Raw genomic sequence first — 57,671 nt, forward strand, 5'->3', positions numbered from 1 at the left:
GGTTCGATCGCCCAGGTTGAATAGTGGCGCGGATAGGAGACCATGCGCCGCTGGCCCGCGTTTTTGCCGGTGCCTTCCGATTCGATGTTGCTGCCGCGGTAGCTGTCGGTGAAGTAGGTCAACACTTCGAACTGCTTGTCGTCTTCCTGATGTTTGTATTTGAACGACATATCCTTGCGGCGGCCTTCGAACTGATCCCACGGCCGCGTGGACTGGAACGGGTTCTGCGCGTATTGCGCGCTGCTCAGCCCGCCCGGCATGCCGGCTTTGGCGTCGTAGTAGTGGAAATTGGCCAGCAGTTCGTCGCGATCGGTGAACGCATAACGCGTTTTCAGCATGAAATCGTCGATGTCGGTGTTGTCGTTGTTGTCGCGGTAGCCCTGGCCGTGCAGGCCGGAATAGAGCAGCTCGGCGCCGAGGCCGTTGTCTGCGGTGCCGCCCACGGAGGCGCTGGTCAGGGTCTTCAGGCCGCCGTGGCTGGCGCCCTGGGTTTGTACGCTGGCGGTGCCGCCAAACGTTTTGGGAATGTCGCGGGTAACGAAGTTGATCACGCCGCCGACGTTTTGCGGCCCGTAGCGCACCGCACCGCCGCCGCGCACCACGTCCACCGATTGCAGGTTACCGATCGATAGCGGCGCCATCGACAGCTGCGGCTGGCCGTAAGGCGCAACCGCCAGCGGGACGCCATCCATCAGAATGGTGGAGCGCGGAGAAAGACGCGATGTCAGGCCGCGCACGCCGACGTTGAGCGAAATATCGCTGCCGCCGGTGCCGTTGCTGTCGCGCACCTGCACGCCGGGCACACCGCGCAGGCTGTCGGCGATGGTTTGGTCGCCTTGCTCATGCATCTGCTGCTGGGTGACGATGGAACGCGCGCCCGGATGGTTGAGCAGCACCGAACTGGTATCAGGGTTGTCCAGCCAGTTGCCGACGACGGTCACGGTGTCGGTATCGTTCTGAGATGAGTTATCAGTAGCAAGGACAGGGAATGCGATGGCGATGGAAGCCGTCAGCAGGGAAAGCCGAAAAAGAGGTGACATAATAATGCCTTAAGAGTTTCAGACCCGGATGTATTTTTTTAGAAAAGACAATCTTAATGATAATTATTGGCAAGTAAATAGAATTGTTACGGGATAGTTAAGTGGGTAACTAAATAATGAATGCGGGAAACAGGACCCGACTGGCGGGCCCTGCGGGAGGTTATTGTGGCGTAAGCCAGAAGACGCCGCTGTAATCCAGCGCGGTGAATTTCTGGTGCACCATTTCGATATCCGCTTGCGGATCAATATCTTTAAACAGCGCCGGGTGCAGGAATTTGGCGATCGCTTCAACCGCGATAAAGTTGAGCGGTGTGTCGTAAAATTGATGATAAATCGCCATCACGCGTTTTTCTTTCACCGCTTTCAGCACGTTAATACCGGTACGATCCAGCAGATGCGCCAGTTTCTTTTGGCTGGTGGCTATATCGGTGGTGTAACCCAGCGGTACCGCCAGCGTGCCGCGATGGCCACGGCTCCAGTCGGCACCGGTCAGCAGATAGAAATCCGGGTTGCTGCTGATCACCTGCTCGACGTTCACTTCTCCACCCATGTCTGAAAACAGCTTGCTGCCGATATTGTTGCCGCCGGCGGTATCGATGAACTGGCCGAAGCTGCCTTTGCCGAAGGTGTTGCAGCACTGTTCGCCTTTGATGCCGGCGCTGCGCTCGATGAAGACGCTGGGGCGCTGCTCCGGTTTCAGCGTGGCGACCCGCTGGCGCACCAGTTCGAGGCGTTGCTGATAGAGGCGGATAAAAGCATCGGCGTTGGGCTGCTCGTCAAACACTTTTCCCAACAGCGCCATGCTGGCGACGGTGTTGGTCAGCGGCTGCTGGCGAAAATCGATGATCAGCACTGGGATGCCGACTTTTTCCAGCTGGGTCAGCACGCCGCTGTCTTTCAATTTGCTCAGCAGGCCGATGTCGAAAATGATCAGATCCGGTTGGCGCACCACCGCGCTTTCCACGCTGAAATCACTGGTGTAGGGGTTGTCGAAGGTGGGGATCTGCATGACCTGCGGGAATTTTTTCGCGTAGGCCTCCACCAGATCCGGCGCTTTGACCTTCAGCGAGTTGTCCCAGGCGATGATGTTTTTCAGCGGCTCCTGCGGATGCAGAATATTCAGCGCCAGCAGCGCACGGGCATCGGCCAGGATAACGCGTTTGGCCGGTTGCGGCAGGGTGACCTGGCGGCCGGCGACATCGGTGACGACGATCGGCGCGGCTTGAGCGGTGCCGGCCAACAGCAACACACAGGCGGCCAACCAGCGGCCGGCTTTAGCGATAAGAACAGCGGGCATGAAGATCCTTGGGTAATCGGCGAAGAACGAGAACGCAATGATAAGCGATATCCTTTCGCTTTTTGAACTCCCTTGATGCCGATAGATCATCCCTGGCCCATCAGCGGGTCGCTGACGCTGTGCTCACCGTCCTCCAGCCGCCCCGCCAGGCGTCGCAGCCAGCCGGGGCCTCGCAGCGTAAGATCATACCAGCCGCCGCTGGTGCGGGCGTCAAACGTTTGCTGGTGGCTGCCGCCCGCAGGCAGCGTAATAGGCCACGGGCCTTGCTGAGTGTAAGGGCAGCGTTCGAGGGTGACCGCTATCGCTTCGGTGCCCGGATTATTCAACTGCAGCTGCAGGCTGCGGCCCGTTGGGCGCAAACGCACTTCCGGCTGCGGCCGACTCAGGACGCCGCGCAGCTCGCGATGAAAGCCGTTGGGGCCGAGCAGCCATAGATGGTACTCATTGTCCGCCTGCCAGTCGTCGCTGACCGCCTTGCCGGCCTCGACGGTATAGCGGCGCGGGATTTGCGTCAGGTCTCGCCGGTCGTAGACGTGAAATACCGCTCCCTGCTCGCCGGTATTGAACAGGTTCAACGTCACGCGGCGCTGCTCGGTCGCGACGGTGGCCTCGACGTGCAGCTGGTAGGGCAGTGCGCGGGAAGGGCGCGCCAGGCGGCGTTGGTGCGGCAAACGCTGGTGGGCGGGCGATGGCAGCGGCACCTGCGGCAGCTGTTCCTGGCGCTGGCGCAGGCCATCGGCGGCGTGGCGGCTGGTGGCGGGCAGGCTTGGCAGCGCTTCGCCGTTAGGGTCGACAAAATTGAACGCTGAGGTGAGATCGCCACACACCGCGCGGCGCCAGGCGCTGATGTTGGGTTCATGCACCTGAAAGCGCTTTTCCAGGAATTGCAGCACCGAGGTGTGATCGAAGACCTGCGAATTGACCCAGCCGCCGCGGCTCCAGGGCGATAGCACCAGCATCGGCACCCGCGGGCCGGGGCCGTAGATGCGGCCGTCCGGCGGCGGCTGATCCTGCGAGCCGGGCGGCGCCACGTGCTGGAAGATCTCGGTATCGAACGGCACCGTCGATTTACCGGCGAAGCTGCCGTCTTCGCGCAGCGACGGCGCGGAAGGCGAAGGCATATGATCGAAAAAGCCGTCGTTTTCGTCGTAGTTGACCAGCAGGACGGTTTTGCTCCACACCTCCGGGTTATCGGTCAGCGCGTTGAGGATCTCTTGCGTGAACCAGCCGCCCTGCACCGGGCTGGAGGGATCGGGATGTTCCGAATAGGCCGCCGGCGCGATGATCCAACTGACCTGCGGCAGTTTGCCCTGCTGCACGTCGGCACGGAATCCGGCCAGCATGGCGTCCAGATCGTTGCCGTCGGCGGCCGGCAGGGTGTTGCCGTTGCCCTTGTACAGCGGCGCGGTCGCGTTGAGCTCGTCGCGATAAGGTACGAAGGCGTTGAAGCCTTTCGGCGGCCGCGCCGGGTTGCCCACCTGAATGCTGGCGGCGCGGTATTGGCGGAAGCCCGCCAGCGGGTTGTCGGTAAAGTTGTCCGGCAGGAATTGGTACACCTTCCAGCTGACGCCGCTCGCCTCCAGCCGTTCCGGATAGGTTGTCCACTGGTAGCCGATCTCCGCCGGGCCGGGGCTGTCCCACTCGTTGACCACCACCGCCACGTCGGCGGCGGACGGGCCGTTGGTGCCGGTCCAGTGGAACAGCCGGTTGGTGTTGGTGCCGGCGTGGATAGCGCAGTGATAGGCGTCGCACAGGGTAAAGGCGTTGGCCAGTGCGAACTGGAACGGCAGCTCCTGCTGGCGGTAGTAGCCCATCGAGGCCGGCGTTTTGTAGGTGGGCCAGGCGCTCATGCGGCCGTGATCCCAGGCGGCTTGCTCATCCACCCACGAGTGCGGCGTGCCGGTGACGCGCTGGGCGTTGCCGCGTTTGCTGTCCAGATGGTAGGGCAGCACCAGCCGCTCGGCGCCCTGCTGCTGCCAGACGAGGCGATCGCCGGGCAATGGGATGGTAAAGCGATCGCTGAAGCCGCGTACACCCGGCAGGGTGCCGAAGTAGTGGTCGAAAGAGCGATTCTCCTGCATCAGGATCACCACGTGTTCGACGTCGCGCAGGGTGCCGGTGCGGTTATTGGCGGGAATGGCCAGCGCTTTGCGAATCGAGGCGGGCAACAGCGTGAAAGCCGATCCAATGGCGGCGGCCCGCAGTAGGTCTCTGCGAGAAAGGTCAGGCATGCGTCGTTAATCTCCGTCAGTGTGCTTTGAAGATAGCCGCTGACGACGATAATGGCGAAAAATAACAGGGAGATGAAAGCGAGGAAACAATGCTCCCTGGCGGGAGCATTGGGGAGTAACGCTTACTGCCTGATCAGGCGGCCGAGCGCTGGCGCCGTTTCGAAATCGCTGCGGAAGGGGTTGATGTCCAGGCCGCCGCGGCGGGTGTAACGCGCGAACACGCTGAGTTTTTCCGGGCGGCAGCTCTGCTTGATGTCGTTGAAAATGCGCTCGACGCACTGCTCGTGGAATTCGTTGTGCTGGCGGAAGGAGATCAGGTAGCGCAGCAGGCTTTCGCGATCGATTTTGCGGCCTTCATAGTGGATCACCACGCTGCCCCAGTCCGGCTGGTTGGTGACCAGGCAGTTGGATTTCAGCAGATTGGAAGACAGCGTCTCCGCTACGTGCTCCCCTTGATCGGCCGCGCCGCTCAGGTATTCCGGTTTGAAGGCGAAGTCGTCGACCGCGATATCCAGATCGTCGATGTTGATGCCCGGCAGACGATCGATCTGCGCGGGGTAACCTTCCAAACCCGGATAAAGCTTGACGGTGACCTGGCCATTGGCCGCCTGCGACAGATCCTTCTGCATGGCGGCGCTCACCTGTTCCACGCTGTCGAAGCGCGTTTGGTTGAAGCTGTTGAGATACAGCTTGAACGATTTGGATTCGATCAGGTTGGAAGAAGAGTGCGGGAAGGTAAATTCGCCGATGCCCACCACCGGTTTGCCCTTGCCGTTGAGCCACGACAACTCGAAGGCGGTCCACAGATCGAAGCCGCTGAATGGCAGCTGCTGCTCGTCCACGCCGATCAGATCGCGGCCGCGCGCGCGCGGCAGGGCTTCGAGCAATGCGGGTGCATATTGATCCGGATAATCGGAGTTCGCGCCAAGATGGGTGATCTTATCTTGCTTTTGGATATGCATATTCATTGCCCTTTGCTTGTTCGGTATTGATGTAGCGGTTAAACAGACTGCGGGTGGCGTAGATCGGCCCGACGCCCAGCAGGGCGTAAACCACCTTGATCAGGAACTGCGACAGGATCATGGTTTTGATGATGTCCCAGCTCAGCACGTTGTAGAACGCCAGCGTACAGAACACCACGCTGTCGATGGCCGACGCCACTACGGTACTGGTGATCACGCGCACAAACAGGTAGCGGGAGTTGGTCAACTCTTTGATTTTGCAGAGCAGGTAGGAGTTGACGTTCTCGGAGATCAGATAGGCCGCCGACGAGGCCACCAGCACCGCCATGATGCTGTGCACGATGCCGTTGTAGGTCTCGCTGTACTCCCACTGCGGAATACTCGGCACCAGCGTTGTTACCCAGACCCCCAGGACGAAGGTCAGGTTGGCGATAAACGAGATGATGATGGTGCGCCGAGCCAGCCGCAACCCATAGAATTCGTTAAGTATGTCCACCAGAATGAACGTGAGCGGGTAGATGAAGATCGCCGGCGGCGTGATGAGATTCAGCACCGGGATTTGGATCGGCTTGACGCCGCACAGCGTTGAGAAAATATAAATCACGCTGAGCGCCACGGTAATAATCAGGTAGGCGTACCAGGAGCGTTCGTGGCGATCGCTGAGCTCGTAGGCGGTTTTTTGTTGGTTATCGCCATAGAGTTTGCGGTACAGCGCCTGCAGCTCGTGCCGGCTCAGATCTTCTGATATTTCGCTGTCGGCCAGCTCATTCAGCCCCATGGTAATGGTTTTGCCGGTGGCCAATACCATGACATTGGCCGCGATGGTGCCATGCCGGGTGAAGCCCAACAGCTTGAACTTCTGATTCGGTTCCATTTATAACCTTTCTCCAACGATGTAACCCAGGAATTGCACGGTGTCCTGAGGGCGTTTGTCCATGCTTTCGCTGTCTTTGTCGTCAACCACAAAGAAGCCGCGTTTTCCCGAGTGATACAGCAAAGGTGAATCGCAAATCAGTACCGGCGGCCTTTTGATGATGATGACCTCGCCGGGAATAAATGACCCTTTAATTTCGGTCTCTATTTTTATTGCCAACATGTTCGACTCATCGCCGAAGAAATAAGTCAGAGGAAACTCGGTGACCAACTGCCCGATCTTGCGCTGCGAGACGGCCAGATAGCGCGACTGGGGGATCACCGGAATGGCGGAAGGGTTCTTGTTGCCTTCGGTGGACAGCGTTTCGTTGAGCAGCTCCAGTTTTTCCAGATCGTAGTCTTCGATCTCTTCACAGGAGACACCGAAGAAGTCGGAGATCCGATTCACGGTGGATTGCTGAACGTTGTTCACTCTTCCGTCAAGAATTTTGTAGAGGGTAGTGCGCGTCAGGCCGCTGCGATTGGAAAAGGAAGCCTTGGTTTCACCGCGGGTACGCATCAGATATTCAATATTTTTAATGATGTTGATTTTGCGCTGTGCGTTGGTGGTTTTCATTGGCTGTCCTTACAAACATTACGCAGGCTTCACTATATCTTACGCATTGGCGTTGTCCAGATAAAAAGGCGCAGACGAGCGGGTAACGAACTGATTATTAGCGGTAATTATTGTTTACCGTCAGCCGTTTAGCGCAGTGATGTCAGCGGGGGTAGCCTGCTTCCTCTGCGAGAAAGATAAAGCCGTGCAAATCAATTGATTAGGTTTTACTTATAGAAAAGTGAACACAAAAGCCGGTTTTGTGTTTACTTTTATGTTGACCAAAGCCGATTTCATGGGCTACTGTTCATGCAAGCTGAAGTTTTTCTTTACGATCAAAATACGGAAGCCGACAGTTTTTATAATAAAAAGCTCAGAGGGGGCATTGCCACACTCTGAGCATAAATGGATAGCTTGCTACCGACACCAGGGACCCTAAACATCACGGCCGTTTGTCTGCGCGATCGGCCCCATCTTTTGCATTGAATCCCCTTTTCGAGCGTCAAACACTCCCCCGATACCGGAGGAGTGCATTACCGCGTGCGCGAAAATCAGAGAGACTTCTGCGAGGCCAGCGGTTTTTGCGCCCGACTGAAGGCCAGTTTAAGCACCCAATACAGCAGGCTGGCCGCTACCAGGGAATTGATGGTCGGTACGCCCCATTCGGTCGCCAGGCCAACGGCGCCGCCGGCGATGCTGGCGACGATCGCCGCCCAGCCGATGGTTGGCGTTTCGTTCGGCAACTGGCCCATGCGGCGGCTCTCGTCCAGGATCTTGCGGTGGCTGCGCAGCAGGTAATAGTCCACCAACATGATGCCGATAATCGGCGGGAAGACCACGCCAAGCACCGTCAGGAAGTCGACGAAGCGGTCGAGAATGCCCAGCACCGACAGCGTAGTGCCCAGAATCCCGATCACCAACGTGGTGTAGGTGTACTTCAGCTTTTTGCCGGTGATGCCTTCCACCGCGTTGACGATGCCCAGCGAAGAGGAATACAGGTTGAGATCGTTGACGCGCAGGGTGGAGAACACCACTACCAGCAAACCGGCGCCGCCGGCCGCTTGTGACATGATGGTGACTACATCCGCGGTGCCCAGGGTTTTGGCGATCAGGATCGCCAGGCCGTTTACCACGAACTCGCCGGCGATGATGGTGAAGAGCGTGACGCCGAGCACGTGCTTGCCGTTTTTGGAGTAACGGGTCAGATCGGGGGTCATCAGGCTGGCCACGATGGCGCCGCCGACGACGATGGTGATGCCGGCGCTGATGGTCAGCGGTTCACCCGGCGGCGCCAGCTGGATGATCTCCTGCAGGTTATGCCCGGAAAGCGCGGTCACTGAAATAAAGGCCACCAGCATGATGAACATCGGCACCGCGATACGTGCGGCGATGCGCAGCGCCTTGAAACCGAATGCCACCAGGATAGTCAACAGCGTGCCCGAGAGCCCGGCGGCCAAGCCAAAGCCCAGCTTATTGCCGAGCGCGAAGTCGAGCGACTTGGCGAAAATGGCGTTCTGAATGCCGAACCATCCCAGCAGGCTGACGGCCACCACCACGCCGATCAGCACCGAGCCCAGACGGCCGAAGCCGCACCAGCGCGCCAGCAGGCTGCCGGAAATGCCTTCACGCATGCCCGCCAGCCCCAGGCCGTAGGTCACCACGCCGAAGATCAGGCTGCCGACGAAAATGGCGGTGAAAGCGTCAATCAGCGTCATGGAGTTGCCGAGTACGGCGCCGAGCATGAACTGGTCCAGCGCGGTCAACATGCCCATATGCACGATGGCCACGCTTAAAAACGAGACTCTTTTATCCTGCGGCACCCGGGTGAGCGGATAATCTTCGATCTTTATCACGGTGAGATCTTCCTTGCGGTTCAAATAAACTGAATGCCTTTGGTTATCAGGCGATCGGGAATGTAGTTATCCAGATTGGCGTATTTGCAGTATTCCTCAAATTGTTGCTGAGTATGCACGTTGGCCTTCTGGTAAATGTTATAAATGCGGTTTTCGATGGTCTTATTGCTGACGTTATAGATTTTTGCGATCTCTTTTACCGTAAATCGTTGCAGCATAAGAAAAATGACATCGAGTTCGGCACGGGTGAACAGCTCGTTATTGACTTCGGTGGTCAACACGCTGGGTTTTTGCTGATTGATGTATTTCAGCGGTGACAGGCTGTTCATCGGCTTGGCGTTCCAGATCACGCCAATCACCTGTTTGTCATCGTTGTACACCGGTAGCTTTTCGCTGATAAACGGCGTCAGGCTGTCTTTGCCGTACCAGTAGTGGGTTTCTATGACCGTGACCCGATCGCGCGCTGCTTCGGTCATCTTGTCATGCTCGATAAAGTCGGCGGCGGAGTCGGCCCAGTCGGCGGGGAATTCGTGGTCATATTTGCCGGCGACGTCGAAATTCAGCGGCGTATTGGTATAGAGATAAGCGGCACGGTTCATATAGAGGTGGCGGGACAGCTGGTCTTTGATGCCCCAGGGCTCGCTCAGGTGCTCCATCATGGTGATGAGGCCCTTAAAATAAGATTCATTATTTTTATGCGATGAATCCATACCTACCTCTGCGCCGCTCAGGCCGCGTTACAGGCTTTTAGCCAGGTAATGGCGGGTGTGGCGATGCGCGTAGTCGCCCAGCTCGCCGTAGACCCGGTAGCCCAGTTTTTCGTAGAAGCCTCGGGCCTGGAAATCGAAAGTATCGACATAGGCCATATGGCAACCGCGCTTGCGGGCTTCTTCTTCGGCCAGTTGCATCAGCTGGCGGCCGTAACCGCTTTTGCGACATTGATCGCCGACCCACAGATACTGCACTTCCAGGCCGCCCCACCAGGTGCGTGCGACCAGGCCACCGACGATCTGCTGGTTGTCGTCAGTGACGGTCAGGAACAGTGGGTGAATGTCTACGGGCTGGGTTTTATGGTTGTGAGCCCAGAGGCTGTCGATAACGAACTCTTCATCCTGCGGGTTGGGTTTGTCGGTGATATTAATATTCATTTTTAATATAATTCCCTGATTTAATTATTCAAAACTGAACTAGGCGCTTTCGCCCTAACCGCTTCTAATATCACTTTCATTAATGTATTTCAAGGGTGGTTTTCACCCTTTTCCGCCAGGTGAGAGGCCGCTTATAGTAGGTGCCACAGGGAGAAGAAAATAGTGAAACAGGCGGTATTAAAACGCTGAAATGCCCTGCTAACACCATCTTTTCCTACTTGCGCCTCACCAGGGCCCCACCGGGAAAACTGCAGTACTGTATGGCTCCACCGGATAGAGCAAGCTCACTTGCCGACGGGGGAGCCACTTTGTTTTTTGACGCCCCCACCCGCGCCCGCCATTCTCTGTCTCAGATAGTAAACACTCTTCTTATCAGAAGATATGCGCCGCAGATGAAAATATGGCCGATAGCTTCTGATCCGCTGATTTAGTCCTCTGCAATGACGCTGCCCAGCGCCGGCTCGATGGCCGCACCCAGCATGGCGCCGTGTCCCAGGGCAGGCCATTCGCGATAGCCGACGGTGAGACCGTCGAGCTGTGCCAGGTGTTCGGCCAATAAACGCGTTGCGTCCGCCGGCAGAGCGGGGCTCTTCACGCCGGGCGGGGCAGCCCGATCGCGTTCTGCCAGGCCAACCCACAGTTGCAACCTGGCCGCCGGCGCCGCGCGCCGTTCTGTCATCTGCTGTGCTTCTTGCAGGATCATGCCGTCGCCCCACCACAGCGAGGGTTCCACGGCGATGTAGCGCTGAAAGGCGGTGGGATGGGTGAACAACGTATGCAGAACGAAGAGCCCGCCGTAGGAGTGCCCCCACAGCGTTTGCCGCTGAGGATCGACCGCCAGTTTGGCGGCGATCGCCGGTTTGATCTGGGTCTCAATCAATTGCAGGAACGCATCCGCGCCCCCGACGGCCCGCGGCGGTTTCTTCATGCCTGCCGGCAGAGGGAGCGTATAGTCGTAGGTGCGGCCGGCGGCATCGATGCGCAGATCGTTGTCATAGCCGATCATCACCAGCACCGGTGGCCGCTTCGTTGCTGCCAATTTGGCCAGTAAGGCGGCGTTCAACTCCATCAGCACCGCATTGCCGTCGAGGAAATAAACCGTTGGATAGCCGTCTGGCACAGGCGCCTGACGCGGTTGGGCGATGCGAACACGATAATGCCGTTGGCCATCGGCGGAGGTGAATCGCAGATCGCTGAAGCGGTAATCCGCAGTATCGCTATCGGCTACGGTAGTGCCGATCTTGCGTTCCAAATCGGGCCTGGCCATCACGGAGCCCGGCAGCCAAAGGCCGATGGCGAGCGCCAGAAGCGCGGAGATAAAATGCCGGTTGGACAATAACATGCGGATCAACATCCTCGAAAAAGGCCGATAGTAGCATCCGTTCGCGCCCGGTAAAAACCTACCTTTAGGGCGGGCATTCCGGTCGCGAAGCGCTGCCAGCCGTTGCTTTGCCAGGTTAATAGCAACTCATTGTTATTATTGGTAAGTCAGGAATAAGAGGGATTACAATTAATTAGAAATGGTTATGGTTTTTATGGAGGGGGAAATGGTGAAGGTAGGTAAAAACACACGGTTATCAACGATTTTTAGCGAAAAAAGCCCTATAAAATAGGGCAAAGACACACAACAACACCAGGGAAACTTTCCTGTATCTTATATTATAGCTTCCTATACATATAGAACATTTTATTATAAATATGTAAGTGATTCTTATTAATCATTTAATACCATTGTTTTTCAAATGGTTATGTGATCTGACTGGCGTATTGCATTTGGGTCGGGTGTGGGCTGCCAGGGATAGGCAGCAGAGATTTTGCTGTAACGGTGGCATGAACAGGCGAGGTCATCGGCCCGATATCCCTCAGGGCAATACCGGCCCGCGGGCTGCAAAAAGGCCGGCCGGTATTTATCCTCAGGCGCAGCCGATCTTCACTGTGGGATGTGGGACCAGGTGAAAATCAGTGCTGTTGCAACGTCAACATCTCGCCAAGCAAAACATCGGTTGGCGGCAGAATATCCGTATCCAGCCCGGCGGATGGGGTAAAGGTCAATTCGCCGAAAATGATCTGGCCTTTGGAGATGTAGAAATCAACGCGAACAAACTCGAAGGGCGCGGACAAGCGTGAGGCGTACTCAAACAGCTCATCGTAGCCTTCTGGCTTCACGAAGGCGTCTATTTCTTCCTGGCTCAAGGCCAGGCAGTCATCGCTGTAGCACAGAAACTTGAAATCTTTGTCAAAGAAGTAATACTTCGGCGACCCGGTTTCTCTGCCGACACACAGCAACGTGCAGTAAGGTACACCGCGGAAACAATAGATTTTATAGTCTTCAGGTCCGTGACCATTGGCCGATTCGATATATTTCTCCCCAATGATCTTTTTTTGTATCCCTTTGTAGTTGAGCTCTACATAAGTTTTCCAATAATCGTCTTTCATCCAAGCGTCGATCAATTTTTTTGCGCTCTTGATATTCAGCAATTTTTTATTCTGGCAAATCAGGTTATACCCGGAACCGTGATTCCCTTTGATCACAAACTTATCCGGCAATGCGTCCCACGGAATATCGTTTACTGAATCACAGGCAAAGTACAATTCATTAAGGATCTCTTCGCACCCTTGATCTTTGATGTACTGTCTTACCGCATATTTATCTGCACACTGCTTCACCAACGCATTGTGACTATAGCCATTCAATTTCAGGTGATTGATCTTTTCATTCCAGGTGGACGGCGCCTGTAAGTTTAACGGTTTGCCAAATGCTTTTTTGTAGAGCAATCTGGCCTTGAATTCGGGGGCCAATACGGCCAACTGCTTCGTAATAAATTTAATGACTTGTCTTTTCATATACGTAATTCCATCAAAGCGTAGTGACAATGATTAAGTCGTTCTTGTATTTAAAACGCGGGTGGTGCGCTTTCACTGCGCCATTGAATGGCTGTCGGCGTTGTTCCCAGATCAAATGGCTTGTGGTCTAACGCCCGATTAAGAATGCGAGCCGACCGCCACGCCATCAGGCTCAACTGCGGATCGGCAATGCCGTGATTGTGCATACTGGCGTTCATGGCGAATAAGCAGTTCTCCGCCGGGCCTTCCCACTCAAAGGTAAAGTCTGGGGCGATGCGGTATTCGCCCTCCGCAGTGGTTAGTAAGCGGTGGGCCAAAGGTTCAAGGAACTCTGGCGTGGCCGATTGATAACCGGTGGCAAAGATCACCACGTCCGCCTTGAAGGCTTCTTCGCCGTGATCGAGATGATGACGCGTTTCGAGTTGGTAGGCGTTATCCAGCGTGTGTTTCACGGCCGTCAGCGAACGGCTGGGCAGCAGGCGCACCCATAATTTCTCGCGCAGGACGTCGAAGCGGTGGTACATGGCGCGATAAATCGCTAGCAGCGACTCACTGGTGATGCCGTCTGAGGTCATTTTCTGTTCGGCCAGCATATGCCGTTTGGCCGCGCTATCCAGTGAGTAAAAGCTCTCGACGTAATCGGGCGTGAAGTATTCGTTGGCAAAGGCCGCTTCATCGAGCGCATTATAGTTGTTGCGGCGCGATATCCAGTCGAGCTGCTCCGGTTGCCCCCATTCCCCTTTAAAAATATTGAGGAACAGGTCTGCGCCGCTCTGGCCGCCACCGACGATCGCCACGCGTTTGCCGGTCAGATCGGGGTTGCGCAGCATCATTTCGCTGGCGTGGAAACAGCGATCGCTTTGCGTTGTCACGCAATCAGGCAGCTTTATTTTCTTGCCAATACCGATACTTACGTGCCTGGCGTGGAAGACCTTATTCGAGGTTGTCACCACGAACTGGCGCTGCCGATCGTCAAATTCGACCCGCTGAACGTCTTGATTGAATGCCAATGATCCCATCCCGGCGGCGGCCCAGGTGAGGTAATCGGCGAACTCTTCGCGCGATGCGGTGCGCTGCTCCGTCGTCAGGAAACGATAAAATTTTCTGTTTTTTACCAGATAGTTGAGAAAGCTGTAGCGATTGGTTGGGGCAACCGCGCTCACTAAATCTTTTAAAAAGTTGGTCTGCATACTGCAGTCCGCCAGGATCATCCCTGGGTGCCAGGAGAAATGAGGTTTGCGTTCAAGGAATTGTCCCGTAAATCCCTCTATTTCACTTCCTAAGGCTGCCAGGCTAAGATTCGACGGGCCAAGGCCAATACCGATGATATCCAAATGCTGATTCATTAATAAGCTCCAGTATAATGAGAATAATACCCAGAAATACGGCCGCAGATAGGGTGGCTTATAGCAACCAGGCTGCCTTTTTCTTATAAGTAAGCTTCACGAATTAAATGTAATTAAACGGTGTGCAGGCCAAAAATACCGCACTTTTAAATACCCGTTTAGAATTCGGTAGCGCATTAGGTAAAGGTTACGGGTGTATTTCTTTCCATGAAAATTCCTATGAAGGTTTTGCGCGTGTATTTAATGAATATTCCTAAGTAAAAATCCGATCTCTCCCTGATTCATCAAGCCATGAAAACGGCCACCAGGGAGGATGCCCACCGTATGAGTTCTTATCTGCTTATCTGGTGTCTATGCCATTGCATTGCCGGGATCGGTGTATTCGTTGCTTAGAATAGCCTTAAAATAGGCACGGGGAAGGTGAAATAACGTGATATTAGAGGCAGGATGCTTTTTGCAAAGATGAAATCGGAAGTGAAATTATGAAATCTGCGCGTTGTGATTTGGTTTTTATCATTAAATTCAATGTGTTATTTTGTTTTTTGCGGCAGGGTATCACACTCTTTCACTAAGGTGATACGCACACTTCTGTACCTTTATCTCTTCTTGTTGCCCCCCGAATGGCAATATTTTACCCCGAGTTGCATCACCCTATGGGCGCGGATGGTTCGCGTTAACTACCGGTGTTAGGGTTCGTTTAATTAATGCCGGGCAAAGGCTGGCCGGAGAGGACGCTTGCTCGAGGCGAGTGTGAAAAACCTGGCCACGCTGGCGCAACGGTTGAATCCGATCCGGCAATCTGCCTTGTCATCATCATTGACCATTCTTACCGACAATAAAAATCTTTTGGTCAGCTCGAGGCATTTTTGCCCCCCTGGACTGAATGGCTACCGTTGCGCCACAAGCGTGAAGACCTGCCAGGTTGATCAATCACGGGAGCTTCAAATTGCTGAGATAGTCATACTGGGCTTTCGAAATGTCCAGTTCCCCATCGCTGAAAAAAACTTTTATAAACATATCGCCCTGGCCGACGATATCTACACGCTCGTAGGTTCCCGTTACAAAACGGCGCACGATGGCCTGAATGGTCTCGGCATAGTTAGCAGGAACTGCATTATTATCCGTGACTTTTTGTTCAAATGTAATAGGGTACTCTGCTTGAGGATCGGGGCTGTATTGTGCGCGTTTGGCTGTGCTTTCAAACTTGAAATCATTAAAGGCATTGTGGGTAGAGTTAAACATATCGGCAAGGTTTTTGATATGCGCCGCCATCTGATTCACGACCATGGTTTTATTGGTCACGAAGCGTTTACCCAAATAAGTGCCTGTCACTACAGCGAGCTGGGCGGCATTTCGGCCTAAAATGCTGCCAACGCCAGAACCGGCTCCCGTCCATAATCCCGCGATCAAAACCAGACCGGCCCCGCCTACGGTACTCGATGCGATATTCTCAAAATGCTGAACACGGGCTCCCATTTGCCATGAGGTTCCGGGAAAAGAGACATTAATTCGGTTATCCAGGTGATTAATTCTTCCGCCTGGTCGTTGTCCTGACTCAATAGTATTGGCTGTCAACCGGCGGTTGTTTTCATCTTTGAGTTCACCCAGCGTAAACGCGATCTGGCCGGTCTCCGTTTTTGTTAATCGAAAGACTTCTTCTGGTGACAGAGACCTGACGAGGATCAGCGCCTCATTTAAAATCTCGCGGGTCAAAAAGTTGGCTGACACCCGATTATTCGATTCGTGTTGCGATGTCAGAGCTAGAATTTCATGTGACTTAGGAAATGCCATAACGCCCCCGTCATTACGATATGCACCGTAATATGATTAGCTTTCTTTATTTTGCTTAATATCCCAGCCCATCTGCACCGAAGCCCCTTTATTACCTTGCTTCGCTTGCTCCCAGTATTCCATCGACACTTTACCGGCCTGAAAAGAGTACTCAATGCCTAGCGTGGAACCGTGCTCGACACCGATGAAGTCGGTATGAGTCACCAATACATCTTCCAGGGTAATGCGGGTATATTCCACTTCCTGCCCACCGGCTTTGCAAAGAGACAACTGCACCTTGGCGAGATGTTTACCGGCCGAGCAGTATTTCAATAAGGCAGGTGTCGCTTTATCTATCAGAGCCTGTACGGTCAGATCGCGAAAGTTCACTTTACCCGCACCGCCGCCGCCGCCAACGGCCATATTGCCAGGCTGTCGCGCGCCCCAGTTAAAGGAAAAGACATCGATCCATTGCTTGTGATTCGCATTTTTCGATTCACCATTAATGCCTTCAACTTTTAAAAACATATCCATTGCCATGATTTTATCACCCGATCATTAACGTATTGTTAGGTGCCAGAATGCGCTTAGCTCTCTTTATTCTGCTTGATATCCCAACCAGATTTGCTTTCCGCGCCTTTAGTGCCGCTGCTGCCTTGTTCCCAGTAACTCATGGTGACTTTTGACGCCTGGAAGGCGTAATCAACCACGATCGCATCATTTTGGCCTACACCGTTAAAATCGGTTTGCGTCACCAGAACGTCTTCGAGAACGATTTTGGAATACTCCACCTGGTTGCCGCCCGCTTTGCATACGGAAAGCTCGATTTTCGCGACATGTTTTCCACTGGAACAATATTTGAGAATAGCGGGCGTAGATTTGTCGATAAGGGCTTGAATACGGAGGTCTTGATAATTCACTTTTCCGGAGCCACCCCCGCCGCCAACAGCCATATTTCCTGGCTGTGAAGCGCCCCAGTTAAACGAAAGTACGTCGGTCCATCCTTTATGATTGCTGTCTTGGGACTCGCCCGTCATTCCTTCAACTTTCATATACATATCAATGGCCATTGTCGCCGGATCCTCCATTATTTCGTGTTGGCAGCGGAATAGGTTAAAAATGCCTTATCAATGGGTAAAATTCAGCATAGCCCTATATGAATGAATTGACAGTAATGTCGTTTTTATTCGGAATGTTCCTAGTTTTTGTGCAATATATTATTATTTAACAATGGGATGCGGTTATATGTTCGTAACTGTCTCCCATCACCGTTCGACAATAAAACACTCAATAAACACGGAATATGAACGCGTTCGTTTGATGTTCGGGTAGTTGGGGATTGGGGGCGCTCTTTCGAGAGAGTCCACCTGTAATGCGAAGTTACACCCCATCGGATGAAGCGATGGGGAATCCGTACCCCAGAAAGCGAAAAACCGCCATAGGCGGGTTCTTCTGAATAGGGCGACCGGACTCGGACAACCGGCGCTGGCGCCGTGTTGAACAGCGCTTCGGCGCTGGCCCGCAGGGTGAGGCCTTAAGACCGAATAATCGAACGTAGTTCGATGGAGAGTCCGTACTCCAGAAAGCGAAAAACCCGCCATAGGCGGGTTCTTCTGAATAGGGCGACCGGACTCGGACAACCGGCGCTGGCGCCGTGTTGAACAGCGCTTCAGCGCTGGCCCGCAGGGTGAGGTCTTCAGACCGAATAATCGAACGCAGTTCGATGGAGAGTCCGTATCCCAGAAAGCGAAAAACCCGCCATAGGCGGGTTATTCTGAATATGGTGCCCGGACTCGGAATCGAACCAAGGACACGGGGATTTTCAATCCTCTCTTCGCTAGCAAGTTGAATTATCGCAGTGTGAAATTAGTTTCTGCATCGAATTTGTACTCATCGAATACTTTATTCGAGTGTACACATGGAAAATATCGTCACAAAAGCCACTACTGCTTCTGTCAGTACTAAGCCTCGCGTTATCCCTATGGTCTCAACCAAAGGGGGCGAAGGTAAATCCACTCAAAGCGCCAACCTTGCCGGCTTCCTTGCCGATGCAGGTAAAAAAACTCTCCTCATCGATGGTGACCACTCCCAACCCACCGCAAGCAGCATTTTCTCCCTGGAATATGAAGCCCCCAACGGTTTGTATGAACTGTTGATGAAGACAGTCGATCTCAATCATCCCGAAGAAATCATCTCCCGTTCTGTTATCCCAAATTTAGACATCGTCGTTTCCAACGATCCCCACGACCGTTTATCCTCTGCCATGTTGCATGCCCCTGATGGTCGTATGCGGCTGAAGAATGTTCTGCAGCACCCTTTGTTCAACGAGTACGACGTCATCATCATTGACTCCAAAGGTGCGGCGTCTGTGATGCTCGAACTGATTCTGGTTGCCAGTACGGAGTTCGCTGTCGGTGTTATCAAGCCTATACTGCCGGATACGCGTGAGTTTCTGCGTGGCACATTGGGGTTGATGGAAGGATTATTGCCGCTGACCAGCTACGGTATTGCGTTACCGCGTATCCGTATTCTGACGAACTGCATGGAGTACACTAATCTGGATTGGCAGACTCTGGACAGTCTGCGCGGCATTATCGCAAACGGGCAGTATCTGCGTGCAGATACCTTCGACGTCTCCCTTCTCGACACCATCATTCCCAAGCTTGAAATTTACAAAATGGGGCATGCTTCCGGCCAACCTGTTCATCGTCTTGAAAGAACCACCACACGTACATCAACGCTCGCTGCTGCGGACACTATGTATGAGCTGGCCTGCGAGTTGTTCCCTCACTGGGTTGCCGACTTCGACGTTCTGCGTCTGGAGGCAAATCAATGAATATTGAACAGCTAGTGACCTTTCTTAATGAACAGCGCGAGTTAGCCGCACCTGCACCCTGGAAGGTTCTTGAACTCTATAGCGATGGCGTCACTGTCGTGGATGTCAACGGCTTCGAGCATGTGGAAATCCCTAATGTCGCGATTGTTCCAGACTGGGAAAAACTTGGGCTTGAGCACTGGTCGGATAACGGTGGGAGCCGTGATGTGAGTCTTGATGAGCAACGGGCTAATGGTTATCTGGCCGCTGCAGCACCACAGCTACTGGCTTACGTCAATGTGCTTAACCGTAATTTGGAAACCACGGAGAATGCGCTGCGCCGCATGCTGAAAATGCATGCGTTGATGATGGCAAAAACCAATCATGCTGCCAGCTTCTATGATGCCGAATGTCTTCACGAAATGGCCGAGGCTCCGTATGAGGCCGCCGCGGTACTTGAGTACATCTGTGGCGCCGATGCCGAGAATACGCACCTAAAAGAGGCAACTTGCGTAGGGTGCGGTTGTACAGATGGCCATGCTTGCCTGGATAAAAACAGCAAACCATGCAGTTGGCTCAAGGTCAATCGTGAAACTGGGCTGGGTGTCTGTTCTTGCTGCCCGACTTTTCTTGGGCACCCGTTAACAACTGACGGTGAAGGATCGGAGGTGCGCCATGGTTGATATGCATATTCCTTATTCTTCGGATGCCGAACAGGCCGTTCTCGGCGGATTGATGCTGGATAACGAGCGTTGGGATGACATTCTGCCATTAGTTGGAGATCGTGATTTTTATCTGGCGGTACATCGTCGCATTTTCCAGGCGATGGCTCGTCTGATGGCTGTTCAGCAGCCGATTGATCTGATTACGCTCCATGAGTCACTGGAACAAAACGGTGAGCTCGAGCAGGTCGGCGGTTTTGCCTATCTGGCTGAGTTGTCTAAAAACACACCGAGCGCAGCCAATATTGTCGCCTATGCCGGGATTGTCGCTGAACGCAGTCGACTGCGTAGCCTGTTGCAGCTCGGGCGTGAATTGAGCGCTGATGCTGCCAATCCTCGTGCAGATTCTGCCGCCCTGACCGAAAGGGCAGAACAGCAATTGTTCCAGCTCTCGGAACAAACACAGTCACAGCAGAATGTCAGCCTGACCGATGGGCTGAATGCTGTCGTGACCTATCTGGAAACGGTGAATGGCGGTAATAGTATCACCGGCACCCCGACCGGCTTCTCTGAGCTCGATGTGATGACGTGTGGTTTGCAACCGGGGGATTTGGTTTTGGTTGCGGCACGGCCATCGATGGGTAAAACCGCCTTTGCGTTGAGCGTCTACACCGGCGCACTTCGAGGCACGGAGAAACCTGCATTCTTCTTTAGCCTGGAAATGCCGCGCGAGCAGTTGCTGCAACGCCTGATTGCTGTTGACGGGCGGGTTGAACTTTCAAGGCTGCGCAGCGGCCAATTGGATGATGAAGACTGGGCGCGTATTTCCAAAGCGATGGAACGGTTGTTGCCATTGGAAAACCGCCTGATTATTGACGATGAATCGTATTTGACCCCCGCACTGCTGCGTTCCAGGGCACGGCGCTATACCCGGTTGTATGGTAATCCGGGTTTAATCATGGTCGATTACCTGCAACTGATGCGTTGCCCTGGACAGGAAAATCGCACCCAGGAAATTTCAGAAATTTCCCGCAGTCTGAAAGCGCTGGCCAAAGAACTTGATTGTCCCGTTGTGGCGCTATCTCAGCTGAACCGTCAGTTGGAAAGCCGTGCTGACAAACGTCCCTTTAATGGTGACCTGCGAGACTCTGGTGCGCTGGAGCAGGATGCCGATGTGATCGCCTTCATCTACCGGGATGAGGTCTATTACGCTGACTCTGATGATGCCGGCACGGCAGAAATTATCATTGGTAAGCAGCGTCAGGGGGCAACGGGCACCGTTCGCGTCAAGTTTGAAGGGCAATTCACCGCGTTCAGTGACTTCCACGATGGTCAGTATGACCAATACTCGGGGAGGGCGTAACCATGGCGCGTACTAAACCCAAGATCCTCGATCTGAACAGTGCTTTGCTCCAGCAGGGCAAGACTGCAGCAGGCACGCAACCTTTAGCCCCTGTGCTGGCGGAAACCCCCGTCAGTGAAATGCCGTTGGTATTGACCCTGGATGAAGTGAACCCGAATCCGGATAACCCACGAACCTCGCGTAATCCGAGATATGAGGAAATTAAGTCATCAATTCTAGCTCGAGGTCTCGATACGGTACCGAAGGTGACTCGTGATCCGGAACGTCCAGAGCTGGGTTATTTTTTCAGTGATGGAGGCAATACGCGTTATGCCATTCTTTCCGAGCTCTGGCAGGAAACGGGAGAAGAACGGTTTTATCGCTTCTCTTGTGTATTCAAGCCCTGGCCAGGACGATTATCCTGCGTGATTGGTCATCTTGCCGAGAATGAGGTGCGTGGTGATCTGAGCTTCATTGAAAAAGCGTTTGGCATTCGACAGGCCCGGGCTTTATATGAAGCGGAGTTGGGGAAAGCCGTCTCACTGCGTGAACTCTCGACACTTCTTACCGCACAAGGTTACCCCGTCCATAATTCCAGTATCAGTAGGATGGAGGATGCGGTGCAGTACCTGTATCCCTATATGCCTCACTTATTGGAGACAGGCCTGGGGCGTCCACAAATTCTGCAGTTGCTGGCTATGCGATCTCATGCTGAAACCACCTGGCAGAAGCACTGTATTACCCAAGAACCAAAGCAGCCATTTGATACCGTTTTCGGTGATGTATGCAGCCATTTTGATTCGCCCGAGGACTATTCGCTGGATATGTTCCGTGATGAGTTGATTGGTGCGCTCATCAACGCGTTGCCACACCCGTTGCTCAATTATGACCGCTGGTTACTGGAGCTCGATCCCAAAGAGCAAAACCGGCGCAAGCACCTCGGTGAGCCTGAGCCGGCATTAACGCCTGAGCTGTCAGGCGAAGGCAATACTGTCGAACTGGCGCCAGCACTGCAGCAGGGAAATATCGGCGGACCGACGATACCTGAAGTACAGGGAGAAAGCTCTTCTTTGGTGCTGGACAGCGCGTTGCATGAATCAACAGGGGATGCCGATGATAAATCACAGAACGCTCAGGAAGAGGAAACGCCTGCAACTCAAACTGAACGCCGTGTTGAAACTCAGCCAGATTTATACGGTGCGCCTTCTGTGTTGTTGGGTGACGTTGAAACGGTTTTAGGCGGTGAGCATACCACCGTCAATGAAGCCCCTCTGCCAGGCGCTCATGAGTCGACCGCCCCTCACAACAATACCGAAACACAGCCTGCAGCCCCTGTTGCAGAGGTGCCCTTCGCTGAGGTAGGACTTGAGCCTGTCTCCTCCATCTGGGCTATTTCTGCCCTGCAGGACGATATCGAACACTTGCAGGTGATCACCTTCCGGTTGGCATTCGAACTGGCCGAAGTGGCGGGCTGCGAGGCTGAAATCAAAGCCGACAAAGCCGACTTGCAGGCTGCCGGCTACGCATTGACTGCCGAACGTCCCTCTCGCTTCACCGCGTTACTCCTGACCCTTGCCGGCAACAACCCGGACGGCGCCTCATCCAGCTCGCTCAATGAAGCCCTCATCGGGTCGGAAAATGCTGCTGACTGGCCGTTGCTTGACGATATTCATGCCGTGAAATTGATGCGCCTTATTCGCGTCTTACGCCGTCTGCGTGAACTGCAGCGTGACTTATCTGCAACAGAGGAGACAGCCTGATGAGCCATTCACAACGACAGGTGCGCCTGGTGAAACTGGTGCGCAAACTGCTTGAGCTGGCCCGCAGCAACAGTAATTCGCATGAGGCTGGACTGGCGTTAGCCCGGGCGCAAAAACTGATGGAGAAATACGGTATCAGCGAGCTGGACGCCAGCCTGTCATCTATTCAGACGGCACCGAGCCAGGGAGCACCTTCCGAAGCGAAACAAAAACTGCCTGAATGGATGTCCGGCCTGGCGTGGGTGATTGCCCGTGCCTTTGGATGCCGTTTGTATTTTTCCTGGCGGGATACCGCGTCTGGCCCGCGCCGCAACGTGACGTTCTACGGTTTTAGTGAGCGGCCGGCCGTTGCGGCTTATGCGTTCGATGTGCTGAGCCGGCAGTTGAAAGAGGCTACTGCAGACTACCTGAAAACCCAGAATAAGCGCCTGAAAATGAGCACGCGGCGTGCCCGGGCTGAGCAGTTTCGTGCCGGCTGGGTTGCCGGCGTCCGGAGAGTCATCACGACGTTTACCGTGACAGAACAGGAATGCGAGCTGATGGGGGCCTGGCTGGAAAGCCAAAAGATGGGGGAGCTGCAAACGCGCGCCCCGAAAACCTGCCGCGGTGATGATATTGCCCGTTTACGTGGATTCGAAGCCGGCCAGAACGCCCGTTTACACCAGGGTGTTCAGGGGGCTGTGACCACTGGCATTGGTTATCAGGGAGGACGCAATTCATGAACCCTTATTTATACCTTCTCACAATGCAGGCCTTCGCTTTTTGGTTCCTGCTTCTCGGTATGGGCAACGTTCCTGATCCCAGAACGTGGTTTAAGGACAAGGGCAAAAACTTCATTTCAGCGTTGCCATTCCTGTTCGTTTCCATGGTGTTGCTGGCATGCTTGTTTGCTGTTTTTTCGAGATATTTTTCAGAAATCGGGGGGGCTTCACTATGAGTAATAGCTTGTCTCAGGCGACGAACAGCCTGCTCACTCAGCTCGTAATGGAACTTAAATCAGGCTATATCCGCCGCTGTGAATCTCTGGGGCTGACCACGGAGGAGATGCAACTGCTGCACGGTTTGACCATTGAAGATCTGCATTACCTCATGAACAGCTCGGTATCGGTGCTGACCTTCCAAATCCATCACGAGAATTTTTCTCTGATGCTGCAACATGCGCGCCGTGAGCAGCAACGTATGCAGCGGATTGATCGTGCACTGGCGTTGGGAGGCTCTATCGAAATGATGCAGCACTATTTTGGCCTCTCGACCGTTGAAGTTGCAGCCCGCCGACGCATGACCGGTATCAACATTCGCCAGGGTCGCTGTGCAGCGCTCAGCGACGACGAGAACGCGGCATTGTGGCGCCAGTGGCAAAAAGCCGACATCGATGACGCCTCCAGTGCCGATGGACTGGACGTCATGATGCTGGCCGCCGAACAGATGGATGTTTCTCTGACGGCTGTCTGGAATGCCGTTCGCAGCTTTGGTGCCCCTCAGACGGCGGCCGCCAAAAAAGCCATTCAGGCCGTGCGTACGCCGCGCGCTACGCCGGGAGGAAATACAAGGAGGCTGGCATGAAGCCTGTGATGTTAATGCCGGGTTTGCAGGTTCCCCGTTCGGCGCCGCCATCCTGCCAGAGAAAGGCGAAGGAGCAGGTCAGGCGTTTCCGCCGCGGGGAACGTAACTACAAGCACCTTCATGTCAAAGGCAAGCACGCCCCCGGGCGTGCCTGGATGAAGATTGATATCGGTACCAGCTGGCGACTGCTCAGCCGAAACAGTGGTGATGACTGGGAGCTGTTGACCCATGAACGCTACAACAACGAACTGTGGAAGTGATGACATTCACCCTGTACCTGGTATCGGGTACAGGCCTGAGTGCCGTTAGGCCAACAACCGCTTGATGCCTTCGCCCTGTGGGTGGGAGCAGCGTAAAAGGATGCGTAAAATCGATGAGCATAAACAAAACACCTGATGACAGCCTGATCACCTTTACGCTCGAACAAATGGATGCCCGCCTGGCGGAGCGAATAGGCGCGGAAAAGCACGCGGGGAATCCCGATGTCACGAATCTGCGCAGCGGTCTCCTGTACATGGGCAATGTGCATGACTCCATCCCCCGCCGGTTGCTCCTGGACACCCGTCTGTCACCGCTGGATAAAACTGCGTGGATTATGATCCGCCTGTACGCGCAACAGAATCAGGGCGCCGTGTTCCCGACCTATGACGAGCTGCAGCTGCAGCTTGCCTCGCCCTTCAATGGTAAGGCGTCTCGCGAGACCGTCAGCCGCGTGCTGCTGATGTTACGCCTGACCGGCTGGCTCAGTTTGTGCCGGCGTGTGCGTGACGGCCAGGGGCGGGTGCGGGGGAATATCTATGCCCAACACGATGAACCACTCTCGGCCCGTGATGCGGAGACATTGGATCCGACCTGGCTGGATACGGTCGCCATGGGCTGCGCGCATAAAAACCGCACCGTCAGCCAGACGGCCTGGTCGGTACTGTCGGATATTCAGCATGATCCGACAATGCGTCATCAGCATTCCCAGATGGCGGCGATTGCTGAAAGGCTGGGGTCGCCACAAACCCCGCAACAGATGGCCGTCAGAGTGTCTCAACGACAGGAAAATACCCCCAGTTCGGACGCCGAACTCAGTAAAAAATCCCGGGATTCGGATACCGAACTAAGTCAAATTAAACCGGGTTCGGATACCGAACTCAGTGTAAAACAGGGAGGCAAAACACCGGGTTCGCTTTCCGAACTCATGCTGAAATCAGTTACTTACGGTGCATCAACGAAACCGAACTGTAACGTACGTTCTTTCACACAGAGTGTGAATAAAACAACGTACGTACCTGAGTTGCCGGCCGAACTGCAGAACATCATCGCGACGGATGATCAGCGCCAGATTGGTGTCCAGCTTAAGGCATTGCCTGCAGAAGTTTCCCGTCAGGTGCTGGAGAGTCTTGAGCAGGCAATGGCCAAAGGCAGCCTGAATAATCCCACTGGCTGGCTACTGGCGGTCATCAAGCGCGCCCGAAACGGTGAGCTGTATGCGAGTGCAAAATCCCCAGAACCTGCCGGGCCTGTACCGCGACGCCAAATACCTTGCTCTGCAGCGCCAGCAAAAGCAACAGGTCCGGTCCGTCAACACCTGGCGTCGCGGGAACATGTAAGCGGTGTTGTGGCCAAATTGCGTCAGCAAATGATGCGGGCAAAAAAATGAGTCGTGAGTGCAGATAATCAAGTTATTTAAAAATACACCAGTGCTGCCACTGGCAGCACTGATTAAAAAACGCGCACTGCTGCCACTGGCAGCACTGATTAAAAAGTATGCACTGCTGCTACTGGCAGCACTGGTTAAAAAGCATGCGCCGTTGCCACTGGCAGCAATGGATAGAAGTGAACGGGATAGCCTTTTGAGTTTTTGTTCGTCATGCAAAAAGAGTTTTGGATTGTTGCCGGGACAAGCTGGCGCAACTATTTCAAGCCACACATAAGTTAAACAGGATGCTTAAAATGGTTGATTCATCAAGCAATAAAGAAAACAAACCCTCTTCAACTCGTGCAGGAGCGCTCAAATCGACGTTAACCGTCCAGTTGCATACACAATATGCAATATTGTTATGGGAGGGACGGCAGCGTGAGAAAGAGTCAAATAAACCACAAATAGTCAGCATGCCTCAGGTCATCGCCCGAGCAGGGAAAATTAATGCTGATTCAAACGCTGACAACCCTTATGCCGATGGCGCGATGCTGTCGTTGGAGCAGGCTATTGAACGTGGCACCGCGCGATTGCAGCGCGCAGTCGCAGAACTTGATAACGTCTTATCCAGCTTGCCGGGTCAGGTCTCGATGTCAGAAGTCTCATCAGTATCACCGCTGAATATCGGTGTATTTAGTCGTACTCCGCTCGGGTATCGTTGTGTCTGGTTACTCGTTGGCTTTGATCAGCTTGCGATGAAAGCATTTCAGGCATGGCACTATGGGTTGATCTCTCGTCAAAAGCGGGATGACTTGCTGAGCCAGGGGGGGCATTGGGTACGGCAGGTTTATGGGGTTGTGCAGCAGTACCGATCTGTAGCTGTAACGCGTGATGATATTCGCCTTCAAACTCCGGTTGGTATGGAGGCGGTCAAGCGTCTGGGGGAACCTGACGCAGACATTATGTCTGGCACATCGCGTTCCGCTTTTTCGCCCCCACTCAATAAAACTTCTGTGCCAACATCGCCCACCTCTTCAAAAAAAGGAGCTAAATCATGAGTATGAATCGACAGGTAAAGTCTTTTTTGATGCCAGGTGTACTCTGCACCGCGTTATTGTTAACGGGGTGCGCAGGCACCGAATTGGGTGAATGGAACAAAAAAATCAGTGACGCTGCCCATTCCCTGGCAACCGGTGGCAGCGGCGGCGCCAGCGAGGGCGGCATGCCTTGGATGACCCGGGCCGGTATTTCCGGGCCCCGGCAGGATGTGCATCATACTTATAGCCTCCCGGTGGACGTTGATACCGCGGCGGCGCGCCTGAAAAGTCATTATCAGTTCATCTCCTCCGAGGAACTTGAGAGTCTGCGCCAGCGTGATCAGCACGGCGACTGGAGCGCGAGCTCCATTGATGAAGCACGCCCGGTCTGGTCAGCAAATCGGGGAAGTTATTACAAGATGGGGCAGGAATGGAAAGGCAATGATCGCCTTGAGCTCGAAGTGGTCAAGTCCGGTGCCGGCAGCCGTCTGAAAGTGACATACAGCTCACCGGATGCGTCGCACCTGACCGACGCTTACCTTGGGAGACTGATGATGCAGCTGCAGCAGGTTGCCAAAGGTCAGGGCTGAGGGAGGTTATCTGATGCAGCTCTACCTGTGTGAGAAACCCAGCCAGGGTAAAGATATCGGCGCCATTCTCGGGGCGACCCAGCGTAAGCAGGGCTATCTGGCGGGCGCCGGCGTCATCGTGACATGGGCCATCGGGCACCTGCTGGAGCAGGCTCAGCCAGAGACCTACGGTGAACAGTTCGGTAACCCCTGGCGGGAGTCTGTGCTGCCTATCGTGCCTGCTCAGTGGAAAATGACGGTAAAAAAAGACACTGCCGAGCAGTTTGCGGTCATCCGTGGGTTGCTCAAACAGGTTGATTCTGTAGTGATTGCGACCGATGCGGATCGTGAGGGGGAAGTAATCGCACGCGAATTACTGGAGCATTGCCACTTTACTGGCCCGGTCCAACGGCTCTGGTTGTCTGCGCTGGACGAGGCCAGTATCCGGCATGCGCTGGCAAACAAACTCCCTGGCGAGAAGACAGCACCCCTGTATGAGGCCGGCCTGGCACGCGCCCGGGCTGACTGGATGACGGGGATGAACCTGACCCGACTTTATACTCTAAAGGCGCGGGAACAGGGATACGGCGAGGTGTTGTCGATCGGGCGGGTACAGACCCCCACGCTGGCGCTGGTCGTGAACCGTGACCGCGAAATCGCCAACTTTATTTCCAAGCCGTACTGGCAAGTCAGGGCGAACCTGCAAAAGGATGGCATTACTTTTCCTGCGAACTGGGTGCCGGCTGCCAACTACTGTGATGAAGAGAAGCGCTGTATTCAGCAGAATGTGGCGCAGGCCGTGGTGCAGCTGTGTCAGCAAACAGGTCATGCCGTTGTGCTTGAGGTAGGGACCGAGCGCAAGAAAGAGTCCGCGCCGCTGGCCTTTGACCTGGGGACGCTGCAGCAGGCTTGCTCACGCAAGTGGGGGATGAGCGCAAACCAGGTGCTGAGTATCGCGCAGTCGCTGTATGAAACGCACAAGGCGACCACATATCCCCGGACAGATTGCGGCTATCTGCCGACATCGATGCGGGAAGAGGTTGCCGATGTGCTGAGTGCGGTTACCCGCACGGATCCAACGCAGAGCGAAAGTGTGGCCAGGCTCGACAGGGCCTTTGTTTCCCGCATCTGGAACGACAAAAAAATCACGGCGCACCATGGGATTATCCCGACTAAGCAGCCGTTCGATTTGAGCAAGCTGTCTGCCGATGAGCTGAAGGTCTATCAGCTGATCCGTCAGCATTACCTGGCACAGTTTCTGCCGTTACATGAAGTGGATGTGACTGAGGTTACCTTTAATATCGGCGGGCAACTGTTCCGCACCCGTGGCAAGGTCGAGGCGGTGGTAGGTTGGAAAGCTCTGTTCCAGCATGACGCGAGCGAGGTGAAAGAGGAGTCGGCGGACACGGATGATGTCCGGCTGCCGGCGCTGGTAAAAGGTGAATCCGTCGCGGTTGCCGGCGCGGAGCTTAAAACGCTGCAGACGAAGCCCCCGGGGCATTTTACTGACGGGACACTGATCGCCGCCATGAAAAATGCTGCGGCGTTCGTCAGTGACCCGCAACTGAAGAAGGTGCTGAAAGAGAACGCGGGGCTGGGTACTGAAGCGACACGTGCCGGTATCCTGGAAACGCTGTTTAAACGCGGCTACCTGGAGAAGAAGGGAAAAATCCTGCTTTCCACGCCGATTGCCGGCGAACTGATAGATGCGTTACCGACCGCGCTGACCAACCCCGGGATGACGGCGCTGTGGGAGCAGGCGCTGGACGAGATTGCCCAGGGGCAGATGACACTCGAGACGTTCATGAGCCGCCAGGCACAGTGGACGGGCCATCTGGTGGAGAAAGGGAAGACGCAGGCGGTGAAGTTCACTGCGCCTCCTTCACCGCCGTGCCCGACATGCGGTGGGACGATGCGCCGGCGCGCAGGCAAGAAAGGTGGCGGTGCCTTCTGGGGCTGCAGTAATTACCCCACTTGCCAGGGCATTATCAACATTGATGCAAAAGGTGGTCGTAAGGCAAAGCGCTATAAAGCAAAATCACCGGCTAAAAATAAAACAACCGGTGCGGAGTAAGAGATTGCCTGATGTTAATGTTAGGAAGATTTGCTAAGGTTATCTGGCTTTCTTGCAGAATGCATAGGTACCCCGTAACTGCGGTGGTGGGAAAATTCTTCCATGGTTTTTTTCTGCTTCAGTTCGGTCAGCGGCCTCCACACTCAGGTTGGCTGTCAAGACGCATGCAACTCCGTGAAAAACGCGTCGGGAGACTAGGTTCCTCCCCGGAGTTTGACAGAATTTACTGAAGGTTCAGGTACCGGCCGTGCGGCGTTGATTTTCGGATCAACGCCGTTTTTATTTTATGGTTCTCAAAACGGAATATTGCGGTTGACACTCTCGATGCTTGCATTAAAAATGAACAGGCTTACTTGTTGTCTCCGGACAACCAGCCAATGCTTCAGCACTCTGTGAGAAGCGCCTTCGGGTGAGTGCCAGCCAAAGTTTCAGCGGTCTGTGAGAAACGCCCTCGGGTGACTGCCAATAGCCTCGTAGCCTGAAAGAGGAAGCCCACGTGGCGGTAACACCGTTTAGCCTTTGAGAACGGGGATCACTTAGCGGTGATGAAGGTCCATTTCACAATCAAGACAGTCTGCACTGACGTACGACTTTGCAGACTCCCGACGGGAAACACTTTCCCGTCGGGAAGGTGTATTTCTCCGTCACCGAATCTTTACTCCTGGAGAAAACATCATGTCTACCCAATCTCAGCAAGCATCTACTAAAACTGAATACTTCAACCTGACTATCAAGGGCATGGGGTACCTCAGCAACATTCGTCAAGTCAATGGCCCGAATGGCACCTTTATCAGCTGTGTCGTCAATGGACTCTCCGGTCCTACCGATAACGCCAGTTACACGCGTTTCGATGTAACGGTCGCCGGTAAAGAAGCCAGCAGCCTGATCAACCGCTGTCAAAAATCGGTTGATGAAGACAAAAAGGTCCTGATTGGTTTTGTGCTCAGCAATCCCAAGACGGACATCTTCACGCTCAACAGCGGCGAACATGCCGGTGAACAGCGCGTCAGCCTCAAAGCCCGCCTTATCAAGGTCGATTGGATCAAAATCGGTCAGGAAAAGGTATATCAGGCTGAGAAATCCGACTCTACGCCGCCTCAGCAAGGTTCCGCACAGCAACAATACGCGGAAAACTCTTTCTGATAACGCCCTTTACGCCTCGATTTTTCGGGGCGTTTTTCCCTTTCTAACTCTATTCCCTATGAGGATTTGATTATGGCGTCTCGCGGCGTAAACAAAGTCATACTTGTCGGTCACCTTGGCCAGGATCCTGAAGTCCGTTACATGTCAAATGGTGGTGCGGTTGCCACCCTGTCGCTTGCGACCTCCGAGACCTGGCGTGATAAACAATCCGGCGAACAGAAAGAAAAAACCGAATGGCACCGTGTGGTGCTGTTTGGCAAACTCGCTGAAATTGCCGGCGAATACTTGCGTAAAGGTTCGCAGGTCTATATTGAAGGCGCTTTGCGCACGCGTAAATGGGCAGATCAGAGCGGCCAGGATCGTTACACTACTGAGGTAGTCGTTAACGTGGGCGGCACGATGCAGATGCTGGGTGGTCGTAGTCAGACCGATAACCCGGGGCCCTCAGCGTCTGGTAGTTGGGGGCAACCTCAGCAACCGACCCACAGTGGTACACCCCCTCAGGCGTCTGCCGGCAATGAACCGCCGATGGACTTTGATGATGACATCCCATTTTGACCTGGATGGCATTCATTGACATACTGCACATAGCGTCTGCTGTGTGCAGTTTTTCTATCTACTATACCGGAGGCTCCCATGGGAACTCGTTACGATACCGACGTGGTCGCCTGGGCGAATGAACAGGCGGCGTTACTGCGTGCCGGTAAACTTAGCCAACTGGATATTGAAAATATTGCCGAGGAGATTGAGGACGTGGGCAAGAGTGAAAAGCGCGAACTGGCCAGCCGGATGGCGGTTTTACTGGCTCACCTTCTGAAGTGGCAATTTCAACCTACTCACCGTGGTACAAGTTGGGAACTGACGATCAAGGGGCAACGCGGTTTGATTGAGCGCCGTTTAAAGAAAACCCCCAGTCTGAAAGTTGCTATGGTCGATCGGGAGTGGTTGGAAGATACTTGGTTTGATGCTTTGGCTATAGCATCAAAAGAAACGGGGATCGGTCTGGATAAATTACCCGCTTCTTGCATTTGGACTACAGAACAGATCCTGAACCAGGATTATTACCCAGAACCCTAATTTGGGTTCGTTAGCATGATTCGATAACGCTGACCTTCGGGTTGGCGTTTTTTTTTGATTAGCAATAAAGAGTTGTTAATTGAGCCTCCTGGACGGTAACCGCACAGTGACACCTGCCAATTGTCACTGAACAGGAAATCTTCCGGATGAAAAAAACAATTCTCGTCTCTTCCCTGGCAGCACTCATGCTGACCGGGTGCGTTACTCAGCAGCCACTGCAGCAGCGCGATATTTCCCCTGTCACGCCTTCGGTTACCGTCACTCGCAACGTTCAACCGGTCAGCCCGGATGCTTACGGGCAGGTGCCGGAGGTCGTGCGCTACGACCGTTATTTACTGGTCAGCACCGACCCGGCGGCCGTTCAGCGTGATCCGCTCTCGCAAATCATCGATATTCGTATTCCGGCATCAGTAAAACCGACGGTGGCTGACGCGTTGCGTTATGCGCTGCGCCAGTCGGGCTATTCACTGTGCGCGACTGGACCGGCAAACGGCGTGCTGTACCGGCAGGCGTTGCCGGCGGTGCAGTACCAACTGGGACCGATGCGTTTGCGTACCGCGCTGCAGGTACTGGCAGGCCCCGCGTGGCAGCTTGAGGTAGACGACGTGCAACGTGTTGTCTGCCACAGCCTGCGTGACGGGTATCAGTTGCCGGCGACACAGCTGTCGCCAGTGACGGTGGCGCCGGCCAGGGCGGTTTCAGCACCGGTTTCAGCGCATCCTGCTGCGACGGTCATTGCACCTCAGCCCGTTAACGCCGTACCGACAACCGGCGGGTGGCTGAAAAAATGACTGAGCATAATGACGAAATGATGCCGATGACACCGGCAAAAATAGGGTTGCTACGCAGCAAGACCTTCTGGGGGGCAACGGCCGGCGTCGTTGTTGTCCTGGTGGCTGGACTCGTCGGCTCAGGGGCTATCAGGCATGTCGACCAGCGTATTGCCCTGCTTGAGCAGGCACAGAAAGCACTGGCGCCGCAGGATGGCATGAACTCTATGGCCGATGAGCTTCAGGCGCATGCTAAACAGCTTAAAAGCCTGGCTGAGCGTCAGGATTCGCTCACGCGGCAGATTGGGGTGCTGACGTTAACCACCGGGCTGCCGGAAAAACTTGAGCAGCAACTGCAGGCTCAACAGGTTGAGTTAAATGCGCTGAAAGACAGCATTGAGTCCGTGAAAAAGTCAGCGACTGAAAAGCCTGTACCGACTGTAGCCTCCTCAACGGACGTCCCCGCTGCACCTTCAGCGACCGCCAAAATCACCCCAAAGCACAAGCCCACGCCAATTAAACCCTCCCCGCGTAATGCGGTACCTCGTGTGGCGCGCAAAGCGCCATTCGTGCTGACCGGGGTGGAGCAGCGCGGTACGTCGGCCTTTGCGGCTGTGGCGCCGCTGGGGTTCAGCGATTTGTCGCAGGTGCGGTTAATCGGGGAAGGGGAGTCGGTCGCCGGCTGGATCCTGGTCAGTGCCGGTTACGGGCAGGCGACGTTTCGTGTGAACGGCCGCCTGCAGACCGTCAGCGCCCAATAAGGAGAGCGTGATGAAACTGAAATACAGCGTAATTTCCCTGATGCTGCTGAGCCCATTATCACAGGCGGCGCAGCAAACGGCCATCGAGAACAGCCAGTCTACCCTGAGTGAGATTCAGCAGAGCCAGGCGAACAAGACGGCGCAGCAGGGCAGGCAGTGGGGCCTCAGTGGGGAAGAGTATCAGCGTTATCAGCAGTTGATGGATGGCCCTCGCGGGACGCAGTCTCCGGGGCTTGATCCGTTAACTGCCCTTGGCATCGAGGCTCAGAGCGATGCCGAGCGTAAAAAATACGCCGAGCTGTGGGTAAAGCAGGAGTTCGCCCGCACAGAGAAAGAACTCAAGTTCCAGCGTGAGGTGGATGCGGCCTGGCAGCGCCTTGGTGTGTTGCCGGTGAACATGGGGAATGCGGCCGGTATCGCACATGACACCGGCGGGCGACTGGCGCTGTTCGTGAAAGCGAAGGACTGCGGGCAGTGCGATGCACGCCTGGCGGCGGTGCTGGCAGATAACCGGCCGGTCGACATTTACCTGGTTGACAGCAAGGGTAATGACAGTCTGCTGCGCGAGTGGGCTCGGGCGCATCACATTCCCGTCGACAAGGTGCGCGCACGTCAAATTACGCTCAATCATGACGGTGGCCGCTGGATGAAATTCGGCAACGGCCTGATGCCGGTGGTGCTGCAACAAGGGGAAAACGGATGGACACTCGCCGCGTTCTGACCCGGGGGCTGTTGCCCCTGCTTGCCTTCCTCACCGTTGTGAGCGGTGGCGTCGTACATGCTGCCACCCAGCAGGTGCCTTCCGGTTACCGGGAGGTGGCGCTGCGTCACGGGGTGCCGCCGGAGTCCCTGTATTCGGTGGCGCTGGCTGAGACATCGATGGCGCCGAAAAGCATCATCTCGGTGACTCGCGGGGCCGGCCCGGCCCCGGATGTGGAGCGTCCCTGGCCCTGGACCATTAACGTGGCCGGCAAAGGGTATCGGTACGCCAGCCGCCTGCAGGCCTGGGAAGCACTGCAGCGCTTTTTGAAAACACATCCTCGCAAGCGCATCGATGTCGGGATTGCCCAGGTCAATCTGGGCTGGAACGGCCATCACTTCACGTCGACCTGGGAGGCGTTTGACCCTTACACCAACCTCAACGCGGCAGCGGCCATCCTGCGGGAATGCTATGACCGCAATCCCGGAAGCTGGCTGGTTGCCGCCGGGTGTTATCACCATCCCGCCGGCGGCGCCCCGGCAGCCCGGTATAAATCCATCGTGAGTGGCAAGCTGGCACGCCTGAACGGCAGGGGGTCTGCTCCGGTTCGGGTGACCAGTACAACCCCCACGGCTACGGTGTTACCGGCACAAACGGCGGCGCTGACCTGGATTGAACCACGGAACCCATAATTATGAAAAAAGTGAATTTTCTGCTGTTCGGCCTGAGTCTGGTGACCACCACGGCATTGGCCAACCTGAATGTCATCGCTGATATCGGTGGCGATGACGTATCACCTTATTTTGAGGGGATTAATCGGCAGGGTGACGCGGCAGCGCCGCCGGTCATGCCGCAAGCCCCTGTATCTGCTGATGAAGTTGAAGTGGCCGTATTGCCGGTGACGACACCGGAACTGACCCCGGGTGTGGTAGCGGCGCGCCCGCTGCAACTGCCCGGGATTGGTGCGCTGTTTATTGTGGGTGATGACGATGCCAGCCGACTCTGGCTGCAGGCGAATGCGGAACAACTCAAATCCCGGCATGCTGCGGGCCTCGTCGTTAACGTCAGCAACCTGCCTGCCCTGCAGGCGCTGCGTGAGCTGGCACCGGGGGTGCCGATGGCGCCGGCCTCCGGCAGTGAGTTGGCGCGCCGGCTGCAGCTGTCGAATTACCCGGTACTCATCACTGATATCGGTTTGTTCCAGCAGGTCACACCATGATATCGGCGCAACACATCACCGCAGCACTGATGGTGAACCCTGTGCTGACGGTTGTGCTGATCGTGCTGTTTGTTGCTGTCATGATTGGGCTGAACAGCCGTGGTCGGGAGACAGCCAGCCGTCGGCGCCATCGCCGACATCAGGCGACGGCCACGCGGGTGCTGGCGCGCTTACCGTTACTGGGCGGTGATGGCCAGCGTCTGGCCTACCTACGCAAAATCAACCCCTATGTATTCGAAGAGCTGTTGCTCCTGGCCTTTGAGCGCCAGGGGTATGCAGTTATCCGCAATACCTCCTACAGCGGCGACGGTGGCCTGGACGGTCAGGTCATTATCGAAGGCAAGACCTACCTCATCCAGGCCAAGCGTTACGGCCGGACGATCACACCGTCCCATATCACGAGTTTTGGTGCGTTGCTGCGAGATCACCATTGTGACGGTTTTTTCATTCATACCGGCCGTACCGGTCAACTGAGCCGGGTGTTGTTGCAGAACCATCCCCACGTCCACCTGGTCAGTGGCCGAAAGCTGCTTGCGTTGCTTGCCGGCAATACAGAGTGGCTGCTTTTTTTAACCGTGAATTCGGTCACCAACCCGAATGATAAGGAAGGTCGTCATGAGTAATCGTCATGTGATGGAAGCGCTGCTGCGCCCGGCGGTAGAATTGAATACCGCGATCGTTGCCGGTGCTGCGGCTGCGATTTGTTTTGTTGCTCCCTGGTCGGTCGCCCTGGCGCCGTCAGTGAGTTATGTCACCGCCGGCGGGTTTGCAGTGCTGTCCGCAGTACGAGCACGGCAGGGCCTGCGGGTGGTCCGTTATCGCCGTAATCTGCGTCGGTTACCGCGTTATGTCATGGAAAGCCGACAGATCCCGGTGAGCCGGCAGCGGCTGTTCCTGGGGAAGGGATTTCGTTGGCAGCAAAAGCACACCCAGCGCCTGATGGATACCCGCCGTCCGGAGGTGGAGAAATACGTCCAGCCGCCGCAGTTGTACCAGATGGCGCGCCGTCTGGAGCTCAAAACCGAATACACCCTGCCGTGGTTGTCCCAACTGCTGCGCAAGGACTCCCCGCTGAACCCGGTGCGGCCGTTGCCACCGGTTGGAGGAAACCCGGCCATTCACGGCATTGAACCCGATGAGCTTGATGTCTCGATGGCGCTGGGCGAACGTGTGGGCCACAGCCTGGTGCTGGGCACTACCCGCGTAGGCAAGACCCGCCTGGCAGAGCTGCTTATCACCCAGGATATACGCCGTGGCGATATCACCATTGTGTTTGATCCAAAAGGGGATGCGGACCTGCTGCGGCGTGTCTGGGCTGAAGCCCACCGTGCCGGTCGCGGGGATGAGCTGTTCATCTTCCATCTGGGCTGGCCGGATATCTCGGCACGCTATAACGCCGTTGGGCGTTTTGAACGCGTCTCTGAGGTCGCTGGCCGTATCTCCGGGCAGTTGAGCGGGGAGGGCAACAGTGCGGCGTTCCGTGAGTTTGCCTGGCGATTCGTCAATATTGTAGCGCGTGCCCTGGTCGCACTGGGTCAGCGTCCGGACTATCAGTTGATCACCCGTTACGTGAACAACATCAGCGAGCTGTATGAGACCTACGCAAAGAAAGTGATTGAAGCGCGTATGCCGGCGCTGCAGCAACAAATCGACAACAGCCTGCAGGTGCTGACGGAGGACGATGTGCCGCGCAATATGCAGGGCCAGCCGAACGCGATAAAAATCATGGCGGTGGAAATGGCGCTGAGTTCCGAGGCCGGCAAGCAGCTGTATGACCCCATTCTCGATGGCCTGCGGTCAGCCGTCCGTTATGACCGTACTTACTTCGATAAAATTGTGGCGTCACTGCTGCCGTTGCTGGAAAAACTCACCACCGGCAAGACCGCCGAGCTCCTGGCACCGAACTATATGGATATGAGCGACCCGAGGCCCATTTTTGACTGGGAACAAGTTATCCGCAAGCGCGGTATTGTCTACGTGGGGTTAGATGCCTTGTCGGACGGGGTGGTCGCCTCTGCCGTTGGCAACAGCATGTTTGCCGATCTGGTGTCGGTGGCCGGCCATATCTACAAACACGGTATGCACGGCGGGCTGCCAACCCGCGCTGACGGCAAGCTGCCGATCAACCTGCATTGTGACGAGTTCAACGAGTTAATGGGCGATGAATTCATTCCGCTTATCAACAAAGGCGGCGGCGCCGGTATGCAGGTGACGGCCTATACGCAAACCGAGTCGGATATCGAGGCGCGCATCGGCAGTACCGCGAAGGCGGCTCAGGTGACGGGGAACTTCAATACCCTGATTATGCTGCGCGTGCGTGAGAACCGGACCGCACAGTTGCTGACAACACAGCTCCCGGAGGTCGATATTTACACCAAAACCCTGGTATCAGGGCATGCCGATACGGCCGATGTGGAGAAGGGACAGGATTTTACTTCCAATACCCAGGACCGCGTCGGTACTGTGAAAGCCCCTCTGCTTGCCCCGGCGGACGTGATTAACCTCCCGAAAGGGCAGGCGTTCGCGCTACTGGAAGGTGGTCAACTGTGGAAAATTCGGATGCCACTGCCCTGCGGTGACAGGGATGATGCTTTGATGCCGGCCAACCTGCAGAAGATTGCCGAGGAGATGCAGCGCAACTACCGTACCAGCGAGTCCTGGTGGTCTGCCAGCACGGTAATGCCTGATGCGGTTATGAAAGGGGGGCTGAATGTCGCAAGCGGTGAATAATCAACCTCAGCAGCCCGTACAACCCCGTAAGCATGGGCTGTTTTACAACGTGCTTTGGGGCTGGCCCTGGATGCTGATCGGGATGTTCCTGGCTTCGCTTTTGGTGAGCCTGGTGATCGAATATGTCGGGATGGCATTTTTCTGGTCAGAGCTTGGCGCATCGCACAGTGAAGCGGTGATGAACACCGAGTTGGGGTACCTGTCCTCTGAATTTACACGCAGCCTGCTGCTGTCTGAACCGTCAGTGACCGTCACTCGTTGGATCATGATGGCGTATCAATGGACCTTCGTGGACAGTGGCTTTTTGGACTGGATTAAGCAGGCGTATGACACCCAGGTACACAGTCAGAATGCGGTTGCCAGGGAACTGAACAGCTGGAGTGGTTGGCTGGCTACCACGCTTAAAGAGTACCTGATGGCGACGGTGTACGTCACCGTCATCACCCTGGTACGTGTGACCATTTTGGTGCTGTCCATCCCGCTGTTTATCCTGGTGATGCTGGTCGCGCTGACCGAGGGGCTGGGGCGACGTGATATTCGGCGCTACGGTGCCGGCTATGAGTCGAGTTTTGTGTACCACCATGCCAAGCGGATGGTGAAGCCGGCGGTGTATATCCCCTGCATGCTGTACCTGTCATGGCCAACGGCGGTATACCCCAATCTGCTGTTGTTGCCGGCTGCTATTCTGCTCGGCATTGCGGTAACGGTAACGACAGCCTCCTTTAAAAAGTATCTCTAGAGCGAAAACTCGAGCTGGACGGCGGCGTACAAAACTGGCTTTTGTGCGCTGCCGTCAGCAGACAAGCCGCTGTGCGGCGCGGCAGTATTTCCAGGCTTAAAAACCATCAAAACTTCATAACGAGTTACCTGCTGTCCTTCTTGTTCGAACCATTTATTGTCTTCTGAATGTCCCCTAAATATTTTTGTGGCTCTGCAATTTAATCGAAAACGAGGTGTTGAATGAATCTGTATATTTGCGCTGTTATTGCTCTTGAGGCTGTTATTCTAGCCACACTGCTTAAACCTATTTTAGAGAAAGCCCCTCCGGAAAACCGTGTTCAACGTTGGTTACGTGTCCTGCAAGTACTTGCGATCTTGTGTATTGGGGGATCTATGTTCCTTTTCAGTGTCGTGATGCATTTATGAGGTCGGGCTGATTCTGATACTGGTATTACTGCCGTTGGTGTTACCAACGGTGCAAACTGATACCCCCTTCTCTTATTGCTGCTGATGTACAAAATAGGCCTTTGTACAACAATAGTGTCTGCAGACCGCTTATTTAGCTTCATGCGCTTCCCCTGGCTAAAAATTATCAAAATTCTATAAAGAGTTATCCGCTGACCTCCCGCCCCATCTGTCGCACCCTGAGAGCACCCTAAATCATCAAGGAGTGCTTGTGTATGCCTATCCCCGTTGTTCGTGGTCTCGGTGCCGCCTGTTTGCTGGGGCTGACTTTGCTGACCGCACTGCCTGCCTTTGCCGCTGAAAAAGATGAGCTGGCCTCTGCCCAGCGCATGCTGATTCAGGTGCAGGCAGCACTTGAACGTGCGCGTGTTGCCGCCGTTCAGGCTGACCCGTCGGAGCGCGGTCGTTTCTTCTTCGACTATGCCCGCGCTACCGCCGATCTCAAAACCATCAATTCCGGCATTGACCGCTATCTGGAACCCTCGCGTGCCCAACCACGTGATGGCAGTGCGGTGGCCGGCAACTACCGTCGGGAGCGCCCCTGATGGCCATGACCGGTGCGCAGGAGCAGGCCTTCAAGGCGGCCAGCGGCGGTGTTGAAGTCAATATTCTGTCGCTGATTTGCATCGGTGGGTTACTGGCGGTGCTGTTTGTCTGGGCGGCCTGGGCTTTGGTTGATGTTTACCAGGGCTGGAGCAACGAAAAAGTACGCAATGGGGCGTTGGTTCACTTCGTCATCAAAACCGTGCTGTTGCTGGTTGTTTCAATCTGGATGTTTGCCAGCTGACCTGTAAGAGGCGCAAGAGGCGCTGGACCGTATTTCACGATGTTATTTTCACACACCCATAAGGAATGTTTTATGAATGCTGCAGTTCGTCTTTTCCGTCAACTCTGCACGCGTGCCGCGGTAGCCACTTCCCTGGCGTATGTCACCAGCCAGCCGGTGCAGGCGGCTCTGCCGTCGGTTGAACCTCCGTCCTCCGGTGGTGGCGGTGGTCTGATGGATACCATCAAAGGCTATTTCCAGGACGGGATCGTTATCATCGGTCTGGTCGCCGCTGCGGTGGCCTTCCTGATTGTCGCCAACGCTGCGATCCATACCTTTGCCGAGGTCCGTGATCAGAAGGCGACCTGGGCCAAGTTCGGCGCCATCGTGCTGGTTGGTGTGGTGCTGCTGGTCACCGTTATTTGGCTGGTTGGCAAGTCCGCCGAAATCCTGTTCTAAGGTTACCCGCCATGCAGACTATCCGATTTTTACCTGACCGCCTCAATGCCGAGCCCGTCGTTTTCCGGGGGTTTACGACCCCGGAAATGGGCCTGGCGGCGTTGGCGGGCGTAGGGCTGGGTCTGCTCGTGTCGTTGCCGTTTCTTCCTCTTGCCGGCTGGGTCGTGATACCCACCGGCATGCTGGTGACGCCGCTTCTCGTCATCTGGTTTGGAGGCAGCCGGCTGACGCGCCTGAAGCGCGGTAAACCGGAGAATTATATCTGGCAGCGCCTCGAGGCGCGTAAACGTCGCATGGGGTGGGGGGATCCCACCCTGATTATCGACAAACAGGGCTGGTCGTTGCGTCGCAGCCGCGTTGTTAAGAGGTCCACATGAGCCGTTTCAGACATGCGGTTAAAAACCGCGATCAGCATATTCTCACGTTGCGTGTTGCCTGTGGCGTGCTGGTCGTTCTCCTTCTGGTAGCCAGCATCGGCTGGATGCGGGCGCCAGACAATTTGACCATCCATAACCCGCCAGACCTGCGCAGCGGCTCTACCCGCGCCTGGTGGGAGGTACCACCGTCCACGGTCTACAGCTTCGGCTTTTATATCTTCCAGCAACTCAATGCCTGGCCAAAGAACGGTGATGCCGATTACCCGGCCAAAATTGCCGCGCTGTCTCCTTATCTGACGGACTCCTGCGCACGTTTCCTGAAGGCGGACGCCAAAAAGCGTAGCGAAAGCGGTGAGCTTGCCGGCAGAACGCGCGTGGTATTCGAAATCCCTGAGCATGGCTACAACGGCCGCTATAACCAGAGCCCGGTGACGGTCAAAGGCCGTGATAACTGGGTGGTGCGCCTTGATCTGGTGGCGGACGAGTCTTTCGCCGGTGAACCGGTGAAACGCGCACTGACACGTTACCCGCTGAAAGTGGTGCGCGCAGAAGGGGATCCGGAACGTAATGAGTTTGGTCTGGCGCTGGATTGTTACGACAGCATGCCACAGCGTCTGGCTGCGGCTCCGGCGGAACCCGCGCCTGACAAGAAAGGAGTATTCCAATGATGAAAGCACGTGTTCTGGCGCTTTCACTGCACATGCTGCCGTTGGCGGCGCTGTGTGTATTCCCGCAGGTGCAAGCCGAGGAACTGATGAAGTGGGAGCGCATTCCGCTGCAAATCCCGCTGGCTGTTGGCAAGGAGCGGGTGCTGTTTGCGGATAAAAATGTCCGTGTCGGCTTCCCGCCGGCACTGAACGGCAAGCTGCGGGTGCAAAGCAGCGGTGGTGCGGTCTATCTGAAAGCGGATGCGGCTTTCCCGCCAACGCGTTTGCAACTGCAGGACGTCGAAAATGGGGAGGTTATTCTCCTTGATGTGACGGCATCGGACAAAGGTCCGGCCGAACCGGTGCGCATTGTTTACAGCGGTGACGTGACCTCAATCAGCAGCAGTAATGACACGCCTGCTGCTTCAGGAGGAAGCAACGCGGCACCCGGGGCGGATAACGCCACTCAGGCGAAGCGTAAAAAAGTCAAATATAACGCGCCGCTGCCGGTCGTCCTGACGCGTTACGCAGCACAAAGCCTGTACGGCCCGGTGCGTACGGTTGAAGCGGTGCCCGGTATTCATCCGGTCAACCCTCACCTGCCGAAACGTATCACCACACTGTACCCGTCAGAGCCGGTGACCATCACGCCGCTGGGCGGCTGGGGTATTGGCAGCCGCAACGTGGTAGCGCTGAAGGTGCAAAACACCGCCAGCCGCAAAATCACGCTCGATCCCCGGGTACTGCAGGGGCAGTTTGTGACGGCGACGTTCCAGCACCGCTATCTCGGCCCGGTGGGGACTCCGGAAGACACCACCACGCTGTACCTGGTTACCGCCGGTCGCCCGGACGGGGCGTTTGTCGCGGAGCCATCAGCGGTTCGCAAAGCCGTAAAAGCGGCGAAGAAGGGGGCAAACCATGGCTGATGTGAAATCCAACATGTTGCCGAAAGTGATTGTGTTCGGCGTGCTGGCCACCGCGATCCTCGTCGGACTTAAGGCCTGCAGCGGCGGTAAAACACAGGAGGAGACTCAGCAGGCGCATAACGTTCTGGCCAGCATGTCGCCGGAAGAGCTGCGGGCGCTGGGTGTGGAGGGGGATACCCCGGAGGACACGTTGCGTACCCTGGTGGGCACCCTACGGACTACCCGAACCCAGCAGGCCGAGCTGCAGAAAAACATTGATAAAGTGCTGAAAGAAAACGAAGAACTTCGCAAGCGCAATACCAATGTGTCCGGTCAGGTCAATGAGGCCGTGGCCGGCTTTCAAAAACAAGCACAGCAGCGCCAGCAGCAGCTTCAGCAAGAGCAGCAAACGCTGATGGGAAAAATCCAGACGCTGACCGAGCAGTTGAGTGCGAACAAGGACAAGGCAAAAAGCGACAGTGATATTCCGCTGGGACTGGGACTGGATGGCTTGGGCGCCGGGGGCGGTGATGCCGCTCCTGGTCAGGATGGCTTGATGTGGGTCGGACCGAAAGACATGAAAGAACCCGACCCGCGTAATCCGAACAGCGTCAAAGACGGCCCGCAGTTCCCGACGTCGTTCCTGTCGGACAATGCCATCACGCGTCAGAAGGCCGCCTATGAGCAGCAGGTAAAAGGGCATACCAATGAAAAAGGGGCGGAGGAGAACGCCGAGCCGGTGTTTACCCTGCCTGAGAATTCCACCCTGGTGGGTAGCCGCGCCATGACGGCGCTGCTGGGGCGCGTGCCGATCAACGGCACGGTGACTGACCCCTATCCGTTCAAGCTGATGATTGGCAAAGACAACCTGACGGCGAACGGCATCGAGTTGCCGGACGTCGAGGGTGCGATTGTCTCCGGCACCGCCAGCGGGGACTGGACGTTGTCGTGCGTGCGCGGCCAGGTCAACAGCATCACCTTCGTGTTTGCGGACGGGACGGTCCGCACCCTGCCAAAACCCAACACCAACATGAATGCCAACGGCAGTAACAATACTGCCGGCAGCAATGCGAAGGATGTCAGCACCACCGCCGGCATTGGCTGGATCTCCGATGACAACGGTATCCCGTGCATAAGTGGAGAGCGTAAGTCCAATGCCTCGACTTACCTGCCGACGATCGCCGCTTTGTCGGCGGCCAGTGCCGCCGGGGAAGGGATCAGTCAGGGGCAATACACCACGCAAAACAATGTGAATGGCATCACCTCGACCATGACCGGTAATGCCGGCCAGGCAGTGCTGGGCAAAGCGTTGTCCGGTGGGATGAAAGAGACTGCCGACTGGGTGCGTGAGCGCTACGGCATGATGTTCGACGCCGTGTACGTTCCGCCGGGCCAGAAGCTGGCCGTGCACATTACTCGCCAACTGGCGATCGACTTTGAGACCAAAGGGCGCAAGGTGCGTTACGACTTCAGCCTGCCTGGCGAAGGCGGCAACACCGGCGGGCTGGATTAACGCGTCATTCAGAGGAGAAAAGGCATGCTGTGGCGTCAATGCGAAAGGATGAATCGCCCACAGGGTTGGGCGCTGGTTTTGCTGTCCTGCAGCGCGTTTTGGCTGGGTGTGCTACTCCTGCTGTGTTTGCTTATAAGAGAATGATAATCATGCGGAAAAATCTGTTTAATCGAGTTATGGCCGTCGCGGTGATGGTCGGCGCTATCGCACTGACCGGCTGTTCAACGTCGAAAGAGGAAATGCTGCCACCGGGCGACAGCTCGATGCTGGAATTGTGGCAGGGTGAGGATGGCGGCGGAACGGTCCGCAATGCGGTGGCGGCGCGCGACAGTCTGCGCCGGCCGCTCACCGAGAGCGAAAGCCAGGCAACAGCCGCGAGCGATCGCAGCTACAGCCGAACGCAGGAAAGCGAAATCAGCCAGCAGTTCCCGCGCCTGCCGAATCCCGATCTGGTGATGTACGTGTTCCCGCACCTGGCGGATGGCAACGCACCGGTGCCGGGCTACAGCACCGTGTTTCCTTTTTACAGCCAGGTGCAGTATGCGATGCCGGGTGAACGGACGGAGGCTTACTGATGCGGTTTTCCCTGTTTGATAAAAAGCGCCTGACGCGAAAAAAGCTGGCAGCTGTTGCCCTAGACGCACTGAACGTGACCGAGGACGGTGTGCCGCTGTCTGTCGACGGCCGTGAGCCATTACTGCGCCATGGCAAGATGACGGTAAAGGATGAGCAGCAGGTGTACCACGCCAATCCGTCCATTGTTGATTACCTGCCCTGGGCGGAATTTCTCGACCGTGAGCAGTGTATCCTGCTCGATGACGGCGTATCTGTCGGCGCTGTGTTTGACATCACGCCGGTGGCGACCGAAGGGCGGACGGACGATCGCCTGGAGCAGATGCGCGATACGGTGGAGGATGCCCTGCAGGACTCGTTTGACGAACATGATGAAAACCCCTGGATCGTGCAGTTCTTCTGCCAGGACGAGAACAATGTCGAGGCGTATATCGACAGGCTGCGACAGTATGTCAAACCCCACGCGCAGGGCAGTGCGTTTACTGAAGACTGGCTGAAAGAGACCGAACGCCATCTGCGCGGGATTGCCCGTCCGGAAGGCCTGTTCAAAGATACGCTGATAACAGACCAGCCATGGCGTGGGCAGCAGCGACGGACCCGCATGGTGGTCTATCGCTGGATTGGCAAAAGCAACCATGATCCGATGCCACCGATTGCCATGCTCAATCAGACCTGTGAGCGTGTGACCGGGGCCCTGGCCGGTGCCGGCGTTGCCTGCGTGCGCCAGAGCGGGGCGCAGGTCCATGACTGGTTGCTGCGTCATTTTAACCCCAGCCCGGAGTGGGTGGATAAAGAGACGCTGTACCGCGATGCCGCCTATTTTGACAGCCGTGACACCCCGGAAGGCGCGATGCCGGTGCAGAATGATTTTGCCGAAACCCTGCTGTTCACCCCGCCCGTATCCGATCCTGACCACGGTGTATGGTGGTTCGATAACCAGGCGCATTGCGCCATTCCGGTCGAGAAACTGCGCCGTCCGCCGGAGCCGGGCACGATCACCGGTGAAATGAAACGCGGCGAGAAGAAAATCAATGCGCTGATGGATCTGTTCCCGGAGGGGACGATGGTGTGCATGACGATTGTGGTGCAGCCTCAAGACACGCTGGAGAATGACTTCAATCGACTGGCCAAAAATGCCGTCGGTGAGAATACTGAATCTGGCCGCGTGCGCCAGGACGTGGCGCAGGTGAAAGAGTACCTGGGCAATCGTCACAAACTGTACCGTGCCGGTATCACTTTCCTGCTGCGTGCCGGCGATCTGACCTCGCTCAATCACAAACGTGTTGAGCTCACCAACGTGTTGCTTGGCGCCGGCCTGCAGCCGGTTCGTCCGGAATTTGATGTGGCGCCGCTCAATACCTACCTGCGGGCGTTGCCGATGTGTTTTAACCCGGAGACGGACAAGAAACACTGGTACACCCGCCTGACCTGGGTACAGCATCTGGCCGGCCTGTTACCGGTGACCGGCCGCGAAACCGGGACCGGTCACCCCGGCATGAGCTTCTTCAACCGCGGTGGGGATACGCTGACGTTTGATCCGCTCAACAAGCACGACCGGAGTCAGAATGCGCACATGCTGTATTTTGGTCCGACCGGTGCGGGGAAGTCGGCGACGTTGTGCGCGACCCTGTCGCAGCTGATGGCAATACACCGACCGCGGCTGTTTATTGCCGAAGCGGGGAACTCGTTCGGACTGCTCGCCGATTACTTCGAGAGCCAGGGGCTCAGCGTCAACAAGGTGAGCATCAAGCCGGGCAGTGGCGTCTCGTTGCCGCCGTTTTCCTACGCGCACAAGCTGGTCGAAGACGAATTAACGACGCTGGCCCTGGATGAAAATGACCTGCCGGACATCGATGCCGATGACGACGAGGATGAGGACAAGCGCGATTACCTGGGGGAAATGGAGATCTCGGCGCGCATGATGATCACCGGCGGCGATGCGAAGGAAGAACATGAACTGAAACGCGCCGACCGCGCGATGATCCGCGAGGCGTTGCTGATGGCTGCGCGGCAGACCTATGACGAAGGGCGGCAGATGTTGCCGGCAGACCTGCAGAAGGCGCTGTATGCCATATCCAAAGACGAAGGGAGTGATATCCGTAATGAGCAGCGCCGGGCCAAAGCGGCGGAAATGGCGGAGTCGCTCGGGATGTTTACCCAGGCCGGGAGTTTTGAAGCGGAGCTGTTTAACCGCGAAGGCAGCCTGTGGCCAGAGGCGGATGTGACCCTGATTGACCTTGGGCATCTGGCACGTGAAGGCTATGAGGCGCAGATGGCGCTGACGATGGTGAGCCTGACCAACACCATCAACAACATTGCCGAACGGGACCAGTACTCGGAGCGGGATATCGTGTTCGCGGTGGATGAGGCGCACATCGTGACGGTGAACCCGCTGTTGGCGCCGTACATGACCAAAATCGTCAAAATGTGGCGTAAGCTCGGCGCCTGGCTGTGGCTGGCCACGCAGAACCTGAAAGACTTCCCGGATATTGCCGAGAAAATGTTAAATATGGCGGAGTGGTGGGTTTGTCTGACGATGCCGCCGGAGGAGGTCAACGACATTGCCCGCTTCAAGGCGCTGACCGAGGAGCAAAAGGCGGTGCTGCTGTCGGCCAGCAAACTCTCCGGCTGTTATACCGAAGGTGTGGTGTTGTCGAAAAAACTCGAGGCGCTGTTCCGTGCAGTACCGCCGAGCCTGTACCTGGCGCTGGGGATGACCGAAAAAGAAGAGAAGGCCGAACGCCGCGCGCTGATGCAGGAATTTGGCTGCAACGAGCTCGAGGCGGCGCGCAAGGTGGCGCAAAAGCTTGACCGCCTGCGCGGCCTGGCGGCGAACGGGGAGGCACGGGCTGCATGATGACCCTGAAATATCCTGAACCGGTTGTACGACCGCACGGCCCGGTCTGTCGTGAACCGGCGTTATTCACCCTTCCCCCGCAGGGCATGGCCACCTTAAGCGAAACGGATGCGCGGCGGCTTGAGACGTTCTGTGTGGCTATCCGCGATAGGCTGTTGGGGCCGGTCACACTAACCGCCCACCCGCATCGTATCGGGAGTCGTACTAGCGTGGCGCTGCATCTGGAGGGACGTTTAGGACGTTGCATCGATGTACTTATCACCGTGGCCGGTAACACACTATGGCCGCAGCCGGACGAGTACAGCCACCCGCGCTGGTATGTCACCGTGCCGGATGCGGCTGATGTGGTGTACCTGCTTCTTCACCTGAGCGACCTGTGCGAGCGATTCAGGGGCAATTAAGCCAAGATAATCTTTGCAGAATGCATTTCTGACGGCGTGTGCTGCACTGACATGTATGTGGGGGGGCGCTTTCTGCACAGGTTCAGTCCTTCCAGGCAATAAATCCGGTGGGTTCAAGCCAGCCCTCCTTGCGTAGCTGGGTATGAATACGTGGACAACCGTAGCGTATAAGAACAGGCCTCTTATGCTTCTATCGTAAACGGTGTAGCAGCATGAGTTCACAAACAAAACGCTCTTTTGGAAAACCGAGGCGGTTCAGGGCGTATTGCTAAAGCAGCCGGGTTTACCTAGCTCGCCTTCGGAGTAGGAGAAACTATGAAGGCTCCTGTCTGGTCAGTGAGCAGGCAGTTGCTGCATTGTACGTAAGGTAAAAACTCCTATCACAGAGTATCTATTTAATATGTATATATATAAACTAACGTAGTTGCACAGACATATGCGGGGCATTTTAATGCGATTCACTGACATCAAAAGCGAAACCTTAAATCTAAGAGTTTCCAGAAAGTTCAAACAGGCCTTAAAGGAGGCTGCGGAGCACGAACAGCGGAGCATGGTGAATATGCTTGAGGTGCTCCTTTGTGATTATTGTGATCTCAAAGGTATTGTGTTAGCAACTCCAGAAACCAGCCAAGAACTTGGTCAGGGTCGGGTAGTAACTGGTCGTAGAAAAAACGTAGGGGTTTCTATATGACTTTTCGCTATATTGGCTCCAAATCTAGACTCATCGACAAGATAGCATCTCACATTGGGCCGCCTAGGAAGGGCGCTTTTTTTGTGGATGCCTTTTGTGGCACTGGGGCGGTAGCTGAGGCCGCAGCAGAGTATGGTTGGAATGTGCGGATCAATGATAGTTTGCACTCAGCTGTTATCTCTGCTGGAGCACGCCTTATTAGCCATGATCAGGTGACCTTTAAAAAACTTGGGGGGTACTCTGGTGCTGTTAGTGAGCTAAACGCTGTTAAGCCATTGTGTGGTTTTATGTGGCGTACTTATAGCCCCGCTTCAATCTATGCGTGTGGAATTGAGCGTAGGTACTTCACCGAAGAAAATGCAGCTCGAATCGACGCTATGCGCTGCTTGATTATTGAGTGGAAGGGTGCTGGGTATATTGACGAAATTGAGGAGAGGTTGCTGATTGCCGATCTTTTTGGTGCGCTGAACCGCGTTGCCAATATCGCGGGTACTTTTGGCTGTTTCCTCTCCAAATGGACAAGCCAATCTCAAAACAAGATTGCTATGCGCTGCCGTGATCTCAAAGAGATTGGCGTGCGTGTTGAAGCTACCGTGGGCGATGTATTTGATGTTCCTAATGCAGCACATGACCTAGTGTATTTGGATCCCCCATACACTAAGCGTCAATACGCGAGCTACTACCACATTCTTGAAACGGTGGCTCTTGGCGATGAACCAGTGGTGGAGGGGGTTGCGGGGCTTCGCCCGTGGAAGGCCTTGGCTTCTGACTTTTGCTACAAGAATCGTGCCCTCAAAACACTCTCGCGTCTGGTGCATGGATTGAATGCTCAAAGGGTGCTGCTTTCGTACAGTAGTGAAGGACACATCTGCATGCAGGACATGAAGGCTGAGCTTTCTAAGATCGGCTCGTCCACAATGTATCCTCTGGGCACCATTGGTCGATATCGCCCAAACAAGGTGGCCAGTAACTCAGCATCTAATGTAAACGAATTTTTGGTGGTCGTGAAGCGGTCCATGGCGCCGTTTCCCCAAAACCAGTCAAAAACAGCTAAAGTCATCAAGCCTGTTCTCATTGGGGGCTATACATGAGTGCTCCTCGGCCTGTTGAATTAGAATACCTAGCCCCAGCAGAAGCAGCACTCACTCGGGCTGTGGGGGGGGACTATGGCCCAACCAGCTTTGAACTTCGCCTTCAAGTTTTGGAGGCTGTATCGGCATACTTTGGTGGGTTTGAACTAGGGGACTTTCATAAGGCTTTTGGTGTCAAGAGCAAGCGCCCAGCATCAGAGCTTTTGGAGCTTGCGGTACCAGTGGCAAGTGCCATCGTGCGTTCACCGATGCACCCTGCTTTGGCACTAAGTGTCCTAGCTCGTGAGGTCTTACATGAGCAGGATCGAAAAAGCACGGGCGCCTACCATACGGATTTTCGCCTGGCTACACGACTGGCAAAGCTAGCCGCTCCCAAGCTTTCATACAGGAGCAAAGTTATTGATCCAGCCTGCGGAGCGGGGATTTTGCTGGTAGCACTGACTCTAGCAGTGTGTGAGATGGATCGAGCGAAGGCGGCACATTGGTTGGCTCATGGTGTATGTGCAGCGGATCTTTCAGGTAACTCTTTGCGTGCGGCACTGCTTGCTCTTGCTTCGTTTACTGATGATGTCTCGACTCTTAAAACTATGCGGGCACGTTGGTACTGTGGCGATAGCTTGATGGCTGATCGCAAGGTTTGGATTGCCATGGCTCCTGAGGGTTTTGATGCGGTGATCGGCAACCCACCATGGGAAAAAGTCAAGCTATCAAGGCACGAATTTTTGAAGTCCTCAGGTACCAATCGGCACTACGGAGCCCAAATTCATGGTCTTGATGAGGCGCGTTTTGCGCAGCAGCGAGATGAGGTAGCGGACTACTCTCGCCGCCTATTGGCTCGCTATCCTGATTTGGGAAATGGAGAGCCAGACCTTTACATCGCTTTCACTGACCTCTTTTTTGAACTCTGCAAAGTGCAGGGTGTACTGGCCGCATTAATTCCTGGTGGGCTCATTCGTTCGCAAGGCACTCGTGCCATGCGGCAGAAAATTTTTGACGCGAGCCAAAGCGTGTCCATGTCGATTATCGATAACCGTGCACGGTTCTTTGCCATCGACACACGCTTTAAGTTCCTGGCCGTGGCTCTCACTAAGGCCGGCTCAGAAAATAGCAAGAGTGAGCTCATCACTCTCATGCATGAGCGAGGCACTCCTACGGGCTTAGAGATTACGGGAACTGCCACTATTGGACGTGCAGCACTGGCGGGTGTTCGAAGCGATTTGAGCCTGCCCGAGGTTCGTAGTGTGTCTGAGTGGAAACTCTTCTCAAAGATCGGAGAGGCGGGAGTTTCGTGGGAAGAGCCTGGCTACGGCTGGACCCCGAAATTTTGCCGTGAAGTTGATATGACCAAAGAGCGCCCCAAATTCTTGGGGCGCGCCACGCCTGGCGCTCTACCTCTGGTGGAAGGTCGAATGGTACAGGCACATCGCTTTGGTGTAAAAGGGCACGTGTCTGGCACGGGGCGCCGTGCGTTGTGGGAGGCTTATGCCATCGGAGACTCACGCCTTGCCCCCCAGTTTTGGATTCGCCCTACTGACATGCCCCGTGCTAACCAGCATCGTGCAAACATGCTGCGTGTGGGCTTTTGCGACATTGCGGGCCAAACCAATGAGCGTTCGCTCATGGCCTCGTTAATTCCTGCTGGGGTGGCCTGCGGTAATAAGGTGCCCACGATCCTTTTCCCTGAGGATCCATCGGAAGAACGACTGCTGGTGTGGGTATCCATTGCGAACAGTTTTGCCTTTGACTGGATGCTTCGACGTGTGCTCACTACGACGGTGAATTACTTCTTGCTGCAAAGTGTGCCCATGCCAAAACTCGCCAAAGATGGCTTGCCATGGAAGAGGTTAGCGAGTGCTGCCCGTGAATTGCGCGCACTCGACAGTGCTGGAGCTACTCGTGAAACCTACGAGCGCATGGCACAGCTTCGTGGGGAGATTGATGCGGAAGTGGCTGTGGCTTATGGGCTCGATTTAAAGGACATGGAGTTAGTGCTCCAAGACTTTCCACTTTTGGATCGGGGGCAAGTGGGCTTGCCTGGTGAGGCTAAGTCCACAATTACCCGAGATAGTGTTTTGGCGGCAATGGTAAAACGCACAAGAAGCCAATCTACGGTTTGGTCGTTCCGTGCGCTGGAGGCACGTGCGCTGGGGGCTATTGCCTATGTCCCCTCTGAGCTAGCCCTTGGGGGCGAAGAAATCGTTGAAGAAGGATCCAAAATTCATGGCTAATGGCGCGGGGCATGTTGCCCGAATTCTGTACAAAGAAATCGTCGCTGGTGACCTTAGAAAAATTCTTGCCCAGTCTAATGATTCGGACACGGGTGGGGGGGCCCGCGATTTTCGCTTTGGCTCCTTTAAAACACTGTTGCCTGTTATCATGCAGATGTTTCCTAATAAGGCCAAGGTAAATCGCAAGCGCGATGGGGTGGTCGAAGAAATCGAAGTGTTCCAAGGGGAGTTCTTCTGGCGCGATGCTGAGGGGCAGGTTGTGTGCAAAGACTCGTTTTTTGAGCCTCCTACCGATGTGCGCCCTGCCGAAGGCCGCATTGCACGGGTGCATGAGTACGCTTGTTTTGATACTAGCCGTATGCCCAAAGGCTGCGAAGGAAACCGAGTTTTGCTCCTGTTGGTCCAGTTGAATGATGGTTCGGTTTGGCCCTACTACGCAGAGGAAAAGACCTTGCGCATCAAGGGTAAATGGGACGCCACTGTGGCCGCTGAGTTGTTGGCTTGTTTGGATGCCAAGCGTGCTGCCAATCGAGCAGTGATAGGATACCGAGATTTCACCAACGCGAGCAAGTACTGCAATGGTAAGTGAAGAGTGCAAACAGGTGTTAAAGTTACTTGCGCGTTCGCGCAATGTGCTGGTGTCTGGTGCGCCTGGCACGGGCAAGTCCAGGCTCTTGGCCGAAGTTGCTTTTGCTTTTGAAACAGCTTTTGGCCTTGCTCCAGTAGGGGGGCCACCGCAGCACAATCCCTTGGATGGCATCCCAATCCCACCTGCGGTCGGAGCTGTTAAAAATATCCCTGCGCCCACGAAGATGGACCGCAAGGTCTTTCGAACGGTCTTTCACCAAAACTCAAAGTACCGCGATTTCTTAACGGGCATAACGCCTGCTGTCAACAAGGTGGCAGGAAGCCCAGACTTCACCATCGTGAAGGGCACGCTGTATCGCGCTAGTGAGCATGCTAAGGGGGACAATGGGGCTGCACTGTTGATCATTGATGAGATCAACCGAGGCCCTGCTGTACAGGTGTTCGGCGGTGCCATCGTTGCCATTGAGTCCGATAAACGCCTGGCCTGTAATGGGGCCAAGCGTTCAGAGACACAGTTTTTTGAAATACTTGATCCAGCCACTGGTGATGTGCTCGAGTACGCATTGCCCCATGACCTCTACATCTTGGCAGCTATGAACCAAGCTGATGCGTCTGTAGAGCCACTGGATGTGGCCTTCTTGCGTCGTTGGGAGCCTATGCGCCTGGAGCCTGATGAGGCGGCTTTGCGGACATTTTACGGTCTGGGAGCCAAGGGGGCCAATGCATTGCCTGATGTACCTGCCAGCGTGAACGACGTCTTGGAGGCTTCGGTTAGTGCTTGGGTTGCTGTAAACGCGCAAATTGCCTTGGGCCGTGGCCCCGAGTTTCAGATTGGGCATGGTGTACTGATGTCGGGTGTAAAGCCGCAAACATTGGGCCTTAATGAAGCTTTAGGGGCACTGTGTGTAGGGTGGGCCAAGGTGCGCGCGCACGTTGAAGAGGTATTCTTCGGGGACACACGAGGGATTGCCGCGGCTCTTAATGCGCTCGATGGGCCAGCTTTTAATCCGTTCAAGCTCACCGAGACAACTTTTGCGGATGATTTGCGCTTTAGCTTTGAAGGGCCCACGAATTTTGCTGAGAACAATATCTACACGGCTCTCAGAGCATTTGCCAATCCTAGGGGCTAGCACTTGGTGAACCTTCGGACACGACTGTCTCTTGTTGAATACGGTACACCCGTTGACCTGAGTCGTGCGATTGTTGACGCGATTGGGGGGGATCGTGTGAAGGCCAACAGCCTTTTATTGGAGGCTGGGAGCCGTGCTGCGTCGAGCCTGAGGCTTAACTACAACCCTATCAGGGTGGATGCCAAAGGCACACGGGTTATCGACTTTGCAGGCCTCATTCGCCTGGCACCTTCACTAGAGCTGGAAGTCGCTCCCAAGTTTTTGGGGCTCGACGACACCGATGCTGTGTGGCGTGAGGATTTCTTTTTCCTCTCTACGCTTTCACGTCACGGGCGGCTCTTGGCTTCCGAACGTTTATCGTCATCAGGTGGTGCTCCAAGGGACTTGTCTACGCTAGTAGCTCGTTCCATCACGAGCATGTACGAGACCCGTAAACGCCGGCCACTGCGCAGCTATCGTAGGGTGCATGAAGCTGATTTCTTCATTGATGGAGATCCTGATCCTGTAGAGCTCATCTTTCCTTCACCTGATGGTTTTGAGCAAGAGCTAATTCGTTTTGATCGCAAGAACGAGTGGAATGGGGACATCGTAGCAGCAGCCAAGCAGTTGCTCCCTGAAGTAAGTGACCCGTCAGCCGCAAGTTCGCTGGTGCGGTTGATCGAAGACCTTTTGCCTCAGAAAGTTTCTACTAACCGTCGAAACCCTATTCCTGCACGGCACCGAGCGTGGAGGCCGCTGCATGAGCTGTCTATCGATGTGCTCGGAGGTCTAGGGCTCAACTATAAGCAAGGACAGGCCCATGCCCCTGGTTATTTAGTGAATACCTGGCGCGTGTGGGAAGATCTATTAACGGTGGCTGCTCGATTGGGTTTTGGTCGCAGTGCTGTAGTGCCCCAAAAGGGTTACCCGTTGGGCGCCAAAATCAGGATGAGTACCGGTGCTGTGAGCAAGCTTTCAGTGTACCCAGACTGTGTGATTGGGCCCGATGGAACAAAGCCTAGGATGCTGCTAGATGCCAAGTACAAGGGCCATGTGGAAAAGGGACAACTTCGTATCAGTGAAGCCGATATCTATGAGGCCTTAGCCTTCTCCAAGGCTACTGGATGCAACCTAGTGGCACTAGCCTATCCGGCTCAGCCAAGCGATGTCCCGAGGCCCGTAGGGACGTGCACTGTCTTTGAAAAGGCTATGGTGGATGCCGTGCAAATCGTTGGTATTCAGATCGAGAGTCGCCAGATTTCTAGGGCAGGGGCTCTCAGGCTATTTGCCACAAACATGGCTGCTGGGATTGCAGCAGCCTTTGTGTGATGGATTCAAGGGTTTCTTACCTGACAGATTTAGAGATGGTTGATTTACCCTTAGCCGTCAGCTGGCAGCGTTGGGTCAAAGCCTGAAGGGCTGGGCGTTAAAAAGCCGCGAACCTGCGACGTTGGGCGACGGGCTGGCAGCCGGCGAGTGGGTGCGCGCCAGCTACCTGCGCGACGGCAAACGCATCTGGCAAAACCAGGTGGTGTTCGCGCTGGCGGGGGGCCGGGTGCTGGTGTTTACCCTGGCGATGGCGCGTAAGCTGACGCCGCAAGACGATGCGCTGCTGTTGCAGGTGCTGAGCAGCTACCGGGCGGCTTAACGATGAACTCTTCACGTAAAAGGACCTTACGATGACCGAAGCGGCCCGCGTCGGCGATACCATCGGGCATTCCCATGCCCTGGCCGGCATGATTGCCGGCACCCTTGTCGGCGGCCTGATCGCCGCCGCAGGCGCGGTGGCGGCGGGTGCGCTGTTCGTCGCCGGCCTGGCGGCTTCCTGTATTGGCGTTGGCGTGTTGCTCATCGGCGCCAGCCTGGCGGTGGGGTATCTCACCGGGGAGGCGGCCACCGCGGCGCGCGACGGCATTGCCGACGCCGGTGCCGGTAGCCTGACCCCCAAAGGCAATATCGTCACCGGCTCCCCCAACGTCTTCATCAACGGCAAACCCGCCGCGCTCGCCACCAACAGCCAGGTGGCCTGCAGCGACGACGGCCCGAGCATGCAGATGGCGCAGGGTTCCGACAAGGTCAGCATCAACGGCCAGCCCGCCTCGCGCGTAGGGGACAAAACCAACTGCGACGCGCAGGTGATGGAAGGCTCGCCCAACGTGTTTATCGGCGGCGGTACGGTGACCACGCTGCCGATCAAGCCCGAAGTGCCGGATTGGCTGTACAAGGTCTCTGACCTGACGTTGCTGTTCGCCGGCCTGGTAGGCGGCGTGGGCGGCGCCGCCGGCAAACTGGGCGCCTTGGGCAAGATGCTCGGCAAGCTGCCCGGCATCAATAAGCTGGGGCGCATTGCCTGCCGTTTTGGCACCTTGATGACTGCCACGGCCGCTGCCGGCATTATCGCCCGGCCGGTCGATATTATCAGCGGGCAGAAGTTCTTGTCCGGTGATGACGAGCTGGATTTTGTGCTGCCGTCGCGCCTGCCGGTCGAGTGGCAGCGTTACTGGCGCAGCGGCAATCCGGCAGAGAGCGTGCTGGGGTGCGGCTGGAGCCTGTTCTGGGAGAGCAGCCTGCAGCCGTATCAGGACGGCCTGGTGTGGCGCGCGCCGTCCGGCGACTATGTCTCTTTCCCGATGGTCGCGCGCGGGCACAAAACCTACTGCGAAGCCGAAAAATGCTGGCTGATGCACAACGCAGACGGCAGTTGGCAGGTATTCGACGTCAGCGAGCAGAGCTGGCACTACCCGGCGTTGAGTGATGAGCCGAGCCAGCTGCAGATGATGACTGACCTCACCGGCAACGCGATTTCTCTGTTCCACGACGACCACGGCCGGCTGAGCGAGCTGGTCGACAGCGCCGGCCAGCGACTGGTGTGCCGCTACCTGACAACCACCAATGGGCTGTCCCGGCTGAGCACCGTGCTGCTGTATACCCCGGACGGCGAGCTGCCGCTGGTGCACTATGGTTACGATGATGAGGGGCAACTGGTTGACGTCAGCAACCGCGCCGGCGAAGTTACCCGGCGTTTTACCTGGCGTGATGGACTCATGGCCAGCCATCAGGATCGCCAGGGTTTGTTGAATGAATATCTGTGGCAGGAGATTGAGGGATTGCCCCGGGTGATTGCCTGGCGCCACAGCGCCGGCGAAGAACTGTCCTTGCACTATGATTTTGCCGGCGGCGTGCGCCGGGCCGTGCGTGATGACGGCAAACAGGCGATGTGGCAACTGGATGACGACAACAACGTGGCGCAGTTTACGGATTTTGACGGTAGAAAAACGGCATTTATCTATGAGCGCGATGAACTGTGCGGTGTGGTGCTCCCGGGCGGCGCGCAGCGCCAGAGTGAATGGGACCGTTACGGCCGCTTGCTGAGCGAAACCGACCCGCTGGGGCGTACCACTACTTACCAGTATTCCCGCAACAGCGGGCGCCTGTTCTCGGTGACCTGGTCGGAAGGCAGCCAGGTGTTCCAGCATTGGGATACCCTGGGACGTCCGACGCAGCAGATTGATGCGTTGGGTAACATCACCCGTTACCGGTATTCCGACGATGAAGAAAGCCTGCCAGAGAGCATTATTGATGCGCAGGGTGGTGAGGTGAAACTGGCATGGAACGCGCAAGGGTTGCTGACGCGCTACACTGACTGCTCTGGCAGCGTGACCGCCTACGCCTATGACGCATTAGGCCAGCTGACGCACCGCACCGACGCGGAAGGAAACCTGACCCGATATGGCTGGGACCGCGCCGGCCGGTTACAGACGTTGCTCCATCCGGACGGCAGTGAAGAGCGGTTTGCCTGGAACGTGCAGGGGCAGCTGGCCGTACACCATGACCCGCTCGGTAGCGAGACGCACTGGCAGTACAACCTGCTGGGCCAGCCGGTCAGCATCACCGACCGCATCAAGCGTACGCGTCGGTACCACTACAACTGCCGCGGCTGGTTGACCAACATTGAGAACGGCAACGGTGGGGAATATCACTTCAGTCACGATGCCGTTGGCCGGCTGACGGCCGAGCGTCGCCCGGACAATACCGATCATTTTTACCGTTATGGCCCCGATGGCCAACTGACCGAACACCGGGAAACCGGGCCACAGGATCCCACTGCACCGCCGGCGCAGCGCCTGCACCGATTCCGCTATGACGAAGCGGGTCAATTAACCTGGCGCAGCAACGACAGCGCCGAATGGCACTATCAGTATGATGCCGTGGGGCGTATGAGCTGCCTGACGCGCACGCCAACCGTTGCCGGCGCCGAGCTGGGCATCGAGCCGGACAGTGTGCAGCTGCGCTACGACAAAGCCGGCAATCTGCTGGCCGAACAAGGGGTCAACGGCGAGCTGCAGTACCAATGGGATGCGCTGGCCAACCTGCAAGCGTTGACGCTACCGCAGGGCGACCAACTGCAGTGGCTGTACTATGGTTCCGGACATGCCAGCGCCATCAAGTTCAATCAACAACTGGTTAGCGAGT

The 57,671-nt window shown here is 55.8% G+C and carries 55 protein-coding genes and 2 pseudogenes (2 of these 57 cut by a window edge); 41 read left to right on the top strand and 16 right to left on the bottom strand.

Annotated features, from left to right (window positions below; translation table 11 throughout):
• From ACJ8IL_RS18920 to ACJ8IL_RS18990, 15 genes are all read right to left on the bottom strand, one after another.
• On the bottom strand, positions 1-1,040 hold the start of the coding sequence (locus ACJ8IL_RS18920; protein WP_089181349.1) for a TonB-dependent receptor family protein. The gene continues 1,084 nt to the left of window position 1, outside the view; only the first 1,040 of its 2,124 coding nucleotides appear in the window; it begins with the start codon at positions 1,038-1,040; its stop codon lies off the left edge, out of view.
• A 160-nt stretch (positions 1,041-1,200) separates the two neighbouring features.
• Entirely contained in the window at positions 1,201-2,337 is a 1,137-nt protein-coding gene (locus tag ACJ8IL_RS18925; RefSeq protein ID WP_099816624.1) for an ABC transporter substrate-binding protein, read from the bottom strand.
• Positions 2,338-2,423: 86 nt separating this feature from the next.
• On the bottom strand, positions 2,424-4,568 hold the full coding sequence (locus ACJ8IL_RS18930; protein WP_308369906.1) for a phosphocholine-specific phospholipase C: 2,145 nt from the start codon (positions 4,566-4,568) through the stop codon (positions 2,424-2,426).
• A 122-nt stretch (positions 4,569-4,690) separates the two neighbouring features.
• Positions 4,691-5,530, bottom strand: a complete 840-nt coding sequence (gene queF / locus ACJ8IL_RS18935; RefSeq protein ID WP_049204446.1) for an NADPH-dependent 7-cyano-7-deazaguanine reductase QueF — start codon at positions 5,528-5,530, stop codon at positions 4,691-4,693.
• Positions 5,508-6,404: a queuosine precursor transporter gene (locus ACJ8IL_RS18940; protein ID WP_004937338.1), complete on the bottom strand. Its 897-nt coding sequence runs from the start codon at positions 6,402-6,404 to the stop codon at positions 5,508-5,510. Before ACJ8IL_RS18940 ends, queF begins: the two co-directional genes overlap by 23 nt.
• Positions 6,405-7,019: a helix-turn-helix domain-containing protein gene (locus ACJ8IL_RS18945; protein WP_089196268.1), complete on the bottom strand. Its 615-nt coding sequence runs from the start codon at positions 7,017-7,019 to the stop codon at positions 6,405-6,407. It lies immediately after the preceding gene.
• A 530-nt stretch (positions 7,020-7,549) separates the two neighbouring features.
• Complete coding sequence (locus ACJ8IL_RS18950; protein ID WP_060434746.1) at positions 7,550-8,851, bottom strand: cytosine permease; 1,302 nt, start codon at positions 8,849-8,851, stop codon at positions 7,550-7,552.
• 20 nt (positions 8,852-8,871) lie between these two features.
• A complete protein-coding gene (locus tag ACJ8IL_RS18955) occupies positions 8,872-9,561 on the bottom strand; it encodes a helix-turn-helix transcriptional regulator (protein WP_025304266.1) in 690 nt (229 codons plus the stop codon).
• Between the two features lie 27 nt (positions 9,562-9,588).
• The gene (locus ACJ8IL_RS18960; protein ID WP_019453029.1) at positions 9,589-9,999 is read right to left on the bottom strand and encodes a GNAT family N-acetyltransferase; all 411 of its coding nucleotides are present in this window, start codon (positions 9,997-9,999) and stop codon (positions 9,589-9,591) included.
• Between the two features lie 427 nt (positions 10,000-10,426).
• Positions 10,427-11,341 (bottom strand): alpha/beta hydrolase, encoded by a 915-nt coding sequence (locus ACJ8IL_RS18965; RefSeq protein ID WP_025304265.1) that lies wholly within the window; start codon positions 11,339-11,341, stop codon positions 10,427-10,429.
• A gap of 617 nt (positions 11,342-11,958) precedes the next feature.
• Complete coding sequence (locus ACJ8IL_RS18970) at positions 11,959-12,843, bottom strand: ATP-grasp fold amidoligase family protein (RefSeq protein WP_025304264.1); 885 nt, start codon at positions 12,841-12,843, stop codon at positions 11,959-11,961.
• Between the two features lie 50 nt (positions 12,844-12,893).
• Positions 12,894-14,189 (bottom strand): lysine N(6)-hydroxylase/L-ornithine N(5)-oxygenase family protein, encoded by a 1,296-nt coding sequence (locus tag ACJ8IL_RS18975; protein ID WP_025304263.1) that lies wholly within the window; start codon positions 14,187-14,189, stop codon positions 12,894-12,896.
• A gap of 930 nt (positions 14,190-15,119) precedes the next feature.
• A complete protein-coding gene (locus ACJ8IL_RS18980; RefSeq protein WP_238476092.1) occupies positions 15,120-15,980 on the bottom strand; it encodes a hypothetical protein in 861 nt (286 codons plus the stop codon).
• A 36-nt stretch (positions 15,981-16,016) separates the two neighbouring features.
• Entirely contained in the window at positions 16,017-16,499 is a 483-nt protein-coding gene (locus ACJ8IL_RS18985; protein ID WP_025304261.1) for an Hcp family type VI secretion system effector, read from the bottom strand.
• A 47-nt stretch (positions 16,500-16,546) separates the two neighbouring features.
• The gene (locus tag ACJ8IL_RS18990; RefSeq protein WP_025304260.1) at positions 16,547-17,029 is read right to left on the bottom strand and encodes an Hcp family type VI secretion system effector; all 483 of its coding nucleotides are present in this window, start codon (positions 17,027-17,029) and stop codon (positions 16,547-16,549) included.
• 848 nt (positions 17,030-17,877) lie between these two features.
• On the opposite strand from ACJ8IL_RS18990, the gene ACJ8IL_RS18995 reads away from it, so the two are divergent.
• From ACJ8IL_RS18995 to ACJ8IL_RS19160, 34 genes are all read left to right on the top strand, one after another.
• Entirely contained in the window at positions 17,878-18,795 is a 918-nt protein-coding gene (locus ACJ8IL_RS18995; RefSeq protein ID WP_442516734.1) for a ParA family protein, read from the top strand.
• Entirely contained in the window at positions 18,792-19,457 is a 666-nt protein-coding gene (locus tag ACJ8IL_RS19000; protein WP_442516735.1) for a hypothetical protein, read from the top strand. The genes ACJ8IL_RS18995 and ACJ8IL_RS19000 overlap by 4 nt, the downstream gene beginning before the upstream one ends.
• Positions 19,450-20,799 (top strand): SPI-7-type island replicative DNA helicase, encoded by a 1,350-nt coding sequence (gene dnaB-PI / locus ACJ8IL_RS19005; RefSeq protein WP_442516736.1) that lies wholly within the window; start codon positions 19,450-19,452, stop codon positions 20,797-20,799. Before ACJ8IL_RS19000 ends, dnaB-PI begins: the two co-directional genes overlap by 8 nt.
• Positions 20,800-20,801: 2 nt before the next feature.
• On the top strand, positions 20,802-22,538 hold the full coding sequence (locus ACJ8IL_RS19010) for a ParB family protein (RefSeq protein WP_442516737.1): 1,737 nt from the start codon (positions 20,802-20,804) through the stop codon (positions 22,536-22,538).
• On the top strand, positions 22,538-23,260 hold the full coding sequence (locus ACJ8IL_RS19015) for a DUF2786 domain-containing protein (RefSeq protein WP_442516738.1): 723 nt from the start codon (positions 22,538-22,540) through the stop codon (positions 23,258-23,260). The genes ACJ8IL_RS19010 and ACJ8IL_RS19015 overlap by 1 nt, the downstream gene beginning before the upstream one ends.
• Entirely contained in the window at positions 23,257-23,475 is a 219-nt protein-coding gene (locus ACJ8IL_RS19020) for a hypothetical protein (protein ID WP_187048390.1), read from the top strand. Before ACJ8IL_RS19015 ends, ACJ8IL_RS19020 begins: the two co-directional genes overlap by 4 nt.
• A complete protein-coding gene (locus ACJ8IL_RS19025) occupies positions 23,472-24,101 on the top strand; it encodes a DUF2857 domain-containing protein (RefSeq protein WP_442516739.1) in 630 nt (209 codons plus the stop codon). Before ACJ8IL_RS19020 ends, ACJ8IL_RS19025 begins: the two co-directional genes overlap by 4 nt.
• The gene (locus ACJ8IL_RS19030; RefSeq protein ID WP_043143926.1) at positions 24,098-24,361 is read left to right on the top strand and encodes a ParE family toxin-like protein; all 264 of its coding nucleotides are present in this window, start codon (positions 24,098-24,100) and stop codon (positions 24,359-24,361) included. The genes ACJ8IL_RS19025 and ACJ8IL_RS19030 overlap by 4 nt, the downstream gene beginning before the upstream one ends.
• Before the next feature lie 113 nt (positions 24,362-24,474).
• Complete coding sequence (locus tag ACJ8IL_RS19035; protein ID WP_442516740.1) at positions 24,475-25,749, top strand: STY4528 family pathogenicity island replication protein; 1,275 nt, start codon at positions 24,475-24,477, stop codon at positions 25,747-25,749.
• Between the two features lie 7 nt (positions 25,750-25,756).
• A complete protein-coding gene (locus tag ACJ8IL_RS19040; protein ID WP_442516741.1) occupies positions 25,757-26,023 on the top strand; it encodes a hypothetical protein in 267 nt (88 codons plus the stop codon).
• A 19-nt stretch (positions 26,024-26,042) separates the two neighbouring features.
• Positions 26,043-26,786, top strand: coding sequence for a PFL_4669 family integrating conjugative element protein (locus tag ACJ8IL_RS19045; protein WP_197784807.1), 744 nt, complete (start codon positions 26,043-26,045; stop codon positions 26,784-26,786).
• Positions 26,783-27,355, top strand: a complete 573-nt coding sequence (locus ACJ8IL_RS19050; protein WP_197784808.1) for a hypothetical protein — start codon at positions 26,783-26,785, stop codon at positions 27,353-27,355. Before ACJ8IL_RS19045 ends, ACJ8IL_RS19050 begins: the two co-directional genes overlap by 4 nt.
• 13 nt (positions 27,356-27,368) lie before the next feature.
• The gene (locus ACJ8IL_RS19055) at positions 27,369-29,408 is read left to right on the top strand and encodes a DNA topoisomerase 3 (RefSeq protein ID WP_197784809.1); all 2,040 of its coding nucleotides are present in this window, start codon (positions 27,369-27,371) and stop codon (positions 29,406-29,408) included.
• A 675-nt stretch (positions 29,409-30,083) separates the two neighbouring features.
• Entirely contained in the window at positions 30,084-30,551 is a 468-nt protein-coding gene (locus tag ACJ8IL_RS19060) for an STY4534 family ICE replication protein (RefSeq protein ID WP_060558277.1), read from the top strand.
• A gap of 72 nt (positions 30,552-30,623) precedes the next feature.
• Positions 30,624-31,109 carry a single-stranded DNA-binding protein gene (locus ACJ8IL_RS19065; RefSeq protein ID WP_197847222.1) on the top strand — a complete coding sequence of 162 codons (486 nt, stop codon included), beginning with the start codon at positions 30,624-30,626 and terminating at the stop codon, positions 31,107-31,109.
• 78 nt (positions 31,110-31,187) lie between these two features.
• Positions 31,188-31,628, top strand: coding sequence for a DUF29 domain-containing protein (locus ACJ8IL_RS19070; RefSeq protein ID WP_099784035.1), 441 nt, complete (start codon positions 31,188-31,190; stop codon positions 31,626-31,628).
• A gap of 146 nt (positions 31,629-31,774) precedes the next feature.
• Complete coding sequence (pilL2, locus tag ACJ8IL_RS19075; protein ID WP_442516742.1) at positions 31,775-32,419, top strand: PFGI-1 class ICE element type IV pilus protein PilL2; 645 nt, start codon at positions 31,775-31,777, stop codon at positions 32,417-32,419.
• Positions 32,416-33,159, top strand: a complete 744-nt coding sequence (locus ACJ8IL_RS19080; protein ID WP_442516743.1) for a hypothetical protein — start codon at positions 32,416-32,418, stop codon at positions 33,157-33,159. The genes pilL2 and ACJ8IL_RS19080 overlap by 4 nt, the downstream gene beginning before the upstream one ends.
• 10 nt (positions 33,160-33,169) lie before the next feature.
• Positions 33,170-33,880, top strand: coding sequence for a TIGR03759 family integrating conjugative element protein (locus ACJ8IL_RS19085; protein ID WP_442516744.1), 711 nt, complete (start codon positions 33,170-33,172; stop codon positions 33,878-33,880).
• Positions 33,859-34,551, top strand: a complete 693-nt coding sequence (locus ACJ8IL_RS19090; RefSeq protein ID WP_100395925.1) for a transglycosylase SLT domain-containing protein — start codon at positions 33,859-33,861, stop codon at positions 34,549-34,551. Before ACJ8IL_RS19085 ends, ACJ8IL_RS19090 begins: the two co-directional genes overlap by 22 nt.
• A 2-nt stretch (positions 34,552-34,553) precedes the next feature.
• Entirely contained in the window at positions 34,554-35,078 is a 525-nt protein-coding gene (locus tag ACJ8IL_RS19095; RefSeq protein ID WP_100395926.1) for an integrating conjugative element protein, read from the top strand.
• Positions 35,075-35,701 carry a restriction endonuclease gene (locus tag ACJ8IL_RS19100; protein ID WP_099784047.1) on the top strand — a complete coding sequence of 209 codons (627 nt, stop codon included), beginning with the start codon at positions 35,075-35,077 and terminating at the stop codon, positions 35,699-35,701. The genes ACJ8IL_RS19095 and ACJ8IL_RS19100 overlap by 4 nt, the downstream gene beginning before the upstream one ends.
• Positions 35,694-37,808, top strand: coding sequence for a type IV conjugative transfer system coupling protein TraD (traD, locus tag ACJ8IL_RS19105; RefSeq protein ID WP_100395927.1), 2,115 nt, complete (start codon positions 35,694-35,696; stop codon positions 37,806-37,808). Before ACJ8IL_RS19100 ends, traD begins: the two co-directional genes overlap by 8 nt.
• Positions 37,789-38,547 carry a TIGR03747 family integrating conjugative element membrane protein gene (locus tag ACJ8IL_RS19110; protein WP_084827547.1) on the top strand — a complete coding sequence of 253 codons (759 nt, stop codon included), beginning with the start codon at positions 37,789-37,791 and terminating at the stop codon, positions 38,545-38,547. The genes traD and ACJ8IL_RS19110 overlap by 20 nt, the downstream gene beginning before the upstream one ends.
• A 661-nt stretch (positions 38,548-39,208) precedes the next feature.
• Positions 39,209-39,538: an integrative conjugative element protein, RAQPRD family gene (locus tag ACJ8IL_RS19115; protein WP_442516745.1), complete on the top strand. Its 330-nt coding sequence runs from the start codon at positions 39,209-39,211 to the stop codon at positions 39,536-39,538.
• On the top strand, positions 39,538-39,780 hold the full coding sequence (locus tag ACJ8IL_RS19120) for a TIGR03758 family integrating conjugative element protein (protein WP_084827549.1): 243 nt from the start codon (positions 39,538-39,540) through the stop codon (positions 39,778-39,780). Before ACJ8IL_RS19115 ends, ACJ8IL_RS19120 begins: the two co-directional genes overlap by 1 nt.
• A 72-nt stretch (positions 39,781-39,852) precedes the next feature.
• Entirely contained in the window at positions 39,853-40,218 is a 366-nt protein-coding gene (locus ACJ8IL_RS19125; protein ID WP_325978765.1) for a TIGR03745 family integrating conjugative element membrane protein, read from the top strand.
• Positions 40,219-40,229: 11 nt separating this feature from the next.
• The gene (locus ACJ8IL_RS19130; protein ID WP_086580534.1) at positions 40,230-40,595 is read left to right on the top strand and encodes a TIGR03750 family conjugal transfer protein; all 366 of its coding nucleotides are present in this window, start codon (positions 40,230-40,232) and stop codon (positions 40,593-40,595) included.
• The gene (locus ACJ8IL_RS19135; RefSeq protein WP_442516746.1) at positions 40,592-41,263 is read left to right on the top strand and encodes a PFL_4703 family integrating conjugative element protein; all 672 of its coding nucleotides are present in this window, start codon (positions 40,592-40,594) and stop codon (positions 41,261-41,263) included. Before ACJ8IL_RS19130 ends, ACJ8IL_RS19135 begins: the two co-directional genes overlap by 4 nt.
• Complete coding sequence (locus ACJ8IL_RS19140) at positions 41,260-42,168, top strand: TIGR03749 family integrating conjugative element protein (protein WP_442516747.1); 909 nt, start codon at positions 41,260-41,262, stop codon at positions 42,166-42,168. Before ACJ8IL_RS19135 ends, ACJ8IL_RS19140 begins: the two co-directional genes overlap by 4 nt.
• Positions 42,161-43,660 (top strand): TIGR03752 family integrating conjugative element protein, encoded by a 1,500-nt coding sequence (locus ACJ8IL_RS19145; RefSeq protein WP_442516748.1) that lies wholly within the window; start codon positions 42,161-42,163, stop codon positions 43,658-43,660. The genes ACJ8IL_RS19140 and ACJ8IL_RS19145 overlap by 8 nt, the downstream gene beginning before the upstream one ends.
• 149 nt (positions 43,661-43,809) lie before the next feature.
• Entirely contained in the window at positions 43,810-44,235 is a 426-nt protein-coding gene (locus ACJ8IL_RS19150; RefSeq protein ID WP_089186726.1) for a TIGR03751 family conjugal transfer lipoprotein, read from the top strand.
• Complete coding sequence (locus tag ACJ8IL_RS19155; RefSeq protein WP_442516749.1) at positions 44,235-47,090, top strand: conjugative transfer ATPase; 2,856 nt, start codon at positions 44,235-44,237, stop codon at positions 47,088-47,090. The genes ACJ8IL_RS19150 and ACJ8IL_RS19155 overlap by 1 nt, the downstream gene beginning before the upstream one ends.
• Positions 47,087-47,491 (top strand): acetyltransferase, encoded by a 405-nt coding sequence (locus tag ACJ8IL_RS19160; RefSeq protein WP_442516750.1) that lies wholly within the window; start codon positions 47,087-47,089, stop codon positions 47,489-47,491. Before ACJ8IL_RS19155 ends, ACJ8IL_RS19160 begins: the two co-directional genes overlap by 4 nt.
• A 38-nt stretch (positions 47,492-47,529) precedes the next feature.
• Here ACJ8IL_RS19160 and ACJ8IL_RS19165 read toward each other — a convergent pair.
• A pseudogene (locus tag ACJ8IL_RS19165) lies at positions 47,530-47,660 on the bottom strand (IS3 family transposase); the annotation flags it as partial.
• Positions 47,661-48,178: 518 nt separating this feature from the next.
• Between ACJ8IL_RS19165 and ACJ8IL_RS19170 the strand changes: the two are divergent.
• The 7 genes and pseudogenes from ACJ8IL_RS19170 to ACJ8IL_RS19200 all read left to right on the top strand — a co-directional run.
• Positions 48,179-49,273 carry a DNA adenine methylase gene (locus tag ACJ8IL_RS19170; RefSeq protein ID WP_442516751.1) on the top strand — a complete coding sequence of 365 codons (1,095 nt, stop codon included), beginning with the start codon at positions 48,179-48,181 and terminating at the stop codon, positions 49,271-49,273.
• Positions 49,270-51,501 carry an Eco57I restriction-modification methylase domain-containing protein gene (locus tag ACJ8IL_RS19175; protein ID WP_442516752.1) on the top strand — a complete coding sequence of 744 codons (2,232 nt, stop codon included), beginning with the start codon at positions 49,270-49,272 and terminating at the stop codon, positions 51,499-51,501. Before ACJ8IL_RS19170 ends, ACJ8IL_RS19175 begins: the two co-directional genes overlap by 4 nt.
• Entirely contained in the window at positions 51,494-52,090 is a 597-nt protein-coding gene (locus ACJ8IL_RS19180) for a hypothetical protein (protein WP_442516753.1), read from the top strand. Before ACJ8IL_RS19175 ends, ACJ8IL_RS19180 begins: the two co-directional genes overlap by 8 nt.
• Positions 52,091-52,103: 13 nt before the next feature.
• On the top strand, positions 52,104-53,219 hold the full coding sequence (locus ACJ8IL_RS19185) for an AAA family ATPase (RefSeq protein WP_442516754.1): 1,116 nt from the start codon (positions 52,104-52,106) through the stop codon (positions 53,217-53,219).
• A gap of 96 nt (positions 53,220-53,315) precedes the next feature.
• Entirely contained in the window at positions 53,316-54,527 is a 1,212-nt protein-coding gene (locus ACJ8IL_RS19190; RefSeq protein WP_442516755.1) for a 5-methylcytosine restriction system specificity protein McrC, read from the top strand.
• A gap of 49 nt (positions 54,528-54,576) precedes the next feature.
• Positions 54,577-54,846, top strand: a pseudogene (locus ACJ8IL_RS19195) (DcrB-related protein); the annotation flags it as partial.
• A gap of 31 nt (positions 54,847-54,877) precedes the next feature.
• Positions 54,878-57,671 carry the 5' portion of an RHS repeat-associated core domain-containing protein gene (locus ACJ8IL_RS19200; protein WP_442516756.1) on the top strand. Its footprint extends 1,466 nt past the window's final position, so only the first 2,794 of its 4,260 coding nucleotides appear in the window; it begins with the start codon at positions 54,878-54,880; its stop codon lies beyond the right edge, outside the window.

The organism is Serratia sp. CY47444 (assembly GCF_052168635.1).
In the GTDB taxonomy this organism is placed as follows: Bacteria; Pseudomonadota; Gammaproteobacteria; order Enterobacterales; family Enterobacteriaceae; genus Serratia; species Serratia bockelmannii.

Coding starts and splice junctions, on each gene's coding strand:
- ACJ8IL_RS18925 (WP_099816624.1), bottom strand. CDS start 2,337: ATGCCCGCTGTTCTTATCGCTAAAGCCGGCCGCTGGTTGGCCGCCTGT.
- ACJ8IL_RS18930 (WP_308369906.1), bottom strand. CDS start 4,568: ATGCCTGACCTTTCTCGCAGAGACCTACTGCGGGCCGCCGCCATTGGA.
- queF (WP_049204446.1), bottom strand. CDS start 5,530: ATGCATATCCAAAAGCAAGATAAGATCACCCATCTTGGCGCGAACTCC.
- ACJ8IL_RS18940 (WP_004937338.1), bottom strand. CDS start 6,404: ATGGAACCGAATCAGAAGTTCAAGCTGTTGGGCTTCACCCGGCATGGC.
- ACJ8IL_RS18945 (WP_089196268.1), bottom strand. CDS start 7,019: ATGAAAACCACCAACGCACAGCGCAAAATCAACATCATTAAAAATATT.
- ACJ8IL_RS18955 (WP_025304266.1), bottom strand. CDS start 9,561: ATGGATTCATCGCATAAAAATAATGAATCTTATTTTAAGGGCCTCATC.
- ACJ8IL_RS18960 (WP_019453029.1), bottom strand. CDS start 9,999: ATGAATATTAATATCACCGACAAACCCAACCCGCAGGATGAAGAGTTC.
- ACJ8IL_RS18965 (WP_025304265.1), bottom strand. CDS start 11,341: ATGTTATTGTCCAACCGGCATTTTATCTCCGCGCTTCTGGCGCTCGCC.
- ACJ8IL_RS18970 (WP_025304264.1), bottom strand. CDS start 12,843: ATGAAAAGACAAGTCATTAAATTTATTACGAAGCAGTTGGCCGTATTG.
- ACJ8IL_RS18975 (WP_025304263.1), bottom strand. CDS start 14,189: ATGAATCAGCATTTGGATATCATCGGTATTGGCCTTGGCCCGTCGAAT.
- ACJ8IL_RS18980 (WP_238476092.1), bottom strand. CDS start 15,980: ATGGCATTTCCTAAGTCACATGAAATTCTAGCTCTGACATCGCAACAC.
- ACJ8IL_RS18985 (WP_025304261.1), bottom strand. CDS start 16,499: ATGGCAATGGATATGTTTTTAAAAGTTGAAGGCATTAATGGTGAATCG.
- ACJ8IL_RS18990 (WP_025304260.1), bottom strand. CDS start 17,029: ATGGCCATTGATATGTATATGAAAGTTGAAGGAATGACGGGCGAGTCC.
- ACJ8IL_RS18995 (WP_442516734.1), top strand. CDS start 17,878: ATGGAAAATATCGTCACAAAAGCCACTACTGCTTCTGTCAGTACTAAG.
- ACJ8IL_RS19000 (WP_442516735.1), top strand. CDS start 18,792: ATGAATATTGAACAGCTAGTGACCTTTCTTAATGAACAGCGCGAGTTA.
- dnaB-PI (WP_442516736.1), top strand. CDS start 19,450: ATGGTTGATATGCATATTCCTTATTCTTCGGATGCCGAACAGGCCGTT.
- ACJ8IL_RS19010 (WP_442516737.1), top strand. CDS start 20,802: ATGGCGCGTACTAAACCCAAGATCCTCGATCTGAACAGTGCTTTGCTC.
- ACJ8IL_RS19015 (WP_442516738.1), top strand. CDS start 22,538: ATGAGCCATTCACAACGACAGGTGCGCCTGGTGAAACTGGTGCGCAAA.
- ACJ8IL_RS19020 (WP_187048390.1), top strand. CDS start 23,257: ATGAACCCTTATTTATACCTTCTCACAATGCAGGCCTTCGCTTTTTGG.
- ACJ8IL_RS19025 (WP_442516739.1), top strand. CDS start 23,472: ATGAGTAATAGCTTGTCTCAGGCGACGAACAGCCTGCTCACTCAGCTC.
- ACJ8IL_RS19030 (WP_043143926.1), top strand. CDS start 24,098: ATGAAGCCTGTGATGTTAATGCCGGGTTTGCAGGTTCCCCGTTCGGCG.
- ACJ8IL_RS19035 (WP_442516740.1), top strand. CDS start 24,475: ATGAGCATAAACAAAACACCTGATGACAGCCTGATCACCTTTACGCTC.
- ACJ8IL_RS19045 (WP_197784807.1), top strand. CDS start 26,043: ATGGTTGATTCATCAAGCAATAAAGAAAACAAACCCTCTTCAACTCGT.
- ACJ8IL_RS19050 (WP_197784808.1), top strand. CDS start 26,783: ATGAGTATGAATCGACAGGTAAAGTCTTTTTTGATGCCAGGTGTACTC.
- ACJ8IL_RS19055 (WP_197784809.1), top strand. CDS start 27,369: ATGCAGCTCTACCTGTGTGAGAAACCCAGCCAGGGTAAAGATATCGGC.
- ACJ8IL_RS19060 (WP_060558277.1), top strand. CDS start 30,084: ATGTCTACCCAATCTCAGCAAGCATCTACTAAAACTGAATACTTCAAC.
- ACJ8IL_RS19065 (WP_197847222.1), top strand. CDS start 30,624: ATGGCGTCTCGCGGCGTAAACAAAGTCATACTTGTCGGTCACCTTGGC.
- ACJ8IL_RS19070 (WP_099784035.1), top strand. CDS start 31,188: ATGGGAACTCGTTACGATACCGACGTGGTCGCCTGGGCGAATGAACAG.
- pilL2 (WP_442516742.1), top strand. CDS start 31,775: ATGAAAAAAACAATTCTCGTCTCTTCCCTGGCAGCACTCATGCTGACC.
- ACJ8IL_RS19080 (WP_442516743.1), top strand. CDS start 32,416: ATGACTGAGCATAATGACGAAATGATGCCGATGACACCGGCAAAAATA.
- ACJ8IL_RS19085 (WP_442516744.1), top strand. CDS start 33,170: ATGAAACTGAAATACAGCGTAATTTCCCTGATGCTGCTGAGCCCATTA.
- ACJ8IL_RS19090 (WP_100395925.1), top strand. CDS start 33,859: ATGGACACTCGCCGCGTTCTGACCCGGGGGCTGTTGCCCCTGCTTGCC.
- ACJ8IL_RS19095 (WP_100395926.1), top strand. CDS start 34,554: ATGAAAAAAGTGAATTTTCTGCTGTTCGGCCTGAGTCTGGTGACCACC.
- ACJ8IL_RS19100 (WP_099784047.1), top strand. CDS start 35,075: ATGATATCGGCGCAACACATCACCGCAGCACTGATGGTGAACCCTGTG.
- traD (WP_100395927.1), top strand. CDS start 35,694: ATGAGTAATCGTCATGTGATGGAAGCGCTGCTGCGCCCGGCGGTAGAA.
- ACJ8IL_RS19110 (WP_084827547.1), top strand. CDS start 37,789: ATGTCGCAAGCGGTGAATAATCAACCTCAGCAGCCCGTACAACCCCGT.
- ACJ8IL_RS19115 (WP_442516745.1), top strand. CDS start 39,209: ATGCCTATCCCCGTTGTTCGTGGTCTCGGTGCCGCCTGTTTGCTGGGG.
- ACJ8IL_RS19120 (WP_084827549.1), top strand. CDS start 39,538: ATGGCCATGACCGGTGCGCAGGAGCAGGCCTTCAAGGCGGCCAGCGGC.
- ACJ8IL_RS19125 (WP_325978765.1), top strand. CDS start 39,853: ATGAATGCTGCAGTTCGTCTTTTCCGTCAACTCTGCACGCGTGCCGCG.
- ACJ8IL_RS19130 (WP_086580534.1), top strand. CDS start 40,230: ATGCAGACTATCCGATTTTTACCTGACCGCCTCAATGCCGAGCCCGTC.
- ACJ8IL_RS19135 (WP_442516746.1), top strand. CDS start 40,592: ATGAGCCGTTTCAGACATGCGGTTAAAAACCGCGATCAGCATATTCTC.
- ACJ8IL_RS19140 (WP_442516747.1), top strand. CDS start 41,260: ATGATGAAAGCACGTGTTCTGGCGCTTTCACTGCACATGCTGCCGTTG.
- ACJ8IL_RS19145 (WP_442516748.1), top strand. CDS start 42,161: ATGGCTGATGTGAAATCCAACATGTTGCCGAAAGTGATTGTGTTCGGC.
- ACJ8IL_RS19150 (WP_089186726.1), top strand. CDS start 43,810: ATGCGGAAAAATCTGTTTAATCGAGTTATGGCCGTCGCGGTGATGGTC.
- ACJ8IL_RS19155 (WP_442516749.1), top strand. CDS start 44,235: ATGCGGTTTTCCCTGTTTGATAAAAAGCGCCTGACGCGAAAAAAGCTG.
- ACJ8IL_RS19160 (WP_442516750.1), top strand. CDS start 47,087: ATGATGACCCTGAAATATCCTGAACCGGTTGTACGACCGCACGGCCCG.
- ACJ8IL_RS19170 (WP_442516751.1), top strand. CDS start 48,179: ATGACTTTTCGCTATATTGGCTCCAAATCTAGACTCATCGACAAGATA.
- ACJ8IL_RS19175 (WP_442516752.1), top strand. CDS start 49,270: ATGAGTGCTCCTCGGCCTGTTGAATTAGAATACCTAGCCCCAGCAGAA.
- ACJ8IL_RS19180 (WP_442516753.1), top strand. CDS start 51,494: ATGGCTAATGGCGCGGGGCATGTTGCCCGAATTCTGTACAAAGAAATC.